We start from the raw sequence: 57,671 nt of genomic DNA on the forward strand, positions 1-57,671 counted from the left end.
ACAGCCCCTACCCCGACCGAACGCACGGCACGCCTGTGCGCCGAAGCCGCGTTGTTCATGCGCGACCATGTGCTTTCGCGCGTCTCGCACGATTTGCGCAGCCCGCTAAACGCAATCCATAGCTGGGCCTATGTGCTCGAGCGCAAGATCGAGGGCACCGACGCCTCCGCGCAGCGCGCGCTCGAGGGCATCCGCACGGGCGTCGAGCAACAGGTGCATCTGCTCGAAACGCTCGTCGATACGACGCGCGCCGAAACACGCAAGCTGTACATCGAGCGCGCGCCGTTCGCCCTCGATGCGCTCGTCGGCGAGACCGTTGACGAGGTGCGCCGCGGGCTCGCCGATGCGCGCGGCGTGTGCCTCGTCGTGCAGGGTACGCCCACCGGCGCGACGCTCGACGCCGCGCGCGAGCGCATCGGCCAGGCGCTCTGGCTCATGCTCGCATTCGCCACCGAGGCGAGCGTGGCGGGCGCGACGGTCTCGCTCGAGGTGAGCGTCGCGGCCACGGCCGTGCAATTCGAGGTGCACTGGCAGGCGAGCCAGGCGGCGCTTGCCGACGAGGCGCTGCCGCACCTGTTCGAACCATTCGCTCGGGCACAGGCGCGCGAGCCGCAGGAGGCGGGCCGTTACGCGTGGGTGCTCGCGTTGTGCCAGCGCGTGGCCGAGGCGCACGGCGGGCGCTTCGAGGCGCGGCCGCTCGTGGAGGGCGAGGCGGCTTCGCTCACGCTGAACGTGCCGGCTAACGGGGTGATTGGCGGGGTGATTGGCGGGGCGAATAGCGGAACGATTGGCGGGGCCGGCTCCGGTTCCAGCATCTGAACGATTTGCGCGCGGGGCGAAGCCGCGCACAAATTGACTCCCTGCCGCACCCGGGCTGCATGCGCGACGAGCGCCACGCGGGCAAGCTACGCCGGGTGGGTAATCCGTCCGGCCTATCCACGTCTTACAAGGGTCTTTCGCCCTTATACTGAGCGCTTCGTTTTCCGGAGCCCCCTGTCTTGATTCAGCTTATCGCTCTCGTCGGCGCGCTGTTGCTCGTTGCCCTCAACGGCTTCTTCGTCGCGGCGGAGTTCGGTCTCGTCAAGCTGCGCGCAACGCGCGTGCAAAGCCTGGCGACGCAGCACGGTTTTCGCGGGCGCTTGCTCGCCAAGGTTCACGGACAACTCGACGCCTATCTTTCCGCGTGCCAGCTCGGCATCACGCTCGCTTCGCTCGGCCTTGGCTGGATCGGCGAGCCGGCCTTCGCGCAGTTGCTCGAACCGGTTTTCGATCTCCTGGGCGTGCGCTCGCCGGAGGTGATCCACGGCATCTCGCTCGCGTTCGCTTTTACCGTGATCTCGTTCCTGCATATCGTGGTGGGCGAGCTCGCGCCCAAGTCGCTCGCGATTCGCGAGGCCGAGAAAATCTCGCTATGGGCTGCTGCGCCGCTGTACGGTTTTTACTGGACGATGTATCCGGCCATCTGGGCGCTCAATTCGAGCGCGAATGCCGTGCTGAGGCTGGCGGGTCTGTCGGCGGAGCATGGCACCGAGGCCCATTACTCGACCGAGGAGCTCAAGCTGATCCTGCGCAGCCGCCGCGCTGCGGCGCAGGCACAGGCGCAGGCCGAGGCACGCGCGCAAACCGATGCGCGTGCGCTCGCGAAGGGCCGCGCTGCGTTGGGTAGTGCGGTGCGCGCCAATAGTGCTGCCGGTCGTGGCGCGATCGCGGTAAGCACCGCAAATGCAGCAACTACGGGAAGTACGTACAGCGCCGACGAATGGAACGCACTCGCGCATTCGCTGGACTTCTCGCGCCTGAGCGTCTCGGACCTCATGCGCCCCGCGCACGAGATGGTGGGCCTGCGCCGCGACCTGTCGCTCGGGGAGAACATGCAGATCGTCGCGCGCCATCGCTTCAGCCGTTATCCGCTCTTCGAGGATGCCTCGGGCGAGCGCGTGGCGGGGCTCATCCATCTGAAGGATCTGCTGCTCGCGCGCGAGGCGGGCCACGTGCTCGACGACCTCGGCAAGTTCGTGCGTCCCGTGCAATACGTGAAGCCCGAGACGTCCGCACTCGCATTGTTCCGGCGCTTTCGCAAGGGCGCGCCGCACTTCGCGCTGGTCGGGCGCAAGGGTATGCGGCCGGGCGGTTTTCTCACACTCGACAATCTGCTCGGCGCGCTGGTGGGCCAGATTCACGATGAATTCCATCAGGCCGATACCGACTGGACCCGCATGGACGACGGCACGCTGATGGGCCGCGGCAGTCTGCCGGTGGTGTCGCTGGAGCAGGCGCTCGGCATCGATATCGACGAAGGGCGGGCGGAGTCGGTGGGCGGCCTCGTGATTCATGCGCTCAACGATCTGCCCACGGAGGGGCAGCGCGTCGAGTTCGATCGCTTCGACATCGTCGTCAAGAGGATGAAGGGGCCGCGCATCGTGCTCGTGCGCGTGTACCCGAAGGATCTGGAGGACGAGGGCGGTTGAGCGAGTTGAGCGGGCTCGCGCGCCGCCCGATGAACGCGCTTCAAGCCGGCGCGAGATTCGACAGCACCGCGACGGGCAATGCGCTCAATACGTCGCGCAGATACAGCACGTTGTCCTGATCGTGCCGCGTTGCATTGCGGATTGCATCACTCAGCCAGTCGTGCAGATCCACTGCCGGACACCCGTTTGGCAGCACCACTGCCGTATCGTCCCAGCGCGCGGGCTCGACGAGCGGAAGATCGCCATCCAGCAATGCCGCCGCATGCCGCGTGCCGATCACGACAGCCCACGTATCGCCGTGCCGGCGTGCAAAGGCAATCGCGTGCGCGGCCTGCACGCCGCGCACTTCCAGCGGCCAGTACTCGCCCTCGCGCAGCAACTCCGGCGCGCGAGCGCGCAGCGCCAGCAGGCGCGCAATGACGGCCTGCTTCACGTGCGCGTCGCGCCAGTGGGCAAGCTTGGCGGCCGGTGCGCCGTTATCGAGCGCCGCCGCGCGCAACGCAAAATCCACGGGCCTGCGGTTGTCGGGATCGACGAGGCTGAAATCCCATAGCTCCGTGCCTTGGTAGAGATCGGGCACGCCGGGCGAGGTCAGGCGCAGCACGGTTTGCAGCAGCGTATTGACGGCGCCAGCCGGCGCGATGCGCGCCACGAAGGCCGTGAGCGCCTGGAGGAAACCGTCGCGTCGCTGCGGTGCGAGGATGTCGAGGAGAAATGCCTGGCAGTCCGATTCGTAGGCTTCGTCGGGCGAGAGCCAGTTGGTGCGCAGCTTCGCCTCGCGCAGCGCCTTCAATTGCCATTGCGCGACGCGTTCGGCCAGCTCGCGCACGCGCGCTTCGTCGCCGACGTCGAGATCGGGCGGCCAGCAGCCCACCAGCGTTTGATAGAGCGTGGCTTCGGCCATCGGGCCGGGTGCCCATTGTCCGGGTCCCGCCACAGCCCCTGACGATGCCGGCGAAGGCGCCGTGTCGTTGCGCCGCTGCGGCTGGTTCAGGGTGGACCATGCGCGCAGTGTCGCGCTCCATTCGGGCGCGATTTCGCTGAGCACCGCGAGCCGCGCGCGCGCGTCTTCGCCGCGCTTGTGGTCGTGCGTGGCCGTGGCGAGCAAGGCACAGGGGAAGCGGCGCTGGCGCAGCGCATTCGACGCATGGAAGTCCTTCGCGCTGCGTGCGAAGTCGTCCGGGTCCGCGCCCACTTCGTTGCGCGACAGCAGTCTGCCGTAGCGGTAGAGCGCCGTGTCCTCGCTGGCCTTGGCCGCGAGCGGCGCGGTGAGTTGCGAGAAGAGCGTGAGTGCCGTGCGCTGCGCGATGAGCGCATGGCTCAGTGGCGTGGCAGGCGGGTTTTGTGCAGTGTGTCTGGCCGCGCTCGTGCCGGAAGCGGTGGCGGGCGTGGTGCCTGATGGGCTGGCGTGCCCGCTTGTTTGAGCGGCTTGCGTGGCCTGGGCGGCTTGGGCGGCTTGTGTGGCGTGAGCGCCCTGAGCCGCGCGCGAGGGCTTCGCGCCGTTGCCGCTCCCGGAGTCCGGCGCGCGTGCGCCAAGCCACGCATCGACCTGATCGAGTGCGGCAAGGCTCGCGCGCGGCAGCGCCTCGCGAGCCGCTTGCAGCGCGAGATCGAAATAGCGGTTGTCCTCGGCGCTGCGCAGACCGTTGGCCGGATAGATGCGATAGACCGGAAAGTGCATCGCAAGCTGCGCCACTACGCGGTGCACGCTTGCGTAGGTAAAGTCGCGCGTGGCGGGTTGCTCGCGCGCGATGCGGTGCAGCGCGCGCGCCGCGTGATCGAGTTCCGCCGCCAGTTGCGCGGCCAGCACCTCGCGGCGCGCGTCGAGCGCCACGTCCGCGAAGGAGGCGTCCTGCCCCGAGAGCGCAGTCCAGGTCTGCGCGAGCGGCGCGGCGCCCGCGGGGTCGTGCAGCAGGGCGCCCACGTCGTTCATGAAGTCATAGCCGGTCGTGCCTTGCACGGGCCAGTCGTCGCGCAGCGTCTCACCGCGCGCGAGAATTTTCTCGACGACGATATAAGATGGATGCGCGCGCAACGAAATTAGCCGCTGGCGCAGCCGCTCGCAATATTCGCGCGGGTCGGCGAGCCCGTCGATATGGTCGATGCGCAGGCCGTCGATCACGCCATCGGCGTAGAGGCGCAGTACGAGTTTGTGCACGGCCTCGAACACGTCGTGGCGCTCGACGCGCACGCCCGCGAGCGCGCTGATGTCGAAGAAGCGCCGCCAGTTCACTTCGTCAGTGGCGGTGCGCCACCACGCGAGCCGGAAGTGCTGGCGCTCCAGAAGTCGATGCAGGCGTTCGCGCGTAACGGGATTGACACCCGAGTGCGCTTGCAGAACGGCGTCGATGGCGGCGGTGCCCTCGCGCTCGACGAACGTGCGCAGCGCATCGCGCGCGGCGGCGGCGCGCGCCTGGTCGTCGGGCTGCGTGGTGAGGCCCTGGAACGACTTGGCGAGCGCGTCGAGATCCGCATGATTGGCCAACTGCAGCAGCGCCGCGTAATCGGTCGGGCAGATCGGGCAGACGTGCGGCCCGTATTGCACGAAAAAGCGTGCGAGCGCGGCGTCGAACTTCAGCGCGATGCGGCCCGAAGCAAGCTCGTCGCCGTATTGCGCGCCGAGAAACGGCATCAGCACCTTGCCGCGCAGCACCGGGTCGGGCGAATGCCAGTCGACGTCGAAGTGACGCGCGAACGCGCTGTGGCGCCCCCATTCGAGAATGTCGAGCCACCACGCGTTGTGTGCGCCGCCCACGCCCATGTGGTTGGGCACCAGGTCCACGATGAGGCCCATGTCGCGCGCGTGCAGCGCGTTGGCGAGGCGCCGCAGCGCCGCTTCGCCGCCCCGCTCCTCGCTCACCACGCCGTAGTCGACCGTGTCGTAGCCGTGCATCGAACCGGGTTGCGCGGTCGTGATGGGCGAAAGATAGAGATGGCTCACGCCGAGCGCGGCGAAGTAATCGAGCTGCGCCAGCGCGTCGTCGAACGTGAAGTCATGGTGAAGCTGCAAGCGCAGCGTGGCGCGCGGGCGTGTCATGGCACGGTACGAACGAAGGGCGCGGCCAGCGCATCGCCCGGGCTGGCGGGGCCGCCGGAATCGCTGGAGCCACCGGAATCGCTGGAGCCGCCGGAACTGCCGGAGTTACCGGAGTTACCCGAGTTGCCGGAGTGTCCAGAATCGCTGGCATCGTCGCCGTTTGTTGCGTCGCTTGCGGCCTTCGCGGCTTCATCGGCCCGTGTGCGCGCACGCACGACGGTCTGGATGCGCGCGGCGAACGCGGGATCGGCGAACAGGGCGTCGACGGGCAGCGGCAGACGCCGGCGCCAGTTCGGGTGCTCGTCGATCGAGCCCGGCAGATTCGGTTGATCGGCGAGACCGAGCAGGTCTTCGAGCGGGCAGGTCACGAGCGGGCTCGCGCTGGCCGCCACGTAGCCGAGCGCGCCTTCCACTGGCGCTGTATCGGGCGCTGGCGCTGGCGACGGCGCAGGCGACAACACAGGTGAAGGCACAGGTGACGGCGCGGACGGCGCCTCGGCGGCGTCGCGCGGTGCGAAGCCGGTGTCCTGCAGCGCGCGCCAGAGCGCCGCGCGGTCGGTGGCGCGCTGGGTGTGCTCGAGCGCGACGGGGTCGCGCCCGTCCTCGCGCGCCAGCGTCTGGCCGATGCGGTGGCGCCAGTCGATGTCGGTGCCGTTCCACCAGCCCGCGACGGTCGGCAGATCGTGCGTCGTGGTGGCGGCCACGCAGTTCGCGTCGTAGCGCGCGGGCGCGAGGAACGCGCTGCCCTTGCGCTCGAACCACAGCACGCGGATGCCGTAGAATCCGTGCGCGGCGAGCCGCTCGCGCAAGCCCGGCGGCACGGTGCCGAGATCTTCGCCGATCACAATGGCGCGGTGCCGCCACGACTCGAGCGCGATGAGCCGCACGAGATCGTCGAACGGATAGCGCAGATACGCACCGTGTTTTGCGCTTTTGCCTTCGGGCACGAGCCACAAACGCCGCAGGCCGAGGATGTGGTCGATGCGCACGCCGCCCGCGTGCATGAACGCGGCGCGCAGCATGTCGATGAATGCGCGAAAGCCGGTGTTGTGCATCGCGCGCGGCGAAAACGTGGTGAGCCCCCAGCTTTGCCCCGCCTGATTGAAGAGGTCGGGCGGCGCGCCAACCGAGACGCGTTGCAGCATGTCGTCGGGCTGCGCCCATGCCTGCGAGCCCGCGCCGTCGCAGCCCACCGCGAGATCCGCGACGAGGCCGATCGCCATGCCGGCCTCGCGCGCCTCGTGTTGCGCGCGCGCGAGGCCTTCTGCCGCGAGCCATTGCAGGAAGCGGTGAAAGTCCACTTCGCGCCGGTGCGTCGTGGCGAAGCGCGCGACTTCCGCGCTGCGCGGGTCGCGCAGGGGCTCGGGCCAGTCCCGCCAGTGGCGAGCGCCGCCGGACTCTTTGAGCATGGCGGCCTGAAGCGCCTCGAAGCGCGCGTGGTCTTCGAGCGCTTCACCGCCGCGCGCGCAGAACGCATCGAACGCCTCGGCGCGCGGCGAATGACGGGTGCGCTCCGTGCTGTCGAAACGATCGAAGAGCACGCGCAGCACCGCGAGCTTGAGTGGCAGCGCGCGCGTCCAATCGATCAGCGGCAGGGCTTCCAGCTCGCGCGCGGTGTCGCCGGTCTGCGCCGCGACGCTGGCTTCGTGCGCAGCCTGCGCGCCGAACACGGCGGCCGGATCGATGTGCGCGACGTTGAGCCAGAGCCGCGAGGAAGGCGAGTACGGGCTGAAGTGGCCCGGCTCGGCGCTGAACATCGCATGCGTGGGGCTGACCGCGAGCGCATGAGCCCCGTGCCTTGCGCTTTGCGTGGCGAGCGTGGCGAGCGCGCTGTAATCGCCGATGCCGCCATCGCCATTGCGTCGGAGTCCGTACAATTGCGCGGCAATGCCCCAGAGCGGCGGCACGCGTGATTGCGCACCGCTCGGGTTGGCGTCGTTGCCGTGCCGGGCGCGCCAGGCATCGGCGATGGTGTGGCAGCGCGGCGGCGCGACGGCGATCGTCAGGCGATGATCGTGAACGGTGAGCGTGTGATAGCCGGGCTCGGAGAGCGGTGCGAGCAGCGCGGGCGAGTCTCGCGGCGCGGTGAAGCGGCCCTCGATATGCTCGCCGTTTTCCAGATCGATGCGATAGTGGCTGCCCGTGCGCACCGCCGAAGACGGCAACTCGATCGCGCTGTCGTATTCGGCGGTGATGAGCGGCGGCAGGCGCCGCGACGACTGCTCCGCGTTCAGCGCCGAAGTGCTGTGCCGCATTTGCGTGACGTTCGCGCAGGGCAGGCCCGCGCATTCGAGCAATGCAGCGAGCGTGCTGTCGGGCACACGCTGCGTGACGCCGCGCGTGTCGGTCCACTCGACCTCGAAGCCCGCGCGTTGCGCGAGGGTTGCGAGCGTCTCGCTGCGGCGCGCGGTGCTCATGCGAGCGGCTCCTCGCGCCGCACCACGCATGCGTTGTGATGCAGCGCGTACTCGGGCACTTCGCCGGTGAGCCACGCCACGCATGAGCTTTCGGGCAGCACGCCGTTGTCGGTGAAATCGCGCGCGCGCTCGGGTGTTTCGAAGACGACCATGCCGGCGGGTTGCGAATCGAGTTTTACGCCGTCGTGGCCCAGGTTCAGCGCGATCGTCCAGGTCTCGCCGTCGGCGAGACGCCAGCGCGCGACCAGCGCATTCTGGACGTTGCCGTTGTCGTCGGTGAGCACGGTCGCGCCGAGCGGCCGCGCATCGCGCAGGCGCGGCATCAGAAGATGCGCGCGCACCGCGAGCGCGGACTGGTGGAAGTGCATCCAGGCGCGCCGTTCGTCGTCGAGCGGCGCCTCCGTCGGCGGCGACGAATTCACGAACGTTTGCAGATCGTTCGGATCGGGAATCTGCGCGCGCCGTGCCGCGTCACTGAACGCGGCGAATGCCGCGAATTCCTTGCGGCGCCCTTCGCGCACCGCATCGGCCAGCTCGCCTTCGAAGGCGGTGAAGAACTGGAACGGCTGCGTCGAGCCGTATTCTTCTTCCATGAAAAGCAGCGGAATTTGCGGCGAAAGCAGCAGCAGCGCCGTGGCCGCGCGCAGGGCGCCGTCGTCGCTGAGTGCGCGCAGGCGTTCGCCCATCGCGCGGTTGCCGATCTGGTCGTGGTTCTGCAGGAACATCACGAACGAAGTGGGCGGCAGATGCGCGCTCGGCTCGCCGCGCGGTTTGCCCGCATGCACCGGCGAAGGGTCGCCCTGGTACGCGAAGCCTTCGCCCAGCACGCGCGCGAGCTTGCGGATCGGGTCGTCGGCGAAGGCGCGGTAGTAGCCCTCCGATTCGCCGGTCAGCATGACGTGCAGCGCATGATGCGCGTCGTCGTTCCATTGCGCATCGAAGTGCGTTTCCAGCAAATTTGCTTCGTTGTGCTCGTTTTCCAGCACGAGATGCACATGGCGCTCGGGCTCCACGCGCGCATGCACGTGATCGGCCAGCTCGCGCAGCCACTCGGGGTTGTCGATGGCGTGCGCCGCGTCGATGCGCAGGCCGTCGAAGCGGTATTCGGTGAGCCAGTAGAGCGCGTTGTCGCTGTAGAAGTCGCGCACCTCGGGACGCTCGAAATCGAGCGCGTCGCCCCAGGGCGTGCGCTTGCCCGCCTTGAAAAACGGCTTCGCGTAGTGGCCGAGCCAGTTGCCGTCCGGGCCGAAGTGGTTGTAGACCACGTCGAGGAACACCTGAAGGCCCAGGGCGTGCGCCGTATCGACGAGCGTCTTGAGTTCGTCGGGCGTGCCGTAGGCCGCGTGCGGCGCATAGGGCAGCACCACGTCGTAGCCCCAGCCGCGCTCGCCCGGGTAGTCGTTCAGCGGCATCAGCTCGATGGCCGTGATGCCGATCCCGGCGAGCGCGGGCAGACGCTTCATGACGCCGCGATAGCCGCCCAGCGCGCCTACGTGCAGCTCATAAAGCACGGTGTCTTCCCATGGGCGCCCGCGCCAGTGCGGGTGGTGCCAGGCGTAGCCGCGCGCGTCGAGCACTTCGCTCGGCCCGTGCACGCCTTGGGGCTGAAAGCGCGAAGCGGGGTCGGGTACGAGTAGCCCGTCGCCCACACGATAGCGGTACAGCGTGCCCGGGCCGCATTGCGCCTGGGCCTCGTACCAGCCATTGCCGGTGGGTGTCATGTCGATCGGCGCGAGCGGGCTATTGCCATCGCCATCGCCGGCGTCGCTTTCGAACACCACCTGCACCGCGCCGCACGAGGGCGCCCAGAAGCGAAAGCGTGTGTGCGGCTGCGCATGCGCGGCGCCCGTCAACTGCGCGCCGAACGGCAGGCAATGCATGTAATGGCGGACGTGCGGATCATGCGAAAACGGGGCCATGGCCATTTCCTGTTCAGCGGTCGTCGTCTGCGCCGTTGTCAGCGTGGTTGTCGGTGCCGATATCAGCATTCCCGGGTGCTGCGCTCCGCTGGCGCGGGTCGGGCGGCGGCGCCTCGGCGTTTTGGGCCGGGGCCTGGGTTGCGTCCTGCGTTGTTCCTTGCGTGACGTCTTTTTCCTGACCTTTCGCCGCGGTTGGCGGCGCGCCGGGCTCGCCGTGGCGCGCGGGCCGCGCGCCCAATACCACGAGCGCGTGAGCGGGGACTTCCAGGCGCATCTCGGGCAAGCTACGCGGCGGATCCTCGGGGTGCGCGCTGTCGAGCAGCACGGACCACGCGAAGTTCGGCGCGGCAGCCGTGAACGCCACCGCGTGCGCCGAAGCGTTCAGCATCATCAACAATACTTCGATTTCGCCGTCGAGTCCTGGCCCCGCGCGCCGCACCGCGAAAGCGCGCGCCTCGGGGTCGTGCCACGCCTCGGGCGAGAGCGGCTCGCCGTGTTCGTCGAACCAGTCCACGTCGTGCACGCCCGGCAGCACATCGCGGTCGCCGAACAGAAAATGCGTCTGCCGCAGCAGCGGGTGGTCCCGGCGCAGCGCGATCGCGCGCGCGACGAACGCGGTCATCGCCTCGCTTTGCGGCGTGGCGGCAAACGCCCAGTCGAGCCATGACATCTCGTTGTCCTGGCAGTAGGCGTTGTTGTTGCCGAGCTGGGTGTGGCCGGCCTCGTCGCCGGCGAGCAGCATGGGCGTGCCGAGCGCGACGAAGAGCGTCGCGAGCATCGAGCGCGCGACCCGGGCGCGCGTGTCGAGGATCGCGGGATCGTCGCTCGGGCCTTCGGCGCCCCAGTTCGCGCTCCAGTTCTCATTGTGGCCGTCGCGGTTGTCTTCGCCATTTGCTTCGTTATGCTTGTGTTCGTACGCAACGAGATCGGCCAGCGTGAAGCCGTCGTGCGAAGTCACGAAATTCAGCGAGGCCCAAGGGCGGCGCGTGCGTTTGTCGAAGAGATCGGCGGAGCCCGTGAGGCGCGCGGCGAGATCGGCGCGCTGACCAGCATCGCCGCGCCAGTAGCGCCGCACGCTGTCGCGAAAGCGGTCGTTCCATTCGGCGAAGCCCGGCGGATGATTACCGGGCTGATAGCCGCCCGGCCCAACGTCCCACGGCTCGGAGATGAGCTTGACCTGCGAGAGCACGGGGTCCTGGCGCAGCACGTCGAAAAAGCCGCTGGCGGGATCGAAGCCGTGCGCCTCGCGTCCGAGCGAGACGCCGAGGTCGAAGCGAAAGCCGTCGATGCCGTAAGAGCCGACCCAGTAGCGCAGCGAGTCGGCCACCATTTGCAGTACGCGCGGATGCGTGAGATTGAGCGTGTTGCCGCAGCCGGTGTCGTTGATGAGATACCGTTCGTCGCCGGGCACGCAGCGGTAGTAGCTCGCGTTGTCGAGTCCGCGCCACGAGACCGTCGGTCCGACTTCGCTGCCTTCGCACGTGTGGTTGTAGACCACGTCGAGGAACACTTCGATGCCGGCCGCGTGGAGTTGGCGCACGGCGATGCGCATTTCGTCGGTGTCGTAGCCCGAGAGATACGAGGGTTCGGGCGCGAAGTACGCCGCCGTGTTGTAGCCCCAGTAGTTGCGCAGGCCGCGCTCGAAGAGAAAGCGCTCGGTGAGCAGCGCATGCACCGGCAGCAGCTCGACGGCGGTCACGCCCAGCTTGTGAAGATGCTCGATGAAGCGCGGCGCGGCCAGTGAGGCAAAGGTGCCGCGCGTATGCGAGCGCAGATCGTGGCGCATCATCGAAACGCCGCGCACATGCGTTTCGTAGATGACGGTCTGGTCCCAAGGCGTGTTGGGCCGCACGTCGCGCGACCAGTCGAAGGCGTCGTGGCTGACCACGGCCTTGGGCATGGCCGGCGCCGAGTCGCGGCGGTCGAGCGAGAGGTCGGCGCGATTCGAATGCACGCGGTAGCCGAACAACGTGTCCGACCAGCGGAACTGGCCGATGAGCCGCTTCGCATAGGGGTCGAGCAGCAGCTTGTACGGGTTGAAGCGGTGGCCGTGCTGCGGCTGATAGGGGCCGTGCGCGCGCAATCCATAAACCGTGCCGGGATGGGCGCCAGGCAGATAGCCGTGCCAGACTTCGTCGGTGCATTCGGGCAGCGTGTAGCGCGTGCGCTCCTTGCGCCCGGTCGGGTCGAACAGGCATAGCTCGATGCGCCAGGCGTGGGCCGAGAACACCGCGAAGTTGGTGCCGAGTCCGTCCCAGGTCGCGCCAAGCGGGTAGGGCGCGCCGGGCAGCAGCCGCTCGGGCAGGCCGTTAGCCATGGCGATGCTCCTTCTCCTGATTTTTGTATTGCATCGTATTCCTGATGGTTTTCCGGCGCGCTCATTGCATCAGCGGCGCAGGCGCAGTATCAGCGTGCCGAGCGGCGGCAGCTCGAGGGCCGCTGATTGCGGTTTGCCGTGGCTTTGCACGGGTTCCGTGCACACGAGGCCCCCGTTGCCCATGTTCGAGCCGCCGTAGATCTCGGCGTCGGTGTTGAGCGCTTCCTCCCATTCGCCGGGCTGCGGCATGCCGATCCGGTAGCCGTGGCGCGGCACCGGCGTGAAGTTGCAGACCACCACGATCTCGCGGCCCGAGCCGTCCACGCGCCGCCATGCGAGCACGCTATTCCCGGAGTCGTCGGAGACGAGCCATTCGAAGCCGCCCGGCTCCGCGTCGAGCGTGTAGAGCGCGGGCTCGTTCGCATAGAGCCGGTTGAGGTCGCGCACCAGCGTTTGCACGCCGCGATGCAGCGGGTCGTCTAGCAGGTCCCAGTGCGGCGTGCCGTCGTGATCGAACTCCGCCATCTGCCCGAACTCGCCGCCCATGAAGAGCAGCTTCTTGCCAGGATGCGCCCACATGAAGCCGAAGTAGGCGCGCAGGTTCGCAAAGCGCTGCCAGCGGTCGCCGGGCATCTTGCCGAGCAGCGACCCCTTGCCGTGCACGACTTCGTCGTGCGAGAGCGGCAGCACGAAGCGCTCGGACCACGCGTAGACCATCGCAAAGGTCATCTCGTGATGGTGATAGCGGCGATAGACCGGGTCTTCGTGCATGTAATGCAGCGTGTCGTGCATCCAGCCCATGTTCCACTTGAACTGGAAGCCGAGCCCGCCGTCCTCGGGGCGCGCGGTCACGCCGGGCCAAGCCGTCGATTCCTCGGCGATGGTGATCACGCCGGGGCGCTGCGGCACGTACTGCGTTTCGTGATTGAGGCGCTTGAGGAACGCGATCGATTCGAGATTCTCGCGTCCGCCATGGATGTTCGGCACCCATTCGCCTTGCGCGCGCGAGTAGTCGCGGTAGAGCATCGAGGCCACGGCGTCCACGCGCAGGCCATCGACGTGATAGCGCATCAGCCATGCGAGCCCCGAGGCGATCAGGAACGCGCTCACCTCGCGGCGCCCGAGGTTGTAGATCATCGTGTTCCAGTCGGGGTGATAACCCTCGCGCGGGTCCGCATGCTCGTAGAGCGCGGTGCCGTCGAAGTCGATGAGGCCGTGCGCGTCGTTCGGAAAATGCGCGGGTACCCAGTCGAGTATCACGCCGAGCCCGGCTTCGTGCGCGCGGTCCACGAAGGCCGCGAAGTCGAGCGGGGCGCCGAGCCGCGCCGTGGGCGCGAATTGCGACAGCGGCTGATAGCCCCACGAGCCGCCGAACGGGTGCTCGGCGATGGGCAGCAGTTCGAGGTGCGTGAAGCCCATGCCTTGCGCGTAGGGAATCAGGCGCTCGGCAAGCGCCTGCCAATCGGGCACAGGCGGGGGCTCGGAAGCGTCCGTGGCGTGCGTGGGGAGCCACGAGGGCGCATGCACTTCGTAGACCGACATGGCGGCGCGCGCGTTCTGCTTTTGCGCGCGCGCCTGCAGCCATTCGCTGTCATGCCAAGTGAAGCCGTCGAGTGCCTCCACGGGCGCGACCACCGAAGCGGTGGCGGGTGGCGCTTCGGTCTGGAACGCGCACGGATCGGACTTCAGCGGCAGCACCTCGCCGCGCGCGCCGAGAATCTCGTACTTGTAGCGCGCGCCCGCAGCCACGCGCGGAATGAACAGCTCCCATACGCCCGCCTCGTGGCGCAGCCGCATCGGATGGCGGCGGCCGTCCCACGTGTTGAAGTCGCCCACCACGGAGACGCGCCGCGCATTCGGCGCCCATACCGCGAAGCGCACGCCAGGCACGCCCTCGCAGACGAGCGGCCGCGCGCCCAGACATTCGAGCACGGCGTAGGGGTCGCCGTCGGCGAGCCGGTGCAGTGCTTCCTGCGATAGCTGCTGGCCGAATGAATAGGGATCCTCTATTTCCTGCGTGACGCCGTGCCAGTCGATATCGAGCCGGTACGGCACGCCTTCGGCGAGCGGCCCGGCGAAGAGCCCTGCGGGATGCACGAGCGTAAGTTCGGCGAGCGTATGCGCGCGGTCGCGCGCGAGTACGCGAACCTGCGAGGCGTTCGGCAGCCACGCGCGCACATAGGGCGCACCGTCGACCCAGTGCAGCCCGAGCACCGCGAACGGATCGGCGTGGTGTCCCTGGAGGAGCGCGTCGATGTCGTGCTGATGCAGGGCGGCGTTGGGGGTGCGTTCAGCCATGTCCGCCTCCTCCCGCATGCGGTTGCACGTGGGTCTGTGTAGGGCCGAGCACGCGGCTCGCGAGCGCGGCGAGCCCACGGACCGGCAGGGCGAGCCAGGTGGGTCGGTTGGCGGCCTCGTAGCGGATTTCGTAGGCCGCCTTCTCGATCAGGAACAGGTCGAGCAGCGCCTGCTCGTGAGTGGCGCTCACGAGCGAGAGCGGGGCTTGCGAGACGGCCGCGCGATACTGGCTCAGGAAGGTCTCGGCGGCATGACCGCGAAAACGCTCGAACAGCGCGTGCTTGCGCTCGGCGATCTGCTGCGGGGCGCTTTCCGTGGTCGATTGCGCGGCCGCGCCCGCATAGGAGAGCGAACGCAGCAGGCCCGCGACGTCGCGCAGCGAGCATTGCTTCGCACGCCGATAATCGAGCGATCGCGCGGGCTCGCCTTCGAAGTCGATCAGCCAGGCGTCGCCTTTGGAAATGAGCACCTGGCCCAGATGGAAGTCGCCGTGAATGCGGATGCGCAATGTCGAGGCGTCGAGCGGCACCAGTTCGTCGAGCTTCGTCATCAGCAAGTCGCGGCGCTCGACGAGGCTGCGGGCGAGTTCGCGCGCGTCGTCGTCGAGCGTGTGAACGTTCTCGCCGGTGTGCTGCGCCACGATGTCGAGCGCCTCGGCCAGCATCTTCTTCGTATCGGCAAGCCACAGGCCCACGTCGTCGCGCGTTGCGGCTTCGGGCGCGAAGGCCGGGTCGTCGCTCGGCGTGGCGAGCGCGGCATGCAGCTCGCCCAGGCGCTTGCCGATCGCACCGATCACGGATGCATAGTTCTGTATCACCTCCTCTTCGTGCGCCTGGTCGGCGGTGTCGCTGTCGTCGGCGGGGAGCGCAAGGTCGTCGACGGTGCGGCGCAGATAATCGAGCGCCCAGTCCCACGCATTGCCCTGGTTGTCGATATAGCCTTGCAGGATCGCGAGCGTATGCGGCACGCCATCCGGGTCCACGCGCACCACTTCGCCATAGAGCGGCGCGGTGTTCGCGTAACCGAGCTTCGTTAGATAGCGGCTCATTTCCGCCTCGGGATGCACGCCCGCGATCAGGCGGCGCACGAGCTTGAGCACGATGGTCTCCGCCACGATGAGCGAGCTGTTGCTCTGCTCCGCGGCGAGCCAGCGCACTTCGGGATCCTCACCGAGATCGATTTCATCGAGACGGTCGGTGGGCTCGAAGCGGATCGTGCTGCCCTGCACCGTGGGCACGGCCGCGCGCTCGCGCAGCTTGCGCAGCACGCCATAGGCGAACCACGGCAGCGAGAACGCATCGGTGAGGTAGCCGATGGTGCGCCCGCGCCGCACACGCGAGAGCGCGAGCTGAATATGCAGCGGCGTGGTGATGTCCGTGCCCCAGGTAATGGCGATGGGCAGCACGTAGCGCTCGTTCGTGCCGTCGGCGAGTTCGGCCTCGATCTCGGTGAACGCGAAGCCCGCGCCGTGGATGGTCGTGAGCGCGGCGAGCCGCACGGCGCGCAGCGCCTTGTCCTTCGAGGCGAACCAGCGTCGCCGCTTGAGCCACGATGGAAGTACTTCGGATTCCAGAAGGCGCACGTTTTCGGGCGTTGCCCCGGTCTGCCCTTCGCGGATCACGACGGTCACGAACTCGGGCAATTGCTCGGAGGTGGGCTGGCTCCACGATGGGCGTTGATCGCCTGGGCACAGCAGGAACCACAGGAAGCCGTAGGGCGGGAACGTGAGCAGATACGGCAATTGGCCGATGGGCGGAAACACCGAATCGGCGGTCATCTCCACGGGCGCCGCGCCGGCGAAGTCGGAGAGATCGAGCTCGACCGCTTGCGGCGCGCGTGAGAGATTCGCCACGCACAGAATCGAGGGCTCGCCGGGCATCTCGCGCAGATACGCGAGGATCTTGCGATTGGCGGGCCGCAGGAAGCGGATCGAGCCGCGCCCGAAGGCCTGGTTCGCGCGGCGCGTGGCGAGCATGCGGCGCGTCCAGTTGAGCAGCGAATGCGGGTCGCGCGTTTGCGCTTCCACGTTGACGGCGTCGTAGCCGTAAAGCGAGCCCATCAGCGGCGGCAGCACCAGTTGCTCGGGGTCGGCGCGCGAGAAGCCGCCGTTGCGATCGGACGACCATTGCATCGGCGTGCGCACGCCGTCGCGGTCGCCCAGGTGGATGTTGTCGCCCATGCCCAGCTCGTCGCCGTAATAGATCACGGGCGTGCCCGGCATCGAAAGCAGCAGCGAGTTGATGAGCTCGATGCGGCGGCGGTCGCGCTCCATGAGCGGCGCGAGGCGCCGCCGGATGCCGAGATTCAGGCGCGCGCGCCGGTCGCTCGCATAGGTGTTCCAGAGATAGTCCCGTTCGGAGTCCGTAACCATTTCGAGTGTGAGCTCGTCGTGATTGCGCAGGAAGACAGCCCACTGGCAGCTCGGCAGCAGATCCGGCGTCTGCTTCATGATGTCGATGATCGGGAAGCGGTCCTCGCTCGCGATCGCCATATAGAGGCGCGGCATCAGCGGGAAGTGGAACGCCATATGGCATTCGTCCTCCTGGCCGAAGTATTCCTGCACGTCCTCGGGCCACTGGTTCGCTTCGGCCAGCAGCATGCGGTTGGGATAATGCGCGTCGATGGTCGCGCGAATCTGCTTGAGGACCGAGTGCGTCTCGGGCAGGTTCTCGTTGTTGGTGCCTTCGCGCTCGACGAGGTAGGGCACGGCGTCCAGCCGCAGCCCGTCGATGCCCATGTCGAGCCAGAAGCGCATCACGTGCAGCACCTCGCGCAGCACGGCCGGGTTGTCGAAATTGAGGTCCGGCTGGTGCGAGTAGAAGCGGTGCCAGTAGTAGGCGCCCGCGACGGGGTCGTGGGTCCAGTTCGACGGTTCGGTGTCGATGAAGATGACGCGCGTTCCCTGGTACTTCTGATCGGTTTCCGACCACACGTAATAGTTGCGGTGGTTCGAGCCGGGCTTCGCGCGCCGCGCGCGCTGGAACCAGGGGTGCTGGTCGGACGTGTGATTGATGACGAGCTCGGTGATCACGCGGATGCCGCGCGCGTGCGCTTCCTGGATGAAGCGGCGCACGTCGGCGAGCTGGCCGTAGTCGGGGTGCACGTTGCGGTAGTCGGCGATATCGTAGCCGTCGTCGCGGCGCGGCGAGGGATAGAACGGCAGCAGCCAGATCGCCGTCACGCCCAGGCCCGCGATGTAGTCGAGCTTCGCGAGCAGGCCCGGGAAGTCGCCCACGCCGTCGTTGTTCGCGTCGTAGAACGACTTCACGTGCACCTGATAGATGATCGCGTCCTTGTACCAGAGCGGGTCGTCGGAAAGTTGCGAGGGCTTGCCGCGCTTGTGCGTGCCATGCCGCTCGTGCTCCGCATGGGCGTCGGTCTCCGCGGCGGTCGGATCGTGCGTGACGGGTGCCGGTGTGGCTGCGGCCTGGGGCGGCGTCGGCGGCGTCTCGTGGGAGGCGGGATCGCGTTTCATGTCGCTCCTCCGGGCGGGAAGTCCTGATCCAGTTCGGGGTGGCCTTCGACATGCTGCTCGTCGGCCGCGTGGGTTGCCGAGTCGGGGGGCGGAACCGCGCGCGGCAGGCCGTCGATGGGCGCGATGCGCCAGATCGCGAACGGCCGCGCGTGCGGATCGAGCCGCACATGCTGCCAGCGGCCTTGCCATTCGAACTGCTCGCCGGTGATTTCGTCGACCACGGCAAGGCGCGCGTGATCGTCGATCTGCCAGTGCTGGAAGGTTGCCCACGAAAGCTCGAAGTCGGCGCCTTGCTCGGAATGGGCGTCGAGATTGATCGCCACCACGACGACGTTGTCGCGCGCGGGCGTGGCTTTTTCGAAGCACAGCATGGCTTCGCTATGGGCGGGGAGGAAGGTGATGCCCAGATGCGTCTGCAGCGCGGGATTCGCGCGGCGGATGCGGTTGAGCGCGGCGATCTCCGGCCCGATGTTGCCGGGCCGCTCCCAGTCCCAGGCGCGTAGCTGGTACTTTTCGGAGTCCAGATATTCTTCGCTGTTGGGCAGTGCGCGCGCTTCGCATAGTTCGAAGCCGCTATAGACGCCCCACAGGCCCGAGAGCAGGGAGGCCAGCGCAGCGCGTATCAGATGGCTCGAACGCGTGCCGCCTTGCAGATAGCGCGGATTGATGTCGGGCGTGTTGACGAAGAAGTTGGGCCGATAGAAGTCGCGCACTGCGCTCTGCGTGAGCTCGGTGAGGTAGTCGATAAAGTCGCGCTTGGACTCGCGCCACGTGAAGTACGTGTAGGACTGCGAGAAGCCGATCTTGGCGAGCCGGTACATCAGGCGCGGGCGCGTGAATGCTTCGGAAAGAAAGATCACGTCGGGGTGGCGCGCGCGCACGTCGCCGATCATCCATTCCCAGAACGGCAGCGGTTTCGTATGCGGATTGTCCACGCGGAAAATGCGCACGCCCTGGTCCACCCAGAACAGGATCGCGTCGCGCAGCGCGAGCCAGAGATCGGGCTTCGAATCGTGCGCGTAGAACTCGGGGTTCACGATGTCCTGATACTTCTTCGGCGGATTCTCCGCGTAGCGCAGCGTGCCGTCGGGGCGCCACGCGAACCAGCCCGGATGCGACTTGAGCCACGGATGATCGGGCGAGCACTGGATCGCGAAATCGAGCGCGATTTCAAGGCCGTTTTCATGCGCGGCGGCCACCATGCGGCGGAAGTCGTCGAGCGTGCCGAGCTGCGGATGCACGGCGGTGTGGCCGCCTTCGGCCGCGCCGATTGCATAGGGGCTGCCCACGTCATCGGGCTGCGCGGTGAGCGAGTTGTTGCGGCCCTTGCGGTTGGCAAGACCGATTGGATGAATGGGCGGGAAGTACAGCACGTCGAAGCCCATCTCGCGGATGCGCGGCATCTTGGCGATCACATCGTCGAAGGTGCCGTGACGCGATTCGTCGTCGCTCATCGAGCGCGGGAAGATCTCGTACCAGCTCGCGAAACGCGCGGCGCTGCGCTCGGCGTCCACGCGCTGCACTTGCGTGTCGCGCGTGAGGAACGGGCGATGGCGCGCGGCGCGCACCGCGGCCACCGTGGCGGGCGCGGCGAGCAGCGAGCAGCGCGTTTCCGTGTCGGCGCCCATGAAGCGCTTCACGATTGCACCGAGCCCATCGTGGGCGCGCGTATGTTCACGCGCAGGTTGTTTGTCGTCTGCATCCGACGTATCCGCCGTCGCGAGCACGAGCGCGAGCAGACGGCTCGCCTCTTCGAGTTCGAGGTCGACGGGCTGATTCACCGCGCGCTTCTTCAGCAGATGATCGACGAGCGAGGCGAAGTCGTCGCGCCAGGCGATCACGACGAATTCATAGCGGCCCATGCGTTCGAGCGGAAAGTACCCGCTCCACAGGTCGGTGCCGGCGGGCGGCATCGGCGTCATCGGTGCTTCGTGCCATGCGGTCTCGTCGGCGGCGCGCCAGAGCACGGCCGCGTCGATGCGGTCGTGGCCTTCGGCGAAGATCGCCGCGCGCACTTCGCAGCGCTCGCCCACCACGCGTTTCGCAACGAAGCGGCCATGATCGACCGAAGGCGACACGCTCTCGATGGCGATGCGCGGTGCGGCGATGGCTTCCAGCACGCTCTTGTGGCCGCTCGTGGCCGACTTCGCCAGATCCTCGGGCGGCGCGAGCGTGACCATCGGACTCGCGAGCGCACTGAACATCCAGCATGCGCCGGCGGGCAGCGTGAAGGTCTCGGGCACGGCGCTCGCGTCGTGCAGCGCATTCAGGTTGGTGGTGGTGCGCGCACCGCGCAAGGTCTGCGCGTCGAGCGGCGCGAAGCGCGTGAAGGCGCCGGGCACGCCATCGAGCAGATGCGCCATGTTCACGCGCACCGGTGCGGCGAGCGAGGGATTGACGAGCGTGAGTAGCGCTTCATCGGATTCGCGCAGGTCGGCGTGGTCGCCGCGCAGCAGCGCGGCCACGGGTGCGCCGGGGCCGTTGAGCGTGCGCAGCGCGCCGTTGGTTTGCAGCGTCCACGTCTCGCGCTGCAAGGCATTGGCGTGCGCGATATCGGCGGACAGATCGAACGGCGCGCGTGCCTTCGCGGCTTCCCATGCGTGCGCGCCTTGTGCGCCTTGTGCGTCGTGGTGGATCGCGTCGTCCATGCCGTATTCGAAGCCCATCGGCACGAGCCAGCCGGTGCCGAGCGCCGTCGCCGCGCGCAGCATGCGTCGATAGGCGCGCTCGACGGCGCGCACGTCGCCGGCGCCTTCCAGATCGTGCGCGAGGCGCGAGCCATAGGGCGCCTCGGGAAACGCGATGGGCGAGCCCACGCGCCGCATGACGGCGTGCTCCTCGATGAGCCAGCTCGACGAAAAATCCCACCAGCGCAGGGATGTGAACGCGGCGTCGAAACCCGCGTCCTCGAGGCGCGCGAGGTCGTCGCGCGCGAGGCCGGGCGTGGCCGCGAGCCAGCGCGTTTGCGCATGGCTCGCGCGCACCGCGTCGAAGATCGCGCGCAGCACGCCGGCAGGCACGCGATGCGGCGAGTCGATGCGAAAGCCGCCGATGCCCGCATCGGCGAGACGACTCGCCAGTTGCGTCCACCACACCGCAAGCGATGCGCCCGCGTGCGCGAAGTCGGCATAGGCGACATTCGCGTCGCGATGGCCGTGGCGCGGATCGAGCCGCGCGTCCTCGGGCTCGAACGGATGAAACCATTCGGGATGTTCGGCGTAGAGCGTGCCGTCCGCAGCGGTGCGGTCGAGCGTGAGGTCCGCGAGCAGCGTGATGCCGCGCTCACGCGCGGCGGACGCGAGCAGGCGCACCGCATCGTCCACGCGTTCCTGCGTTCCGAAGGCGGGATGCAAGCGGGTGTGATCGGCGACGATGCGGTCGTCGCCCGAGGCGCCCGGCGCGAACAGCGCGCCGATCAGGACATGGTCGAAGCCCAGCGACGCGGCATGCGCGAAGTGCGCAGGCCACGCGTCGAGCGATCCGACCAGAACGGAATGAACGAAATAGATCCGCGGCGCATAGGCGTGGGGAGCTTCCATCGGTCGTATTCCAGATTCGTCGGGCGACATGGATGCAAGGCCGATGTAACACCGGATGCGATCACGTGGCCCGTGGGCTGCCGGAGCGCGCCGCACGAACAAAACGAGCAGCATGCCCTGTTCAGGGTAGTGCAATAGCTGGCCGGAGCCAAACTGGAACCCACGCATGCGACACGCGGCGTCCAGGCACGGGGGAGGACCAGCAAGGCATGTGCCCGAGGCACTGAGTCATCCGCTGGTCACTGGGACTCAGTCGGTGCTCAGTGGATACGCGATCAGTTGCCCACCATGCTCGCGGCGATGTTCACGCACAGGCCGAGCACAGCGATGTTGAAATAGAACGAGAGGATCGATTGGGCGAGCACGCCGCGCCGCGCGCTACGGCCGCGCAGACCGACATCGGCTGTCTGCGACGCGCACGCGATCGTGAAGGAAAAGTACAAGAAATCCGAGTAATTCGGCTTGAGCTTGTGGTCGGGGAAGGCGAGCGCGGGCGCGGCGGGATCCGAGCCGTAGTACACGCGCGCATAGTGCAGCGTGAAGATGGTGGGAATGAGAAACCATGCGCCGATCAGCGTGAATCCGGTGAGCGCCGAGTGCAGCACCTTCGACGCCATGCTGAGATCCTTGGTGGTGCCGAGTTCGAGCACGATGGCCAGGATGCTCGCAACTGTTGCCGTGCAGACCAGAAACAGCACCGTCCCTGCGTTCTGGTCTTCGCGCTGGGCGTTGTGGCGCACGCTGTCTTCGCTTGCGCGCACCATGTGAATCCAGATCAGCACGAGGTAGGTCCAGATCGCGGCGTCCCAGCCAAGCAGCGCGCGTGCCACGGGGCGTATCGCACCCGGCGCGAGCGCGCCGATCAGCACGCCCACCGCGATGCCGGTCGTCATGTGCGGACGGTTGCGCAGGACTTGTGGGAGGAGCTTCATCACATCGATTGACAGGTTAGGGGCGCAACAGGACGCAATGGGGCGCAATGTTGCAGCGATTTTAACCGGCTCGTCCGTAGCGCGTTATTTCGGAGATCGCAGCCTGGGGTTTGTCGAACTGGCCCAGAAAACGCTATATTGCAGGCGCGATGCGTCATCCGCACCTTTCATACGGAAAGGGATTTGACACGCGCATGTTCGAGCAAGATTGCAAACTTTTCCCGTATGCATCGTCGCCGGCAGTGGCGGCAAGTGTGTAGCCCCGCTCGCGCGGGATAGACCCTTCGTCTGGAGTATCCATGACCGATGTGACGCAGGACGGGACCGATCATCTACGCCAGCGCACCGGCGAGCACGATGGGCCTGATGGGCCCGATGAGCGCATCGAACGTCCGGGCCGCCGCCATTTCGTGACTATCACGACGGGCGCTTGCGCCGCCGCAGCGCTCGCTTTTGCGTGGGCCGGCCGGGGTGCGCAGCACGCGTTCGGCATTGCAGACGCGCTGGCTGCCCCGCCTGCCGCCGGCCCTGCTGCTTCCGGCGCCGCCGTCGCGCCTGCTGCGGACAGCGGCTACACCGCCTTCATCGCACTCTCCCAGCACTTGACCGGCCGCACGCACTTCGACGCCGTGCTCGGCCAGCGCATCTACGCCGCGCTTGCGCGCGCGAGCAGCCAGTTCGAGCAGAACGTCGGCGCGCTCGACACGTGGATCAAGGGACACGGCGGCGTGCCTTCGGACACGGTCACGGCTGCGCTCAAGACCGATCGGCCGGAACTCGCCGCGACCGTCGGCGACATCATGCGCGCGTGGTATCTCGGGCTCGTGGGCGAAATGCCGAAGGTGCAGGTGCTGGCCTACGAGAAAGCGCTGATGTTCGATCCGGTCAGCGACGTGCTGACGATCCCGTCGTATTGCCGCGACGTGCCGTTCTATTGGACGAAGAAGCCCGCGGACATGCCCGCCGCTACCGTGGCTGCGCTGTTTGCAGCCAGATAAAGCGGGTAATAAAGGCGCCAACGAAGCGGCGGTAACCAAGCGGCGCTAACAAAGCAGTAAAAAAGCAGTAAAGCGGTTGGCGGGGCGGCTCGCGCCAGGTCCTCACAAGACGAAGAAAGCCAGAACAACGAGGGACGACAATGGCGATCAAGCATTCTGCCGACGTAGTCATAGTCGGCTCCGGCGTGGCGGGCAGTCTGGTCGCGTACCAGATGGCCCAGGCCGGCGCATCGGTGATCCTGCTCGAAGCAGGGCCGCGTCTTGCGCGCTGGCAGATCGTCGAGAACTTCCGCAATTCGCCGGCCAAGGCCGACTTTGCGACGCCGTATCCGTCCGCGCCCTATGCGCCGCATCCGCAATATTCGCCGCCCAACGACTACCTCGTGCAGAAGGGCGACTATCCGTACAACTCGCAATACTTGCGGCTCGTGGGCGGCACCACGTGGCACTGGGCGGCAGCCGCCTGGCGCCTGCTGCCCGCCGACTTCCGCCTGAAGACGCAGTACGGCGTGGGCCGCGACTGGCCGTATCCGTACGAGACGCTCGAACCGTGGTATCTGGCCGCCGAAGCCGAGCTGGGCGTCTCGGGCCCGGATCCGGCGCAGCACGACCTGGGCTCGCCGCGCTCGAAACCCTACCCGATGAGCATGCTGCCGCTCTCGTATATGGACCAGCGCTTTAGCGACGTGCTCAACGCCAACGGCTTTCACGTGGTGCCCGAGCCCGTCGCGCGCAACAGCCGCCCTTACGATGTGCGCCCGACTTGCTGCGGCAACAACAATTGCATGCCCATCTGTCCGATCGGGGCGATGTACAGCGGCGTCGTGCATGCGGACAAAGCCGAGCGCGCGGGCGCCCAGCTCATCGCCCAGGCCGTGGTGTATCGCATCGAGGCCGACAACAAAGGCCTCATCACCGCGGTGCATTACAAGGACCCGCACGGCAACAGTACGCGCGTGACGGGCAAGCTCTTCGTGCTGGCCGCCAACGGCATCGAGACGCCCAAGCTCATGCTGATGTCCACCAGCGATGCATTTCCTCATGGCATCGGCAACCGTTCGGACCAGGTGGGCCGCAACCTCATGGACCATCCGGGCACGGGCGTCACGTTCCTTGCCAACGAGCCATTGTGGCCGGGGCGCGGGCCGATGGAGATGACCTCGGTGGTGAACTTCCGCGATGGCGCATTCCGTTCCGATTACGCCGCGAAGAAGCTGCATCTTTCGAACGGCGTGGCGACGCCGGCCGTGACCGCCGCGCTCATCAAGAACGGCGTGACGGGTGCCGAACTCGACCGCGAGATCCGCGAGCGCGCCGCGCGCACGCTCAACATCAACAGCTTCCACGAGCATCTGCCCGAGCCGCAGAACCGCGTGCTGCCATCGGGCGAGCACAAGGACACGCTCGGCATCCCGCGGCCCGAGATCTACTACTCGATCAACGATTACGTGAAGAAGAGCGCCGCCAATACCCACGAACTCTACGCGCAGATCGCGCAGCTTTTCGGCGGCACGGAGGTTGCTTTCGACGATACCTTCGCACCCAACAACCACATCATGGGCACGACGATCATGGGCGCGAACCCGGCCGATTCGGTCGTCGACGCCGACTGCCGCACACACGACCATTCGAACCTGTTCGTCGCCAGCAGCGCGGTGATGCCGACGGCGGCCTCCGTGAACTGCACGCTGACCATTGCCGCGCTGGCGCTCAAGCTGGCCGACAAGCTGCGGCGCGAGCTTTGAGGCGGCCGACAGAAGGACCGACGATGAATAAAAACATGTCCGCCGCCGAACGTGCCCAGCGTGCCCAGCGTGCATACCGTGCTCGCCTCACGCTTGCCGCGCTGCTGTTCTGCACGTTTGCGCTCTACGTGGCGTGGCACGCCGCGCATGATCCGGAGCCGCGCCCCTTCGACGAAGTGCTGCTGCCGGCCGCGCACGGCGAAGGCCCGGCCGCATCGGGCGACGCCGCTGCGCGCCCGGAGATCGTGAAGCGCGGCGAGTACCTTGCGCGCATGGGCGATTGCGCCGCATGCCATACCGCCGACCCGAGCCGGCCGTTCGCGGGCGGTCTCGCGATCAACACGCCGTTCGGCAAGATCTACACACCCAACATCACGCCCGACCCCGACACCGGCATCGGCCAGTGGACCGACTCCGACTTCATGCGCGCGATGCACGAGGGCGTGGGCAAGAGCGGCGAGCGGCTCTATTCCGCGTTTCCGTACGTGGAGTTCACGCGCGTGACGGAGCAGGACGTGGTCGCGATTCGCGCATACCTGAACACGCTCGCACCGATCCATTACAAGCCGCCTGCAAACGCGCTGCGATTCCCGTTCAATCAGCGCTGGCTGATGATGTTCTGGAATCTCTTCAATTTCGACGAAGGCCGCTTCGTGCCCGATCCGCAAAAGAGCGCCGAGTACAACCGCGGCGCCTATCTGGTCGAAGGGCTCGCGCACTGCGAGGAGTGCCACACGCCGCGCAACTTCATGCAGGGCCTGAAGTCGAGCGGACGCTTCTCGGGCGCGACGCAGGCGGGCTGGCAGGCGTACAACATCACGCCGGACCGCGCGGGCGGCATCGGCGGCTGGAGCGACGACGCGCTCATGAGCTATCTCACCACCGGCGTGGCCGCCGGCCACGCGAACGCCGCCGGGCCGATGGCCGAGGTCGTGCAGAACTCCACGCAGTATCTGAGCGCCGAGGACCAGCGCTCGATCACCGCTTATTTGCGCGGACAACAGCCGGTGGCGGGCGGCGTGACGCGCTCGCGCGATTCGTTCGGCAAACCCGCCAACGACGACGTCACCGCGCTGCGCGGCACCACGATCACGAGCGTGAACGGTGCACAGCTATTCGTGGCGAACTGCGCGAGCTGCCACAACTGGACCGGCGCAGGGGTGGGCGCGAGCGCGCCGGGCGCGTATCCGTCGCTCATTCACAACAGCGTGGCGGGCGCCGCGAGCCCGGGCAATCTGACGATGACGATCCTGCACGGCGTGCGACGCCAGACCCGGGACGCTGACGTGCTGATGCCGGCGTTCGGCGACGAGCTAAGCAACGACCAGGTGGCGGCCATTGCGAACTACGTGACGAAGCAGTTCGGCGACCCGCACGCGAGCATCACGCCGGACCAGGTGGCGGCGCTGCGGGCGCAGGCGCAATAACGACGCGGCGTGCCGCGCGCGGGCGGTGCGGCAACCGCTCGCGAAACGATAATTGGCCCGCATACGGAGTAGCCATGCGGCGCTATGATGAAGCGATGACGCCTACTCTTGCTCCTGTCGTTCAGCATCACGCAGCCAATGCGGCCGGTCGCGATTTCGTGATCGGCGACCTGCACGGCTGCGTGGACGCCTTGCGTTATCTGCTTCACAAAGTCGGCTTCGATGCCACCCGCGACCGCCTGTTTTCGGTGGGCGATCTCGTCGATCGCGGCGACCAGTGCGAAGAGGCGCTTGCGCTGCTCGACAAGCCCTGGTTCTACGCCGTGCTCGGCAATCACGAAGACGCGCTGTGCGCCGTCGTGCAAGGACGCCTCGCACGGTTTCGCTGGTATGGCATCGGCGGGGGCTGGGCGCAAGGGCTGCCCGACCAGGCGCTGGCCGAGCATGCGAAGCGGCTGCGCGAGTTGCCGCTCGTGCGCGTGGTGGGCGAGGGCGCGGCGCGCTTTAACGTGCTGCACGCGGAATTTTTCGGCGACGACGCCGAACTCGACTCCGGCCAGTTCGTTGCCGAAGTGCGCGAGCGCATGCTGTGGGGACGCGAGCTGGCCCTCAACCCGGCCACCCAGGCGCATTACGCGCTTTCGCTCACTTACTGCGGACACACTCCGATGCGCGAGCCGCGCCAGATCGGCTCGCAGATGTTCATCGACACGGGTGCGTTCATTCCTGAAGGACGCCTGACGATGGTCGAGGCGCTCACGCCCCGGCACTGGTCGATTTCCGTACAGGCGGCGCGCGCGATGGGCGCGGCAGAGATGGCGCTGCCCTGAGCGCTTTCTGGCCTTTCGCGCCATGTCCTGCCATGTCCCGCCATGTCCCGCCAATTCCAGGGTACGCGACGTTCGTGTGACTGGTTGCGCGCGCTTGCATCGCCGCGCCTGCGGGTTGGCCCGCTTGTGCGGCCTACCTGAGCGCTTTGCCGTAGGCGGCGGTCAACTCGAACACCATGTCGATGGTTTCGCCGTTCCAGTTGTATTCGAGGTAGGCGGCGTGATGGCACGCGTGCAGCAGTGTCGTGCGCAATGCGGCGAGGCATTCGCCGCCCGCGTCGCGCACCGATGGATAAGCGATGCCAGGCGCGCCTGCCGCCCGCAGCGCGCGGCCCAGCGCCTGACCCGCCGCGTAGTCGTCCGGCGCGAGCACGGCCGGGTCGAACGGGTCGGGCCCATGAGCGGATGCTTGCCCAGGTGCGGGAGGCGGGCGCAGATCGGCAACCGTGCCTTGCGCGATCACCGTATAAAGGCGCATCTGCTGGCGCAGTGGCGGCTCGCGCGTCGCAGCGAGAAAGCGGCCTGCGTGAAAGCGCGTCTCGGCAATGGCCGTCGCACGCGTGCGCGCACAGTAGAACACGCCGTAGGTGCCATCGGAAAACCGGCTGCCCTGCGGGTTCAGGTGCGTGAAGGCGGCCATGATCGGACCGTAGCCGGGGCCAAAGCGGCGCTCTTCGCGCGGTACGAGATCGAGGTCGCCAGTCTCCGTGCGCAGGCGGTCGTTGGTCAGCGCTTCGAGTGCATAGAGCGCTTCGAAGTCCTCGGGCGAGGCCACCCGGTCGAACAGATTCACGGCGGGAAAGCGCGTGGGAGCCACGCGGAATGCGGGCGACCAGTCGAGCGCTGCGCTGCGCCAGCGCGTCTGCCAGTCCGTGTCAGCCGGGGACGCCGGGGACGCCGGGGCTGGGCCAGCGGTGCCGCCCGGCGTCGATTTTTGTGCCGCCTCTTGTGTCGTGTGCTTTTTCACGCCCAGCCGCCCCGCATCGCGTCAAGGTACTGACGCACCGCCACGAGGTCGCTGACATTGCCCGCGAGCATGCGGTCGAGCGCGCGCCGGCCGCCGAACGGCGGCGCGCTGTTGGGGCGCTTGACCCAGGCATCGGCGGCGGCGGGGGGCGGCAGGAGGATCTGCAGCGCCTTGTAGATGCCGAGCAGCAGCGAAAGGCGCTCGAGCGTGTCGCGGCCGAGGCGCGCGGATTGGGGTTCCTGCTTCCATTTGAAGAACGTCGAGCGGCCGGGCGAGCCGAGCAGGATGATCTGCTCTTCCGTGGAGAGATCCCAGTCGCGCGCGATATTGAAAAAAGCGCGCAGACCGGCCGCCGACATCTCGGTCAGCGACGGCTCGGCGCCGGGATGCCGCGCTCGGGCGGCGGACGACGATGTGTGCGCGTGTGGCATGGCTTAGTCCTTATATGAACTTTTTAATGATGCTAGTCCATATCTGGATTTTTGCAAATTTTGATTGGATATAATCGCGGGCCGATCCAGGCGGGACAAGAACGGTTATCGAGGGAGGAGCGGCGTGCGGAAAGTGGCAGTGATGGTCGCGGCATGGTGGATGTCGACGTCGATGGCATGGGCCGTCGCGCCGGCGGCGGCAGCGCAGCGCGGTGGACAGGGCGGTGGGGCGGTGTACGGAACGGCGGCCGCTGGCGCCACGGCACACCGGCAGGCGGTGCCGGGCGGGCATGTTGGAGCCGCGCAGGCGAGTCCACGCAAGGGCGGCAAGGACGGGAAGCACGCTGGGACCGAGTCGCAGCACGGCGCGAAGCGCGCGAAGGCCGGCGCGGCCGCGCCGCATACCGCCCGAACCGCGCGATCCGAGAATTCTGTGAAGGCAGCGAAGGCAGCGAAGGCAGGACGCACGTCGGCTCATGTACAGCATCGTGCGAAGATCCCGACGAAATCGGCGGCACATATTGCACCGGAGACCTCGCAACAGGCGCGTGCCCGCACGCATTCGCCCAAGCCCGCGGCGTCCAGGTCGGCCGTATCCAAGCCGTCCGCGCGTGGGCTGGCCGCAACCCGGTCGTCTGCAACTCGGCCGTCCACACCTCGGCCGGCCACCCCTAAGCCGTCCGCGCGTGGGCCGTCCACACCTCGGCCGACCGCACCGAAGCACGCGCCGGCCAGGCCCGCCGTGGTTCACCCGGCGCCGAACCACAGGCTCGTGGTCGAGGCGCCTGCGGCACAATCGCAGCACGCGATTCCGCAGCCACATGAACTTCCGCCGATTCTGAGCTAATCCAGACCGATTCAAGCCGACCGAGCCGAATCGCGTAGCGCACGGGCTCAAATCCGTGCCACTTACGGCGCGTCCGGCACCGCGACCGGCATGCTTGCCGCTCACGCAGTCGCCTGCGCAATCCACCCTCAAACAGCCCCAAGGCTCGACGCTAGCAACTGCAGCGTCGCGGCCGAGCGCGGCTCGCGCACGCGCGAGTGCAGCGTCACCCGCGAGACCGGCAACGGCGGCAGACCGTGCTTCGCCCCAACGTCGACCAGCGCTCGCGGCGCGATGCGCGGTGCCAGCGCCGATACGGCCAGCCCCGCCTCCAGCGCCGCGCCGACCGCTGCCACGCCACCGCCCACGAACACCTCCTGCCATGCGATGCCCGCCGCGTCGAGCGCGCTGATCGCCGCTGCGCGCACCGCGCAAGGCCCCGCGAGCAGGGCGAGTGGCAGCGGGGTGCCTGGCTCCCATTGCCATTCAGGCGAGGCGAGCCAGACCAGCGGCTCGTCGAAGAGCGGCCGTGCGCCGCCGCGCGGCGCCTCGTCGGCCTCCTGGCGGACGATCACGGCGTCGAGCCGCCGCTCGTCGAACTGCGCGAGCAACTGCGCCGAAAGCCCAAGATGCAGCGCGATCACGAGCCCCGGATCATGGTCGCGCAGGAGCGCGAGCTGGCGGGCGAGCTGCGCGTCGGCGACATGCTCGCTCAATCCCAGCGAAAGGCGCCGCGACTCGCCGGCGAGCGTGCCGAGCGCGCGCTCATGCGCTCCCAGCAACTCGCGCGCGGCGCCCAGAAATGCGCGCCCGTCCGGCGAGAGCCGCACGACGCGCGGTGTGCGTTCGAGCAATTGCCGGCCAAGATGGGCTTCGAGCCGTTTGAGCTTGAGGCTCACGGCGGATTGAGTGGTATCGAGCGCGTCGGCGGCGCGCGTGAAGCTGCGCAGTTCGGCGACCAGGACGAACGCGCGCACGGCATCGAGATCGAGTGGTTTCATTGCAAATGAAAATGAATGAAATATTCGGCGATATCTATTTATTATGACAGAGCGCGCCTAAGCTGTTCTCGTGGCAAATCAATCGCCATCCCATCCAACGCTGAAGGAGCCCGACATGCCATTCACCCGTATCGCCGTACGCGCAGGCAAGCCCGCAATCTATAGAAAGGCGCTCATGCAGGGCGTGCACCTTGCGCTGATGGAGGTGTTCAAGGCACCGGAGGACGACCAGTTCATGATCGTCACCGAACACGATGCCGATAATTTCGTTTTCGGGCGGCACTACCTCGGCATCGATCGCAGCGACGATCTCGTCATGATTCAGATCGCTGTGAGCAATACGCGCGGGCAGGATCAGAAGAAGGCGCTGTTCGCGCAGATCGCCGAAAATCTCGCGCGCGATCCCGGCGTGCGGCGCGAGGATGTCTTCGTCAATCTCGTGGATGTCGCGCGTGAGAACTGGTCGTTTGGGAATGGAATCGCGCAGTACGCGACTTGAACCTGTGGCGTGCCGCTGAACTCGCGCCGCAAGCATAGCGGCGCGGACATTGCAGAAGCGCTGCGGCAGGCAGCTTCCCTGCGCTTAAAGCTGATGAGGTGAATACCGCTGCGGATCAACTGGCGCTCGAATTCTGGTGGACCCCGGTTGGGGCCAGCGTCCTGCACAGGAGCGGCGAGAAATGTGACGAGGACATGACGATGGTGTGACGGAGGTGATGCGACCAGGAGCAGCGTGCGCGGGCCGGCGGTGCATCTTGCGGCCCGCGTGTGCAGCACGTTTCAGTGCGGGCACCGGCACTTAGACGCTTTCGGCCTTGCGCAGGATCTGGTAGAGCGAATCCTTGAGCTGCAACTTCTCTTTCTTGAGCTGCTCGATGGCGGTGCCGTGCGCGGGGACGATGCCCGCTTCCATGTTTTTGATCTGCTGATCCAGCTCGTTGTGGCGATGGAAAAGCCGTGCGAAATGATCGTCGTGGATTTTGAGCCGTGAGATCAGGTCTCTGAATTCTGGGAACACTCAATACTCCTTACAGAAATACGACACATCGGATCGATGTGTAAGTATTTTTCCACTTTCGCCAGGCCGCGGTCTTGATCGTGGTCATTCGGATCCAGTGGCGTTCGGGGTGCTACCGAGAGCATTGGTGAGGCCGCGCGTGTACCATCAGGTGCGACGACATCGTCGTTGTCGGATTAATCTCACCCGTTCATATTTGCCGTTTTCACCGCTCTCTGCCGCCCCAACGACCCCTCGGAGCGTTCATGAACCGCGTTATGGAAATCGTGCTGGATGTCGTGAGTGTCGCGCCGCAAGCCTCGTCCGAGGCTGTCGTCCCGCACGGGCCGATTCCATCCGATTTTGCCGCGGCCATGCATGCCGCTTTGCCGCAGCTCGTGCCTCAAGCCGATGTGTGCGAGCCGGCCACGACCGTCATGTTCGACCGGGCTGGCGTGCTCGCCAGAGCCGGCTGGCGGATCTGCGTCGAAACGCGCGAGGCGACGCATCGTGTCGTCGTTTACAGCAGACGCGCATGGACGCCGGGCATCGTCGTCGTCGAGCCGATTTTCGAGGCGGGTCTAGAAGCGAACGGTCTCGAAACCGCACTCTTCGATGCCGCGCCCGAGGCTTTTCGCGAGGCGCTCGTATTAGCCGGGCCGCTCGAAGCGGCGGCGTCGCTCTCGGCGGTACGCAGCCACTGGCAGTGGCCGCGCGATGGCATCGGCGCGCAGATCGTGCTCGATGCCGACACGTGTGCGACGCAGGGCGAAGGCGCGAGCCTGCACGAGCTGCGTGTGAGCGTGCCGTGGGCCGAAGGCGAAAACAGTGCGGCACTCGTCGATACGTTGTTCGCCTGCGCGCACGAACTGGCCGACACGTTGCCCGCGTTCGGGCGCCTGAGCGATGCGCTCGAGCGCGCGGCGGCCGGCAGCCTCGCCGGCGACGCTTGCGCCGTGCGCGCGGAGCCCGTCGACCTGGGCAGCGCGTGCACTGCCGAGGCCGCACTGGTGGCGATCGGCGCCAACATCAGCGCACACTGGTTCGGCAACGACTGGGGTGTGCGCGATCCGGCGAATATCACCAACATCGCGAACGCCGAATTCATCCACCAGATGCGCGTGGCGCAGCGGCGCTTGCGCACCGCGATGCGGATCTTTTCGCATTGGCAGGACGAAACATGGCGTGCGCACATCAAGCCCGAACTCGACTGGCTGGGCGGGCTGCTTGCCGAGGCGCGCGATCGCGACGTGTTCGTCGAAGCCACGCTGCCCGCGCTCGCCGCCGCCGATGACGATCCCGCGCGCTGGCGCGCGGTGCTCGACGAGGCCGAAGCGCAGCGGCTCGTGGCGCGCGCGCGCCTGCGCGACGCACTGGCGATGCCGCGCTACGCGCACGCGGCGCTTGCGTGGCTACAGTGGCTGGAGGCGCTCGCACGCCGTGTATGCGTCGACGGCGCGGACGCCCGCTCGCTGCATCAGCACGCGAAGAAACGCGTGCGGCGCTATTACCAGCAGCTCGCGCAAGCGCAAAAGCTCACGGCCATCGACGACGCGGGCCGCCATCGCGTGCGCATCAACGCGAAGTATCTGCGCTATACGCTCGAATTTTTCGCACCGCTCGCCGCGCGCCGCACGCGCGAGGACACGGCGCGCACGCTCGCACGCCTTCAAAGCGTACTGGGCGACGGCAACGACGCCGCCGTGGCCTTGCGCTATCTCGAGCGCATGGATGCAGAGCCCTATCAGCTTGGTTTCGCGCGCGGCTGGTGCGAGGCGATGAAGCGCTATACGGCGAAAGAGGGCGAACGGCTCCTGCGCGAGTTGCGCCCGCCGAAAATCATACGCGGCGCCTGATTCGCGCAGGGCCGCGGTGTGCGGCGTATTTCGTGCGGCGTATTTAGCGCGTCCCATCTCTATAATCGACGCCAACGCCTGCACTCGACCCAAGCCCTGCGCGATGACGACTCCTTCTTCGACTTCTTCCCCGTGCGGGCCGGCCGCTGCCGACGAAAGCGCCGGTGCTGAATCTGGCGGGCCGCCGCGCGCGGCATCGGCCGAGCTGGGCGTGGGCGGCTCGGTCTGGTTCCAGGCCGGCCCGCAGATGCTCGGCGGCGCGGCACGCATCGCGCTGCTTGCGGCGATTCGCGAAACCGGCTCGATCACCGGCGCCGCGAAGGCGGTCGGCATGAGTTACAAGGGCGCCTGGGATGCCATCGACGCGATGAACAACCTCGCCGGCGAACCGCTCGTCGTGCGCGCGACCGGTGGCAAGGGCGGCGGCGGGACCACGCTTACGCCGCGCGCGCAACGCCTCATCGCCACGTTCGGTGCGATCGAGCGTGAGCATCGACACTTTCTCGAGCGCGCCGCCGCAGCGGTGCGTGCACTCGGCGGCGAGGCAGACACGGAAGCAAACGCGGAGGCAAACGCGGAGGCAGACGCGGAGGCAGACGCGGACACAGCAAGCAGCCTCGGCAGGGACCTCGCCGTGCTCGGCCGCTTCGCTCTGCGTACCAGTGCGCGCAATCAACTCTACGGCACCGTCCAGGCGCTCGTGCGCGGGGCAGTCAACGACGAAGTGTCGATCGCGTTGCCGGGCGGGCAGCAACTCGTCGCAGTCGTCACGCGCGAGAGCGCCGAGGCGCTCGGCTTGGCCGTTAGCGCGGCGGTGGTGGCGCTCGTCAAGGCGTCGTCGGTCGTGCTGGTTGAGGGCGGGGCGCTGTCGACGGATCACGCCGCGCGACTTTCGGCGCGTAACCGTTTGAGCGGCGTGGTGAACGGCGTGCGCCGTGGCGAAGTCAATGCGGAAGTGACGCTCGAATTACCGGGCGGCACGGTGATTGCCGCAGTCGTGACGGATGCGAGCGTCGATGCGCTCGGCCTCGACATAGGAGCGAGCGCGACGGCGGTGTTCAAGGCGTCGAGCGTGCTGCTTGGCGTTGTCGGCTGACAAGCCCGGTCAGTACTACAAACGAACGCGCGCCCAGATGCGTAGTGTCAGCACGCCAACCACGCGCGCATTACTTCAAGCGGGCTGCTGGCGGTGCGGCGTCAGCGTGTTGCGGGTCTGCGAGACCGGTGAGTTGAGCGCGCCCGGCTTGTGCATCGGGCGGTTGGCTTTCCACTTCGCGCGGATATAGGGCTGATTGTGTCCCGAGACCGTGAGCGCGATATTCGTCACCCAGCGGTGAGTGGGCACGCGCACATCGTGCAACCCGAATGTGAGCGCCGCGAGACTGAGCGTGACCACGGCCGCCGAGAGCCGGCCCGATTGCGCTTCCCACCAGTAGTGCACGAACACGAGCGCCGTCAGCGCACCCACGATGCAGCCCGTGACGGCTTCCGACGGTGAATGCGCTTCGAGCACGACGCGCGAGAATCCGACCGCGATGCCGATGGCGAGCCCGACGAGGACGCCCGCGATGCGCAGCGCGGGCCGCACGCCTTGCAGCATCAGGAAAAACGCCACGGGATAGACCGCCGTGGACAGCATGGCGTGTCCGCTCAGGCCCGTGAAATCGTACGAACGCACGCCGACCCCCCAGCCGAGAAACGCGATTTTCGTGAGCGTGACGAGGCCAATTGCCGCACCAAGAAGCAACAGCCAGCTTGCTGCCATGCGCCAGGAATAGCCCGTTACGAGCCATAGCGCGATAGCCAGCGCGAGCGGCAGCGTGAGACCTGCGCCGCCGAGATTGGTGATCGAATACCAGAGGTGGAGGGGTAAATCGGGCATGACTTGGCGCCGCTGAAGGCGCGCTCCAAAAGGCTCAAAACGAACATCATCCAGTCTTCCAGTATAGCTATGTTCGGGGCCGATTAATGCGATGCCCCGCACAGGGCGGCCCGGTTGAAATTCGTTACAACGACCAGAACTCGTAACAACAGTGTTCGATGATTGATGTTATGGTGCGTTGCACAATGAAGAGCCGAGGTGTTTTATCCCGGCGTATTCGACCCCTTTCATGAGGCCATTGATGACGAAAAGTCTGACGAAGCTGTGGGCGGGTGGCATGCGACGTCTGCTCGCCATCCAGAACCGTGCTGCTCATGACGCGCTGCGCGAAGCCAAACGCCACACGCCCGAGGCGCGGGCCATGTGGCGAGCCGCCCAGACCGTGGCGGCAAAGGCCGCTGCCGCCGTGACCGGGTCTGCCGCGAGCGAAGCGCACGAAGTGCAGGCGCACCCTGCGCCCGCTGCGCGCAGCGGCGCGCCGGTGCGCGAGTCGCGCGTGGGGCCGCGGGCCGCTGCCTGGGCGGCGGGCGAATGGCTACGCGACAAGCACCTCGCGCAGGGCGCATCGCGCGCGCTCGCCTATGGGCTCTATGTCCCGCCCGGTTTGACCACTGTGGACATGCCGCTTGTCGTGATGTTGCACGGCTGCAAGCAGACGATGGATTCGTTCGCCGAAGGCACCCGCATGAACCTGCTCGCGGACAAACACGGCTTCGCGGTGGTCTATCCGGAGCAATCGATGCAGGCCCATCCGCACCAGTGCTGGCACTGGTATGACGCACGCCAGTCGGCTGGCGGCGGCGAGGCTGCGGCGATCGTTTCGCTCGTCGACACGCTCTCGCAAGAACACGGTTTCGATCGATCGCGTGTCTATCTGGCCGGACTTTCGGCGGGCGCGGGTCTGGCCGCGCTGCTCGCGGTGAATGCGCCGGGCCGTTTCGCGGCGGTCGCGCTCCATTCGGGGCCGGCGTTCGGCGAGGCGCACTCGGGCGTAGCGGCGCTCGACGTCATGCGGCGCGGTCTGCACCATGAACCGGTGGCGCTCGTCGAGCGTGAACTGGCGGGGCGCACGCATCCCGGCATGCCGGCGCTCATCATGCAGGGGGGCACCGACGCGGTGGTCGCCCCGGTCAATGCGGAGCAACTCGCGACGCAGTTTCTGCGTTTGAACGGTCTAGCGGACGCTCAAGGCGTGCGCCAGGGCGTGGTCTCGCACGAGCACGATGGCGATGGCTATACGATTCAGGATTACGCGCCGCAGGGCCGAGGACGTAATGGCAGGAGCGTCGTGCGCCTGTGCTGCGTGAGCGCGCTCGATCATGCCTGGAGCGGCGGTGACGATACGGTGCCGTTCCACTCGGCGACCGGGCCGGACGCCAGCGCGATGATCTGGGACTTTTTCGGAGCCCAGCGGCGCGATGTGGTTGACGATGCTTTCGGCGGCGAACTAGCCGTAGGTGCGGGCTGAACGCCCGGTGCGGGATGTCGCGCACCAGCAGGCGAAGCAGGCGCTGCGACAATCCGCTTCATATCGAGGGTTTACCATAATGAGGGTTTACCCTATAATGACTCTATCCATTCTGAGGGCATGTGCCCGATTACCGGAGCCAGACCATGTACCTGCTCAGCCGCTTTTTCCTGTTCCTCACGAAGTCGTACGAAACCGCTCAAAAGGAGCGCGAGGAAGCCTACCTGGCCGAATCGGCCGATATCTACGATCTCGAATACCGCATGCGCAAGCTCGATCGCGAGAAGGCAGGCCGTACCCCGTCGTGGATGAATCACTACGGCTAAGCGGCCAGGCACCAAGTGGCCAGGCTTACACGCCGGTCCGAGGTCTCAGGCAGCTTGATCCAGGCAGCTTGCTTCAGCCAGATTTACGCAGCTTCAGGCACTTTTAGGCAGTGATAGAAACGCAACGGGGCGCACGCAGGCGCCCCGTTGGTGTTTGTACAGCTTGTATCTCGTTCTTTGCTTGCCGCTCAGCGTCCCGAGTCCGGTATTTCAGCGGCTGTCTTTTCCTGCACGCCATAGCAGCCACGGTAGGTGGCGTAGAACGAGCAGTAGAGCATCGTTGTCACGAGAATGAGCGCCGGCATCAGGATCGCCAGCGCGTAATCGCCGGCCCCCATCGCGCGCAGCAGCGTCGAGAGTCCCAGCGAGACGCCAATCGACACCGCAAACCACAGCGCGCCATACACCACGAACGCGCCCTTGTTGCGCCAGCAACTCACGATGCTGAAGAACATCGCCTTGACCGGCGGCACCTCGTGCCAGGCAGTGAGCACCGGCGCGAACCAGAACATCATCGAAACCGGCACGTAGCACGCGAGCGATGCAAGCACGGCGAGCGGCACGTTGCCGTTCGCGACGGTTTCCGTATCGAGCGCGCCGCCCAGCGTCATCAGGCGCAACAGCGTGCCGCCGTCCACCAGCGCCGACGCCGCGAGCACCACCGTCATCGCCACCACGTAAATGCCGCCCAGCACGAACAGATGCTTGGTGACCGTGTGCCCATATGAGCGGAAACCGTCGACGAGAATGGTCGGAAACACCGGCTTGCCCGCCACGGTGTCGCGGCACGCGGCCATGAAGCCCACCGCCACGCCGGGCACGAAGATGAGCGGCAGCACGCCGCCGATCACCGGCACGGCGGAGATCAGCGTCATGGCGAGCAGGTACGAGAAGAACAGCGTGAGGAACGCGAGCGGATTGCGCCGGAACAGCCAGATACCCTGGCGGAACCAGACGTAGCCCTGCTTCGCGGGAACTTCAATCAGTTGCATGGGCGGGGCAGGTCAGAGAGTGCGTGGAAGGCGCCCGGCGTGCCGGCCGCGCTACCCGCGCGGCGCTCGCGCAGGATGCGCTCGAAATGGCCGGGGTCGTGCGGCTTGAGCAGCTCAGCCGAACGCGGCAAGTAGAAATCATACAGGCGCGATACCCAGAAGCGGTACGCGCCGGCGCGCAGCATATCGACCCAATGCCGGCTCTCGGCGGGCGTGAACGGGCGCACGGTCTGGTAGGCGCGCAGCAGCGCTTCGACGCGCGGCGCGTCGAGCTTGCCCGTCGCGAGATCGACACACCAGTCGTTGACCGTCACCGCTACATCGAACACCCATTTGTCGCAGCCGGCGAAATAGAAGTCGAAGAATCCGCCGAGGCGCACCGTATGGCCCGTTTCCGGCTTGACGTGCGCGAACAGCGCGTTGTCGCGGAAGAGGTCGCAATGGCAGGGGCCGCCGGGCAGCGCGGCGTAATCGTCGCTGCCGAAGAAGGCCTGCTGGTGCGCGAGTTCGCTCGTGAGCAGCTCGCGCTGGGCGTCGTCGAGGAACGGCAGCACCGTGGGCACCGTCTCTTCCCACCACGGCAGGCTGCGCAGATTCGGCTGACCGGGTGCGAAGTCGCGGCCCGCCAGGTGCATGCGCGCGAGCATCTGCCCGACTTCCGTGCAATGCTCCACGCCCGGGGCGAGTTCCGGCGCGCCGTCGAGCTTCGTGACGATGGCTGCCGGCTTGCCGTGCAGCAGGCCGAATAGCGTGCCGTCAGCACGCGGCATCGGGTCGGGCACCGGCACGCGGTGCGATGCCAGATGGCGCATCAGCTCGAGATAGAACGGCAACTGTTCAGCCGTGAGCTTTTCGAAGATCGTCAGAACGTATTCGCCGCGCGTCGTCGTCAGGAAGAAGTTGCTGTTTTCAATGCCCGACTGAATGCCGCGAAAATCGACTACATCGCCAAGATCGTAGTCGCGCATCCATTGAGCGAGCTGGGTTTCGGTGACAGCGGTGAAGACGGCCATGCCAGAGGTCGTGTGGTTATCGTAATGGGGACCCTGCTCGCGGGCGCGGCCGCTTGCGCGGAAACCGCTTCAGCGCGGCTTCGTGCGCTCGGGCAGGAGGCGGGCGCGGGACAGCGCATGCCGCCCGCGCGCGGGGACGGTGGTTCAGTAATGCAGGTTGATCGACGGCAGGCGCGTGCTGGCCTGGCCGTTCGGGCGGACTTGCGGCGAGGTATCGGGATTCGCGCTCATCGAGTAGCGCGTGCCGAAGTTCGAATGCACGTTGATCTCGACGGGCTTGCCCTTGTCGCGGTATTCGGTGACCTCGGTGCCGTTCGGGCTCACTTCATGGAAGCTCGGCGTGCGCGGCACGTCGTTGATGTTGACCTTCGAGGTGACGCGCGCGGCCGGTTTGTTGTTGATGGCCGCCAGGTCGGGCAAACCGGCCCGCTCGTTGGCGGACTGGGCCTCGACGGCAGTCTTCGCGTCGTCAGCCGGCGTGGCCATGGCGAACCCGCTGAACGCGAGCGTCGCTGCGAAGACGGCAAGAATGTGCGACTTCATGGTGATTCTCCAGTGGATGGTCCAATTCTAGCAAATCCGCGTCCAGCTCCCGGTGTCGGGCCGCGACGGCGCACGGGCCAGCGTGCCGCAGCGGCGGGGGTCGCGGGGGCGCTTCGTCGCTCGTGTCGCCCGCTTCCATTGCCGTGCGACGGCGCAGGTCGTACCCCAATCTCCCGGACGTGCGAAGGGCGTTGTCAGAACGTCTTGCTTCCGTGCTAATGTCGTTCCATATGAACCGAGGCGAACGAACATGAACAACGAGAATCACCGGCGCAGCTTCATGACGCCCCCACACGACTTTCCCGCCGAAGCCTTCGAGGACGCCGCCGACGCCGTCACGCGCCTGTCCGCCATCTACGAGGCGAACACCTCGTTCCTGCGCGACGCGTTCGCACGCTACCGGCGCGGCGAGGCGTTCGACCACCGCGTGCGCGCCTGCTATCCGTTCGTGCGCGTTCACACGGAAGTCAACACGCACATCGATTCGCGGCGTTCATATGGTTTCGTCGCGGGCCCCGGCGTGTTCGAGACCACCATCACGCGTCCCGACCTGTTCAGCAACTATTATCGCGAGCAATTGCGGCTGCTTTCGAAGAACCATCATGTGTCGATCGAAGTCGGGGTGTCGGAGCAGCCCATTCCGATTCATTTCGCGTTCGCGGAGGGCATCCACCTCGAAGGCGATCTGGACCGCGAGCGGCTTTTCGCGATGCGCGACCTATTCGATACGCCGGACCTCGCCGAGCTCGATGACCGCATCGTCAATGGCACCTATGAGCCTGCACACGGCGAGCCGCAGCCGCTCGCGCTCTTCACGGCGCCGCGCGTGGACTTTTCGCTGCATCGCCTCAAGCACTACACGGCGACCTCGCCCACGCACATCCAGAACTATGTGCTCTATACCAACTACCAGTTCTATATCGACGAATTCGTGAAGCTCGGCCGCGCGATGATGGCGCGCACCGACGACGCCGATCTGCGCAATTACCGCAGCGAATACACGTCGTTCGTGGAGCCGGGCGACGTGGTTACCTACAACGCGAATCTCGGCGAGCAGGACGACGAGGGCACGCCGCCCGCGCGTCTGCCGCAGATGCCCGCGTATCACCTCAAGCGCGCGGACGGCAGCGGCATCACGATGGTCAATATCGGCGTGGGGCCGTCGAATGCAAAGACGATCACGGACCATATCGCGGTGCTGCGCCCGCATGCATGGATCATGCTCGGCCACTGCGCGGGGCTGCGCAATACGCAGCGTCTCGGCGACTACGTGCTCGCGCACGGCTATGTGCGCGAGGATCACGTGCTGGACGCCGATTTGCCGCTGTGGGTGCCGATTCCGGCGCTGGCCGAAGTGCAGGTGGCGCTCGAGCGCGCGGTCGCGCAGATCACGCAGCTCGACGGCGTGGAGCTCAAGCGTGTGATGCGCACGGGCACGGTGGCGAGCGTCGACAATCGCAATTGGGAATTGCGCGAGCATCGCGAGCCGGTGCAGCGTCTTTCGCAGAGTCGCGCGGTTGCGCTCGACATGGAGAGCGCGACGATTGCCGCGAACGGCTTTCGCTTCCGCGTGCCGTACGGCACCTTGCTATGCGTCTCCGACAAGCCGCTGCACGGCGAACTCAAGCTGCCTGGCATGGCCGATTCGTTCTACCGCGCGCAGGTGGATCAGCACCTGCAGATTGGCGTAAAGGCGATGGAGATCTTGCGCACCAATGGCCTGCACAAACTCCATAGCCGGAAATTGCGCAGCTTTGCCGAGGTGGCGTTTCAGTAAGCTTCGAACCGGCGCGTGCGCGCGCCGGTTTTCAGGATGACGAAGCAATGCGTGCCGCCAGTGTGCGCGGCGCAGATACTACTGCCCAATCCCCATCAACCCGATCAAGCTCCCCGCGGCAAGCAGCCACAACGGATGGATCTTCGTGCGCAACGCGAGCACGGCGCATGCGCCCGTGATCGCCCACGCGATCCATGTCGGATCGGATGCCTTCGCGATCAACATGGCGCTCGCGGCCACGAGCCCCGCCGTCACCGGCACGAGCCCGCGCTGCGCGATGCGCCGCCACGGCCGGTCCTTGAAGCGATCCCACGCGTGAAGCGCAGCCACCGTCACGAGCGAGGACGGCCCGAACTTCGCCACCGACGTCACGAGCATGCCGGGCCAGCCGGCCACGTGCCACCCCACCAGCGTCACGATCATCATGTTGGGCCCTGGCGCGGCCTGCGCGAGTGCGAATAGCGCGCTGAACTCGCTCGCGCTCATCCAGTGGTGGACCTCCACGACCTGGCGCTGCATTTCCGGGAGGATCGTGTTGCCGCCGCCGAATGCAAGCAGCGAGAGCTGGCTGAAGATCGTGGCGAGCGCGACCAGGGTGGCGTTCATTGTGCTTCCTCCGCGCGACGGGCAGCACGCGCCGCGACGGCGATGCCGAGCGGCGTGAGTACGAGCATGGTGGGCAAGAGCGGCAGGCGCAGCAGAGCGATGGCGATGAAGCCGAGCAGGGCGATTGCGGCGGCGGCCGGGTCGCGGCGCAGCGGCAGCACGATTTTCGCGGCCATGGCGATCAGCAGCCCGGCGGCTGCGGCGGCAAGGCCGACGAATAGATGCCGCACGTGCGGGTCGTTCTGCGTGCGCTCGTAGAGCACGCCCAACCCGATCACGACGAGCGACGGCCCGGCGATCAGCCCGAGCAGCCCGGCGACGGCGCCGCGCCAGCCGCGAAAGCGCATGCCGAGCGCGACCGAAAGGTTGATCACATTGCCGCCGGGCAGGAATTGGCACAGCCCGAGCAGGTCGGTGAATTCGGCGGACGAAAGCCAGCGGCGCTGCTCGACGATGGTGCGGCGCGCGAGCGGCAGTGCGCCGCCGAAGGAGGTGAAGCCGAGCCCGAGAAAGCCGAGGAACAGATCGCGCACGCTGGGCGTGCCAAGCACATCGTCCTCGGGGGTGGCGTTCGCCTCGGATGGGGAGGAGGCCAGGTTTTGTTTCATGCGAAGACCTCGATGGAAAGTTCGAAGCGTAGCGCCGAACCGCCCCCAGGCAAAACGATTTCTCGGCCGGGTTCTTGTGACCTAGAATCACAAGCATGGCACGCTCCCTTCCTCCCTTTCCCGCGCTGCGCGCGTTCGAAGCCGCGGCACGGCACAACAGTTTCACCGCCGCGGCGGCCGAGCTCCATGTGACTCACGGTGCAATCAGCCGCCAGGTCGCGGCGCTGGAGGCGTGGGTGGGCGTGCAGGTGTTTCATCGGCACGGCAAGCGGGTTGCCTTGACCGACGACGGGCGGCGTTATCTCGGAGCCGTGCAGGGGGCGTTCGACAGCATTGCCCGCGCCACGACGGAGTTGCGCGATACCGGCGTCGTCCATGTGCTGCGCGTGAATGCGCTGCCCACGTTCGCCATGAAGTGGCTGCTGCCGCGTCTTTCGCAGTTCCAGCGCCTCGCGCCCAACGTCGAGTTGCGTCTTGCCACTTCGAATGCGCCCGTCGAGACGCTCGATGCGTTCGACGTGGCCGTGCGGCGCGGGCCGGCGCATTGGCCGGATTGCGCGAGCGGCTATTTCCTCGACGAAATGGAGTTGCCGGTGTGCAGCCCGGCGTTATTGAAACGAGCGCCGATCCAGTGCGCCGACGACCTCGCGCGCCATGTCCTGCTGCACTCGGATACGCGTCCCGATGCGTGGCGCACGTGGCTGGCCGCTGCCGGCGTGAAAGCCAAGTGCCGGAAGAAGCAGTCGTTCGACCATTTTTATCTGGCGCTGCAGGCCGCCGAGGACGGGCTCGGTGTGGCGCTTGGACCGCTGCCGCTGCTGGACGACGAACTGGCTTCGGGCCGTCTCGTGGCACCGCTCGCCGGCCCCCACCTGGACGCGCGCGGCTATTGCTGGGTTGCGCGGCGCGAGGTGGCGGACGTGCCTGTCGTTGCGCAGTTTTGCCGATGGCTGGAGGAGCAGGCCAGCGCGCAGCCGGCCTGCGTCGAACATCAAAGATAGAACATGCGGTCGTCGTCGGATTCGGGGCGGGCCGGATGTTCCTGCTCGGGCTCTTCGCCGCTGTCCTCATAGAACTTGAGCACCGCTTCGAGCACCTGGTCCGGGTCGTCGATTACCTGCATCAGATCCATGTCTTCAGGATTGATGAGGCCCATAGGCACGAGCGCCGCGCGGAACCACTCGAGCAGGCCCTTCCAGAACTCGGCACCCACCAGAATGATGGGCACGTGACGCGATTTCTTGGTCTGGATGAGCGTGAGCACCTCGGCCAGTTCGTCGAGCGTGCCGAAGCCGCCAGGCATCACGATCACGGCGTCGGAGTTCTTGACGAAGGTGACCTTGCGCGTGAAGAAATGGCGAAAGCGCAGCGAGATGTCCTGCCACTGATTGCCCGACTGCTCGTGCGGCAACTCGATGTTCAGGCCCACGGAAGGCGACTTGCCCGCGTGCGCGCCCTGGTTGGCGGCTTCCATGATGCCTGGGCCGCCGCCGGAGATCACGGCGAAGCCCGCGTCCGACACTTTGCGCGCGATGGTTTTGGCGAGCTGGAAGTACGGCGAGTCGGGTTTCAGGCGAGCAGAGCCATAGATGCTGACCGCTGGCCGGATCTCGGACAGGTATTCGGTCGCCTCGATAAACTCTGCCATAATCGTGAACATCTGCCACGATGCGCGCGCCTTCTTGGCTGTTGCGCGCTCTTGATCTGCGAGTGAACGCAGACTCGGAATCACTTTTCTCTTGTCCATAATGCCTGAAGAACTTCGCGTGGAAACCAAGCTACAAACTCAGCTGGAAGGTAAGACCCTGTTGCTGGTCGACGGTTCTAGCTATCTCTATCGTGCCTTCCATGCGATGCCTGATTTGCGCGGTCCCGATGGCGAACCGACGGGTGCGCTATACGGCATCATCAACATGCTGCGTCGCATGCGCAAGGACGTTACGGCAGAGTATAGCGCGTGCGTGTTCGATGCAAAGGGCAAGACGTTTCGTGACGACTGGTATCCCGAGTACAAGGCCAACCGGCCTTCCATGCCCGAGCCGCTCGCGGCGCAAATCGAGCCCATCCACGAAGCGGTGCGTGCACTAGGCTGGCCGCTTTTGATGATCGAAGGCGTGGAGGCCGACGACGTGATCGGCACGCTTGCATGCCAGGCGGAAAAGCACGGTATGAAGGTGGTCGTTTCCACCGGCGATAAAGATCTCGCGCAGCTCGTGACCGACCACGTCACGCTCATCAACACGATGACCAACGAGACGCTCGACCGCGAAGGCGTGATCGCGAAGTTCGGCGTGCCGCCGGAGCGCATCGTCGACTATCTCTCGCTCATTGGCGACACCGTGGACAACGTGCCGGGTGTGAACAAGTGCGGCCCGAAGACGGCGGTGAAGTGGCTCACGCAATATGGCACGCTCGACGGCATCGTCGAGCATGCCGATGAAATCAAGGGGGCAGTGGGCGGCTATCTGCGCGACGCGCTCGACTTCCTGCCGATGGCGAGGAAGCTCGTCACCGTCGAAACGTCATGCGATCTTTCTCCGCACCTGGAGTCGATTGCGGGCTCGCTCGCCACGCAAGGCGAAGCGCGCGAGGAGTTGCGCGATATCTTCGCGCGCCACGGCTTCAAGACCTGGCTGCGTGAAGTCAACGAAGCCAATCAGACCGTGCCCGCTGCAACGACCGGCGAAGCGCCCGCGCAGGACGCGAACGTCCAGCCCGCGTTGCTCATCGACGACGCGCCACGCCACTACGAAACCATTCAGACGTGGGGGCAGTTCGATACGTGGCTCAAGAAGATCGAAGCGGCCGCGCTCACCGCGTTCGACACCGAGACCACGGCGCTCGATCCGATGGTCGCGAAGCTCGTCGGCATGTCGTTCTCGACCGAAGCGGGCAGCGGCGCGTATCTGCCGCTCGCGCATCGCGGGCCCGACGCGCCCGAGCAGTTGCCGCTCGACGAAGTGCTCGCGCGCCTGAAGCCCTGGCTCGAAAGCGAGCAGCACAAGAAGGTCGGCCAGCACATGAAGTACGACGAACAGGTGCTCGCGAACTATGGCATCGAGCTGAACGGCGTCGAGTACGACACGCTGCTCGAATCGTATGTGCTCGAATCGCATCGCACTCACGACATGGACAGCCTCGCGCTGCGTCATCTCGGCATCAAGACGATCAAGTACGAGGAGGTGGCAGGCAAGGGTGCGCAGCAGATCGGCTTTGACGACGTGCCGCTCGAAACGGCCGCCGAATACGCAGCCGAAGATGCCGATGTCACGCTGCAACTGCACCTCGCGCTTTATCCGCAAATCGCGCCCGAGAAGGGCCTCTACTACGTGTATCGCGAGATCGAGATGCCCACCTCGCGCGTGCTGCGCAAGGTGGAACGCAATGGCGTGCTGATCGACACGGAGCGGCTGGAAAAACAGAGCGCCGAAATCGCGGTGCGGCTTATCGAGCTCGAGCAGCAAGCCTATGCGCTCGCGGGCGGCGAGTTCAATCTCGGCTCGCCCAAGCAGATCGGCCAGATCTTCTTCGAGAAGCTGCAACTGCCGGTCGTGAAGAAGACGCCGAGCGGCGCACCGTCCACCGACGAAGAAGTGCTGCAAAAACTCGCCGAAGACTACCCGCTGCCCAAGCTGTTGCTCGAGCATCGGGGTCTCGCCAAGCTCAAGTCCACGTATACCGACAAGCTGCCGCGCATGGTCAACGCGCAAACGGGCCGCGTGCACACGAACTACGCGCAGGCCGTGGCCGTGACCGGCCGTCTCGCGTCTAACGATCCGAATCTGCAGAACATTCCGGTGCGCACGGGCGAAGGCCGGCGCATTCGCGAAGCGTTTATTGCACCGCCGGGCTGCAAGATCGTGTCCGCCGACTATTCGCAGATCGAACTGCGCATCATGGCGCATATCTCGGGCGACGAGTCGCTGCTCGCGGCGTTCAAGCGCGGCGACGACATTCACCGCGCCACGGCGGCGGAAGTGTTCGGCATGACGCCGCTCGAAGTGAGCAACGACCAGCGGCGCATCGCGAAGGTCATCAACTTCGGGCTGATCTATGGCATGAGCGCATTCGGCCTCGCCTCGAATCTCGGCATCACGCGCGATGCGGCCACGCTCTATATCGACCGTTATTTCGCGCGCTATCCGGGCGTCAAGCGCTACATGGACGAGACGCGCATGGACGCGAAGTCGCGCGGCTACGTGGAGACCGTGTTCGGCCGCCGCCTCTGGCTGCCCGAGATCAACGGCGGCAACGGCCCGCGCCGCCAGGCCGCCGAGCGTGCTGCCATCAACGCGCCGATGCAGGGCACGGCGGCCGATCTCATCAAGCTCTCGATGATCGCGGTGCAGCAATGGCTCGACAAACGCAAGATCGGCACCAGGATGATCATGCAGGTCCACGACGAACTGGTGCTCGAAGTCCCCGACGAGGAACTCTCCGAAGTGCGCAAGTGCTTGCCGGAGTTGATGTGCTCGGTGGCGAAGCTGAAGGTGCCGCTCGTGGCCGAGGTGGGTGTGGGTGCGAACTGGGAAGAAGCGCACTGAGGGTGCACTGAGAGCACACTGAGGGCGTAATGCCGGTGCAATGCCGGTGCAATGCGGGCGCAGTAAAGTGGCGCGCCGATGCGTGCCGACGCGCGCCGTGTGCGTGCCGTGTGGCGTATGGGATGCGTGCGCACCGAACGTTCGTGCGCCCCACAGCCGCGAGTCCGCTAGCGCGAGTATCGTAGCCAGGTCGTAACCCGTAACCGGAGCCGCGCCGTAACGCAAGCGGCCAGTGCAGATGTCGTTAATGCGCACTGCGTGTCTTGCCGTGTTGCATTGCATCAGTCAACAATGAGCCAAAGGCCCACGCCGCGCTGCCAATGCGCACCGATATTAAGTATCGGCTGAGCGTCGGGCGTCTTATCGCCTATCGACATGCACGGAGAGTCTATGCACCGCTTTATCGTAGTGGGAGGAGGCGCTGGAGGCCTCGAGCTGGCAACCCGGCTAGGCGATCGTTACGGCGAAACGCGTGCGAAGCGCGGCAGGCCACACGCCTCGGTCACGCTCGTCGACCGCTATCCGACGCATATCTGGAAACCGCTCCTGCACGAAGTGGCGGCGGGCAGCATGGACCCGTTTACGCAAGAACTCGAGTACGCGGCGCAGGCGCGCTGGCACGGTTTCGAATTCCAGCAGGGCGAGCTGGTCGGGCTCGACCGCACGGCAAAGCGCATCACGCTTGGTGCAGTGCAGGATGAAGACGGTGGCGAAATGCTGCCCGAGCGCGTGCTCGAATACGACACGCTGGTGCTCGCGATCGGCAGCACTACGCACTTCTTCGGCGTGCAGGGCGCGGCGGAAAACTCCATCGCGCTCGACACCGTCGCGCAGGCCGAGCGCTTTCGCAAGCGTCTCATCGCGGCATGCATGCGCGCGGAGCATCAGGAGCCCGAACCGGTCACGCATGACCACGAAGGCAACGAAGTGCCGCGCGTGCAGATCGCGATCGTCGGCGCGGGCGCAACGGGCGTCGAGCTTTCCGCCGAACTGCGCAACACCGCGCAGGTGCTCTCGGCCTACGGCCTGCACAAGCTCGATCCGAGTCATGACGTGGGCATCGTGCTGATCGAATCGGGTCCGCGCATTCTGCCTGCTTTGGCCGAGCGCGTTTCATCGGCCACCGGCGATCTACTGCGCAAGCTCGGCGTGCGGATCATGACCGGCGAGCTCGTGACCGAGGTGGCGCCGGGCGTCGTGCGCACGGCAAGCGGCAAATCCGTGCGCGCCGACCTCACCGTGTGGGCGGCCGGCATCAAGGCGCCGGCGGTGCTTTCGCAACTCGACGGCTTGACCGTCAACCGGCTCGGTCAGCTGGTCGTGCGGCGCACGCTGCAAACGGAAGCCGACGACAACGTCTTCGCGCTCGGCGACTGCGCGGCGTGCGCGTGGCCCGGCAACGAGCGCGGCGTGCCGCCGCGTGCGCAGGCCGCGCACCAGCAGGCATCGTTTTTGTTCCGCTCGATGGGTGACCGGCTCGCCGGCAAGCCGTTGCCCGAGTTCACGTATCGCGACTTCGGCTCGCTAGTCTCGCTCGGTCATTTCAGCGCGGTCGGCAACCTGATGGGCGGCGTGATTGGCGGAAGCATGCTGATCGAGGGGCTCTTCGCCCGCTTCATGTACATGTCGCTGTACCGGCTGCATATCGCGGCGCTACACGGCTATGCGCGCATGGTGCTCGACACCTTCGCGCACTGGCTGCGGCGCACGACGCTGCCGCGCGTGAAGCTGCACTGACGCGCTGGTGCCTGCTTGCCCCTGCTTGTGCCTGCTTGCCCCTGCGGGCGTGGCACTGGTTTGTGCAGCCCCTTTTGCGTCGTTCTTTTCGCAAGGAGCGTTGCATGCTCAAACCTGAAATCGACAGCCTCGTCCCGCACGTGCCGTTCGATCGGCGCACCTTCATCAAGGCAGCACTGGGCAGCGGCTTTGCCGCTGCGGTGCTGCCGGTCTCCGCGCAAACCATCCACACCGACAGCGTGGGTCTCGACGCCGGCGAGATCGCCTTCCAGTCGAGCGGTACGCTGATTCCCGCGTACCGCGCCCAACCCGGCGGCAAGACGCATCTGCCGGTGATCATCGTGATTCACGAGATTTTTGGCGTGCACGAACATATCGCCGACGTGTGCCGGCGCTTCGCCAAGCTCGGCTATCTGGCCATCGCGCCGGACCTGTTCAAGCGCGAGGGCGATGCATCGGTGTATCCGAGCGCCCAGCAGATCGACCAGAACATCGTGAGCAAGGTCGTCGACGCGCAGGTGCTCGGCGACATCGACGCGGCGCTCGTCTGGGCCGGCCAGCATGGCGGCGATCTCGAGCGCGTGGGGATCAACGGGTTCTGCTGGGGCGGGCGGTACGCGTGGCTCTATGCCGAGCACAATCCGCGCGTGAAGGCGGCGGTGTCGTGGTATGGGCGCGTGGCTGGCGCGCGTACCGCGAACACGCCACAGAATCCGCTCGATCTCGTGGGCAATCTGCAAGTGCCGGTGCTCGGGCTCTACGGGCGCCAGGACACAAGCAATCCACAGGATACGCTCGAGCAGATGAAAGCCGCGATTGCGCACGGACCGCCGGGTGGGCGCGGCTCGCAGTTCGTCGTGTACGACGATGCGGGCCATGCGTTTTTCGCCGACTATCGGCCAAGCTATCGCAAGGCCGATGCCGAGGATGGCTGGAAGCGCGCGATTGCCTGGTTCAGGGAGCACGGCGTCGGCTGAGGCCGGCGCCGTGGCGGGGCAGGCTCAGTGGTCAGACTCAGTGGTCAGACTCAGTGGGCAAGCTCAGGGCTTGGCGCCCGTCGCCACGGGCCGCGACGGATCCGAGCACCACTCGCTCCACGACCCCGCATAGAGCGCCGCGCCATGCATACCGGCGATCTCCATCGCCAGCACGTTATGGCAGGCGGTCACGCCCGAGCCGCATTGCAGCACCACGTGCTCGGGCGTCTTGCCGGGCAGCAGCGCGCCGAATTCGTCGCGCAGCGTGTGGGCGGACTTGAAGCGGCCGTCGCCAGTGAGGTTGTCCTTGAAGAAGCGGTTGAGCGCACCGGGGATATGGCCGCCCACCGGATCGATCGTCTCGTTCTCGCCGCGGTAGCGGTCGGCGGCGCGCGCGTCCACGATGGTCAGTTCATGGATGGCGAGATCGCGCTCGATGGCCTGGGCATCCACGGTCACCTGAAGCGGCGCGCCGGCCTTGAACGTGCCTTGCGTGGCCGCGGGGACGTCCTTCGAAAGCGGGTAGCCGGCGGCCTCCCAGGCTTGCAGGCCACCGTCGAGCACGGCGACCGAATCGTGGCCTAGCCAGCGCAGCAGCCACCAGAGGCGCGCGGCGTACATACCGCCCTGCGCGTCATAGGCGACGACCTGTTGTCCCGCGTTGAGCCCCCAGCTCATGAGCGTGGCGACGAGCGAGGCGCGATCGGGCAGCGGATGACGGCCGTTCTTGCCGGTCTTCGGACCCGAGAGGTCGCGGTCGAGATGGAGATAGCGCGCGCCCGGCAGATGGCCGGCAGCATAGGCGGCTTCGCCCGCGGCAGGGTCTGCGAGATCGAAGCGGCAGTCGAAGACGAGCACGCTGCCTGGCGCGGCGGCGAGGTGCTCGTGCAGGTTGGCGGCCGAGATCAGCGTGGTGTGGTGCGTGTGGGGCATGACGGCTCCTTGAATCGTGCGTGGCCGATGTAGCGCAAGTGCAACTGCACAGGTGCGCGGAAAGTGCTGGCCCGATGCCGTCAGTCTAAACAAAAAGACGGGCCTGAGCCCGTCTTTTGGTGATGCGCCGAGTGGCTCGCGAAGCACTCGCTCAGATCGTGCCGAGCTCGCGCCGCAGGAACTCGTGGAAGTGTTGCATGCCGTCTTCCATCGGGCTCTGGTACGGGCCGACTTCCGAGACGCCGCGCTCGAAGAGCGCGCGGCGGCCAGCGTCCATGCGCTCGGCGATCTCGTCGTCTTCAATGGCCGTTTCCATATAGGCGGCGCGCTCGGCCTCGACGAACTCGCGCTCGAACAGCACGATTTCCTCGGGGTAATAGAACTCGACGATGTTGGTGGTCTTCTGCGTGCCCTGCGGAATGAGCCAGGAGCAGACGAGCACGTGCGGATACCACTCGATCATCAGACCGGGGTAATACACCATCCAGATCGCGCCGAACTCGGGCGGCACACCGTTGCGAAAACGCAGGACCTCGTCGTGCCACTTGCGATACGTGGGGCTGCCCGGCTTGCCGAGATGGTTGTGCACGCCCACCGTCTGGACGCTGTACCACTCGCCGAACTCCCACTGCAGGTCGTCGCACGACACGAAGTTGCCGAGGCCCGGGTGGAACGGCACGACGTGGTAGTCCTCCAGATAGACCTCGATAAAGGTCTTCCAGTTGTAGTTGCACTCGTGGATCTCGACGTGATCGAACATGTAGTCCGTGAAGTCGAGATGCTTCGCCGGCCCGAGGCGTGCAAGGTCGCGCGCGACATCGCGCCCGGCCGACTCGAAGAGCAGGCCGTTCCATTTTTGCAGCGGCGTGCTGCTCAGGTTCAGGCAGGGTTTGTCCGCGAAGTGCGGTGCGCCAAGCAGTTCGCCCTTGAGGTCGTAGGTCCAGCGATGCAGCGGACATACGATATTGTCTGCCGAGCCGCGACCGTTTAGCATGATGGCCTGGCGGTGGCGGCAGACATTCGAGAGTAGCTCGATCTCGTTGCTCTGGTTGCGAACGAGCACGCGACCCTCTTTCTCGCTGGGCAGCGCAAAATAATTCCCCGCCTCGGGCACCATCAATTCGTGCCCAACGTAGCGAGGACCTTTCTGGAAAAGCGTTTCGATCTCGCGCTTGAGAAGCGCTTCGTCAAAGTAAGCCGTGACTGGCAGCTGACTGTGAATGGACTTCAGCTGCAATGCATTGCTCAGATTGGACATTCCCACTCCCGATGAAGACGTGAAAGCAGTGAACAACCCAACCATCGAATATTCGATTTAGGGAGCCGGGCATTATATCCTGGTTGACCCCGGCGGGGTAGCTAAGTTGCTGATTCTTGCAGGAATTGCGTCGAGAAAGTGACGAGAATGCGGTATAAACCGCGACAATAAAGCGCAGAATGCAGCCTTCCAGTACCGATTCGGGCAAACCCTTATGGTGTGGCCAGGAGGGCACATGAGCCGGCGAGCGGGGCGACGAGGGGGCTTTTGCCGTAGAATGTCCGCCTTGTTTCATTTTGGCGACCATCCATGGCGAAATCCGCATCGAAAGACCGCGACGGAACAGACAAAAGCGCGGACCAAGGCGCGGACCAAGGCGCGGACGAGGCGGCCACGGCCGATCTGCCGCAGAGCTACGAGGCAGGCCTCGCCGAGCTCGACGCGCTGGTTGCGCGCATGGAAGGCGGCAGCCTGAGCCTCGAGGAATCGCTGGCCGCCTACCGCCGTGGCGCCGTACTGGTGAAGTTTTGCCAACAGCAGCTCGAAAAGGTTGAACAACAGGTGCGCGTGCTCGACGGCGAAACGCTGCGGCCCGTGCCCCTCAATACGACAGGCAGTTCCGCCGCTGGCGGAGACGACGATCTATGACATTTGACCAATGGACCCGGCAGGTGCTTGACCGGGTCGAAAGCGCGCTTGATCACTATTTGCCGGCTGCCGATGTGCAGCCCGCTCCGCTGCACGACGCCATGCGCTATGCCGTGCTCGGCGGCGGCAAGCGCGTTCGCCCGCTCTTGTGCCATGCCGCGGGCGAGCTCACCAACGCGGCGCCCGAGGCGCTCGACGCGGCGGCCTGCGCGCTGGAGATGATTCACGTCTACTCGCTCGTGCATGACGACATGCCCTGCATGGACGACGACGACATGCGTCGCGGCAAGCCCACCGTGCACGTTAAATATGACGAACCCACGGCGCTGCTGGTCGGCGACGCGTTGCAGTCGCAAGCTTTCGTCACGCTGACGTCGGATGTTCCGGGTCTGGGTGCGGGTCTGGGTGATTCGGCACAGCGCCAGGCATCGCTCGTGCGCGAACTCGCGCTGGCGAGCGGCTCGATCGGCATGGCCGGCGGCCAGGCGATCGATCTGGCGAGCGTGGGCCACGCGCTCACGCGAGCCGAGCTCGAAACGATGCACCGTCTGAAGACCGGCGCGCTGCTGCGCGCCGCGGTCCGCATGGGCGCGCTGGCGGGCGAAACGCCCTCCGCGCAAACGCTCGCCGCGCTCGACAAGTATGCAGCGGCCGTGGGCCTCGCCTTCCAGGTGGTGGACGACATTCTCGACGTCACTGCGGACTCGGCCACGCTGGGCAAGACCGCCGGCAAGGACGCGAAGGACGGCAAGCCGACCTATGTGTCGATCATCGGCCTCGATGCCTCGCGGGTGCTCGCGCAACAGTTGCGCGCGGATGCCCACGCGGCGCTTGAACCGTTCGGCGCGCGCGCGCAGCGCCTCGCCGAACTCGCTGATCTGGTTGTGAACCGGGTGAGCTGATTGCGCCAACCCGCCCACGCGCATGAACGGGAAGTAATGCGCGACAGAAGTGCGGGAGCGCTCGATTTCCTACAATGGAACGACGATGTACGACTTGCTGAAAACCATTGACGACCCGGCGGATTTGCGCCGCCTCGATCGCCGCCAGTTGCAGCCGCTCGCCGACGAACTGCGTGCCTTCGTCCTCGACAGCGTCTCGCAAACGGGCGGCCACCTGTCGTCCAACCTCGGTACGGTCGAATTGACGATCGCGCTGCACTACGTGTTCGACACGCCGCGCGATCGCATCGTCTGGGACGTGGGCCATCAGACTTATCCGCACAAGATCCTGACGGGCCGCCGCGACCAGATGCATACGCTGCGTCAGCTTGGCGGCATCTCCGGCTTTCCGAAGCGCGACGAGTCCGAATACGACACGTTCGGCACCGCCCACTCGAGCACCTCGATCTCGGCGGCGCTCGGCATGGCCATCGCGAGCAAGCTCAAGGGCGAGAACGCCATGGGCATCGCCGTGATCGGCGACGGCGCGATGACCGCGGGCATGGCCTTCGAGGCGATGAACAACGCGGGCGTGGAAGACGACGTGCCGCTGCTCGTCATTCTCAACGACAACGACATGTCGATCTCGCCGCCGGTGGGCGCGCTCAATCGCCATCTCGCGCGCCTGATGTCGGGCCGCTTCTACGCCGCTGCACGTGCGGGCGTGGAACGCGTGCTGCGCCACGCGCCGCCCGTGCTCGACCTCGCGCGCAGGCTCGAAGAGCACGCGAAGGGCATGATCGTGCCGGCCACGCTGTTCGAGGAATTCGGCTTCAACTACATCGGGCCGATCGACGGTCACGATCTCGACTCGCTGATCCCGACTCTCCAGAACATCAAGGAACTGCGCGGTCCGCAATTCCTGCACGTCGTGACGAAGAAAGGCCAGGGCTACAAGCTCGCCGAAGCCGACCCGGTCCTGTACCACGGCCCCGGTAAGTTCAACCCGGCCGAAGGCATCAAGCCATCCACGGCGCCGAGCAAGAAGACCTACACGCAGGTCTTCGGCGAGTGGCTGTGCGACGCGGCCGAGCTCGATCAGCGCGTGGTCGGCATCACGCCGGCGATGCGCGAAGGCTCGGGCATGGTGGAATTCGAGAAGCGCTTCCCGGACCGCTATTACGACGTCGGCATCGCCGAGCAGCATGCGGTGACGTTCGCGGGCGGCCTCGCGGCAGAGGGCCTCAAGCCCGTCGTCGCGATCTACTCGACCTTCCTGCAGCGCGCCTACGACCAGCTGATTCACGACGTGGCGCTGCAGAACCTGCCGGTCGTGTTCGCGATCGACCGCGCGGGCCTCGTCGGCGCGGACGGCGCGACGCACGCGGGCGCCTACGACCTCGCGTTCATGCGCTGCATCCCGAACATGATGGTCATGGCCGCGTCGGACGAAAACGAATGCCGCCAGATGCTCTACACGGCGCTCCAGCAGGACTGCCCGACGGCCGTGCGCTATCCGCGCGGCGCGGGCACGGGCGTCGCGACCGTCAAGCAGATGGCCGCGCTGCCGGTGGGCAAGGGCGAAGTTCGCCGCGAAAGCAATGCGCCCGCGGGCAAGCGCATCGCGATTCTCGCTTTCGGCACGATGGTTGCGCCGGCACTCGCCGCTGCGCAGGAGCTGGACGCCACTGTGGCGAACATGCGCTTCGTGAAGCCGCTCGACACGGAACTCGTGAAGCAGCTCGCCGAGACGCACGACTATCTCGTAACCGTCGAGGAAGGCTGCATCATGGGCGGTGCGGGCTCGGCCTGCGTGGAAGCCCTGCTTGAAAGTGGGGTTATCAAGCCCGTACTACAATTGGGCCTCCCCGACCGCTTCATCGATCACGGCGACCCGGCCAAGCTGCTGGCGAGTTGTGGCCTCGACGCGGCTGGGATCGCGAAGTCGATTCGCGAGCGTTTCCTCGACAAAGCCGCGAGCGCGGCCGGCAAGTCGGTGATGCGCGTTGCCTGAGTGGGATTAGCGCCTCGCGGCGCGGCTGGCCTCGTTTCGCTTCGTTTCGTATACGCAGGCCAGGCCGGCTCGCGAGCCGTGGCAGTCCACTTCACAATTGAACCGGCGGCCGGGTGTGTACCCGGCAACGCCCGCCAGCGCCGGCTTTTGCCGGCGCTGGCCATTTGCGCGCCGCAAGTTTGGCGGCGCGGCCTGAGGACAAGAACATGAATCAGATGAACCCGGCTTTCGTGATGCCGGACGTCCAGAGCTCCGTCGATACCCGTCAGATCCCGATCCAGCGCGTGGGCGTGAAGGGCGTGCGCCATCCGCTGACGGTCAAGACCGGTGCGGGCGACGTTCAGCCGAGCGTTGGCACGTGGAATCTCGACGTTCATCTCCCGGCGGACCAGAAGGGCACGCACATGTCGCGCTTCGTGGCGCTGCTCGAAGAAAACAAGGTGCCGCTCGAAGCGGCGACGTTCCGCACGATGCTGGCCGCGATGCTCGAAAAGCTCGAGTCGCAGGCCGGTCGCATCGAGGTCTCGTTCCCTTACTTCGTGAAGAAGGTCGCGCCGGTGTCGGGTGTGGAAAGTCTGCTGGACTACGAAGTAACGCTCGCGGGCGAAGTGCGCAACAGCCAGGCGCGTCTGTTTCTGAAGGTGCTCGTGCCGGTAACGAGCCTGTGCCCGTGCTCGAAGAAGATCTCGCAGTATGGCGCGCACAACCAGCGCTCGCACGTGACGATCGACGCCGAGCTCGCGGGCGATCTGCCGGTGGAAGACCTCATTCGGATTGCCGAAGAAGAAGCGTCGTGCGAACTCTGGGGTTTGCTCAAGCGCCCGGACGAGAAGTTCGTGACGGAGCGCGCATACGAGAATCCGAAGTTCGTCGAGGATCTGGTGCGCGACGTGGCGGTGCGCCTGAACGCGGATGCGCGCGTGATGGCCTATACGCTCGAAGCCGAGAACTTCGAGTCGATTCACAATCACAGCGCGTATGCCGTGATCGAGCACGACAAGCGCGTGGCGGGTTGATCGCGGGGCGATCGGGTCGATGGGTTGATCGATACGCGCGCGCCGCGCGCCGCACGCCGGATGCAAAAAAAGCCGCCCGAGGGTCATTCACCCTGGGCGGCTTTTTCGTTGGCGCGATGCCTTTACTGCTGCGCGAGCGACGCCAGATCCCAGCGTGGCTTCACCGTGAACGCATAGTCGTGCGTGGCCTGCTCGGGCCAGCGCGCGAGGCGCAGCGCGCCCGCGAGCGCGATCATCGCGCCGTTGTCGGTGCATAGCGAGAGATCGGGGTAGTGGACTTCGAAGCCGCGCTTTTGCGCCGCTGCCGAAAGCGCTTCGCGCAACTGCTTGTTCGCGCCCACGCCGCCCGCCACCACGAGGCGCTTCATCTTCGTGCGCTTGAGCGCGGCGATCGACTTGGCGGCGAGCACATCGACGGCGGCGTCGACGAAACCACGCGCGATATCGGCCTTGCCTTGCTCGCAGATGTTCGTGCCGAGCTTCTTGACTTGCGTGAGCACGGCGGTCTTCAGGCCGCTGAAGCTGAAGTCGAGGTCGCCCGAATGCAGCATCGGGCGCGGCAGCTCGACGGCGCCCGGCGTGCCGAACTCGGCGAGGCGCGAGACTTCCGGGCCGCCCGGATAGCCGAGACCGAGCAGCTTGGCGGTCTTGTCGAAGGCTTCGCCCGCGGCGTCGTCGAGCGTCTCGCCGAGCGTCTCGTAGACGCCCACGTCGGTCACGCGCATGAGCTGCGTGTGGCCGCCCGAGACGAGCAGTGCGACGAAGGGGAAGGGCGGCGGCGCGTCGACGAGCAGCGGCGAGAGTAGATGCCCTTCGAGATGGTGGATGCCGACGGTCGGGCGGTTCCACGCCATCGCGAGCGCGTTGGCGATGCTCGCACCCACCAGTAGCGCACCGGCGAGCCCGGGTCCCTGGGTGAAGGCGATGGCGTCGATGTCGCTGCGCGCGGCGCCGCTCTTCGCGAGCAC

42 protein-coding genes (2 of these 42 only partly in view) are annotated in these 57,671 nt (G+C 66.5%); 20 read left to right on the forward strand and 22 right to left on the reverse strand.

The genetic code is table 11. From position 1 onward, the window contains the following. Positions 1-819, forward strand: partial view of a sensor histidine kinase gene (locus tag L5014_RS15575; protein ID WP_238464627.1) — the 3' portion only. 9 nt of this gene lie to the left of the window's left edge; only the last 819 of its 828 coding nucleotides appear in the window; its start codon lies off the left edge, out of view; the stop codon is at positions 817-819. A 179-nt stretch (positions 820-998) separates the two neighbouring features. Beyond that, positions 999-2,468, forward strand: coding sequence for a hemolysin family protein (locus tag L5014_RS15580; RefSeq protein WP_238464628.1), 1,470 nt, complete (start codon positions 999-1,001; stop codon positions 2,466-2,468). A gap of 40 nt (positions 2,469-2,508) precedes the next feature. Here L5014_RS15580 and treY read toward each other — a convergent pair whose 3' ends face one another. The 8 genes from treY to L5014_RS15620 form a co-directional block, all read right to left on the reverse strand. After that, positions 2,509-5,505 (reverse strand): malto-oligosyltrehalose synthase, encoded by a 2,997-nt coding sequence (gene treY, locus L5014_RS15585; RefSeq protein WP_238464629.1) that lies wholly within the window; start codon positions 5,503-5,505, stop codon positions 2,509-2,511. Further along, on the reverse strand, positions 5,502-7,922 hold the full coding sequence (malQ, locus tag L5014_RS15590; protein WP_238464630.1) for a 4-alpha-glucanotransferase: 2,421 nt from the start codon (positions 7,920-7,922) through the stop codon (positions 5,502-5,504). The genes treY and malQ overlap by 4 nt, the downstream gene beginning before the upstream one ends. Further along, positions 7,919-9,841, reverse strand: coding sequence for a malto-oligosyltrehalose trehalohydrolase (gene treZ / locus L5014_RS15595; RefSeq protein ID WP_238464631.1), 1,923 nt, complete (start codon positions 9,839-9,841; stop codon positions 7,919-7,921). Before treZ ends, malQ begins: the two co-directional genes overlap by 4 nt. Positions 9,842-9,854: 13 nt before the next feature. Continuing rightward, a complete protein-coding gene (gene glgX, locus L5014_RS15600; protein ID WP_238464632.1) occupies positions 9,855-12,158 on the reverse strand; it encodes a glycogen debranching protein GlgX in 2,304 nt (767 codons plus the stop codon). Between the two features lie 69 nt (positions 12,159-12,227). After that, positions 12,228-14,456 carry a 1,4-alpha-glucan branching protein GlgB gene (gene glgB / locus L5014_RS15605; RefSeq protein ID WP_238464633.1) on the reverse strand — a complete coding sequence of 743 codons (2,229 nt, stop codon included), beginning with the start codon at positions 14,454-14,456 and terminating at the stop codon, positions 12,228-12,230. Then, a complete protein-coding gene (treS, locus tag L5014_RS15610; RefSeq protein WP_238464634.1) occupies positions 14,449-17,931 on the reverse strand; it encodes a maltose alpha-D-glucosyltransferase in 3,483 nt (1,160 codons plus the stop codon). Before treS ends, glgB begins: the two co-directional genes overlap by 8 nt. After that, on the reverse strand, positions 17,928-21,470 hold the full coding sequence (locus L5014_RS15615; RefSeq protein ID WP_238464635.1) for a maltotransferase domain-containing protein: 3,543 nt from the start codon (positions 21,468-21,470) through the stop codon (positions 17,928-17,930). Before L5014_RS15615 ends, treS begins: the two co-directional genes overlap by 4 nt. 275 nt (positions 21,471-21,745) lie before the next feature. After that, entirely contained in the window at positions 21,746-22,402 is a 657-nt protein-coding gene (locus L5014_RS15620) for a DUF1345 domain-containing protein (protein ID WP_238464636.1), read from the reverse strand. Positions 22,403-22,701: 299 nt separating this feature from the next. Here L5014_RS15620 and L5014_RS15625 point away from each other — a divergent pair, with 299 nt between their 5' ends. From L5014_RS15625 to L5014_RS15640, 4 genes are all read left to right on the forward strand, one after another. Continuing rightward, positions 22,702-23,400: a sorbitol dehydrogenase family protein gene (locus L5014_RS15625; protein WP_238464637.1), complete on the forward strand. Its 699-nt coding sequence runs from the start codon at positions 22,702-22,704 to the stop codon at positions 23,398-23,400. Between the two features lie 140 nt (positions 23,401-23,540). Continuing rightward, entirely contained in the window at positions 23,541-25,145 is a 1,605-nt protein-coding gene (locus L5014_RS15630; RefSeq protein WP_238464638.1) for a GMC family oxidoreductase, read from the forward strand. Positions 25,146-25,168: 23 nt separating this feature from the next. Then, complete coding sequence (locus L5014_RS15635; protein ID WP_238464639.1) at positions 25,169-26,572, forward strand: c-type cytochrome; 1,404 nt, start codon at positions 25,169-25,171, stop codon at positions 26,570-26,572. Between the two features lie 95 nt (positions 26,573-26,667). Next, the gene (locus tag L5014_RS15640) at positions 26,668-27,402 is read left to right on the forward strand and encodes a metallophosphoesterase (RefSeq protein ID WP_420800077.1); all 735 of its coding nucleotides are present in this window, start codon (positions 26,668-26,670) and stop codon (positions 27,400-27,402) included. Between the two features lie 133 nt (positions 27,403-27,535). Here L5014_RS15640 and L5014_RS15645 read toward each other — a convergent pair whose 3' ends face one another. From L5014_RS15645 to L5014_RS15655, 3 genes are all read right to left on the reverse strand, one after another. Then, positions 27,536-28,369 (reverse strand): RES family NAD+ phosphorylase, encoded by an 834-nt coding sequence (locus L5014_RS15645; protein ID WP_238464641.1) that lies wholly within the window; start codon positions 28,367-28,369, stop codon positions 27,536-27,538. Beyond that, positions 28,366-28,728: an MbcA/ParS/Xre antitoxin family protein gene (locus tag L5014_RS15650; RefSeq protein ID WP_420800078.1), complete on the reverse strand. Its 363-nt coding sequence runs from the start codon at positions 28,726-28,728 to the stop codon at positions 28,366-28,368. The genes L5014_RS15645 and L5014_RS15650 overlap by 4 nt, the downstream gene beginning before the upstream one ends. Positions 28,729-29,775: 1,047 nt before the next feature. Beyond that, on the reverse strand, positions 29,776-30,627 hold the full coding sequence (locus L5014_RS15655) for a LysR family transcriptional regulator (RefSeq protein WP_238464643.1): 852 nt from the start codon (positions 30,625-30,627) through the stop codon (positions 29,776-29,778). 115 nt (positions 30,628-30,742) lie between these two features. Here L5014_RS15655 and L5014_RS15660 point away from each other — a divergent pair, with 115 nt between their 5' ends. Beyond that, positions 30,743-31,126, forward strand: coding sequence for a tautomerase family protein (locus L5014_RS15660; protein ID WP_238464644.1), 384 nt, complete (start codon positions 30,743-30,745; stop codon positions 31,124-31,126). A 300-nt stretch (positions 31,127-31,426) separates the two neighbouring features. On the opposite strand, the gene L5014_RS15665 is transcribed toward L5014_RS15660, so the two are convergent. Continuing rightward, entirely contained in the window at positions 31,427-31,645 is a 219-nt protein-coding gene (locus L5014_RS15665; protein ID WP_238464645.1) for an HP1242/YdcH family protein, read from the reverse strand. A 245-nt stretch (positions 31,646-31,890) separates the two neighbouring features. Here L5014_RS15665 and L5014_RS15670 point away from each other — a divergent pair, with 245 nt between their 5' ends. Both L5014_RS15670 and L5014_RS15675 read left to right on the forward strand, forming a co-directional pair. Further along, complete coding sequence (locus L5014_RS15670; protein ID WP_238464646.1) at positions 31,891-33,480, forward strand: CHAD domain-containing protein; 1,590 nt, start codon at positions 31,891-31,893, stop codon at positions 33,478-33,480. A gap of 247 nt (positions 33,481-33,727) precedes the next feature. Continuing rightward, positions 33,728-34,576 carry a TOBE domain-containing protein gene (locus L5014_RS15675; RefSeq protein WP_238464742.1) on the forward strand — a complete coding sequence of 283 codons (849 nt, stop codon included), beginning with the start codon at positions 33,728-33,730 and terminating at the stop codon, positions 34,574-34,576. A 75-nt stretch (positions 34,577-34,651) separates the two neighbouring features. Here L5014_RS15675 and L5014_RS15680 read toward each other — a convergent pair whose 3' ends face one another. Then, on the reverse strand, positions 34,652-35,362 hold the full coding sequence (locus L5014_RS15680; protein WP_238464647.1) for a phosphatase PAP2 family protein: 711 nt from the start codon (positions 35,360-35,362) through the stop codon (positions 34,652-34,654). Positions 35,363-35,603: 241 nt separating this feature from the next. Between L5014_RS15680 and L5014_RS15685 the strand changes: the two genes are divergently transcribed. Both L5014_RS15685 and L5014_RS15690 read left to right on the forward strand, forming a co-directional pair. Then, complete coding sequence (locus L5014_RS15685) at positions 35,604-36,830, forward strand: extracellular catalytic domain type 1 short-chain-length polyhydroxyalkanoate depolymerase (RefSeq protein WP_238464648.1); 1,227 nt, start codon at positions 35,604-35,606, stop codon at positions 36,828-36,830. Between the two features lie 146 nt (positions 36,831-36,976). Next, a complete protein-coding gene (locus L5014_RS15690; protein ID WP_238464649.1) occupies positions 36,977-37,156 on the forward strand; it encodes a DUF3563 family protein in 180 nt (59 codons plus the stop codon). A 188-nt stretch (positions 37,157-37,344) separates the two neighbouring features. Here the strand turns inward: L5014_RS15690 and L5014_RS15695 are convergent, their stop codons facing one another. The 3 genes from L5014_RS15695 to L5014_RS15705 all read right to left on the reverse strand — a co-directional run bounded on the left by L5014_RS15695 (position 37,345) and on the right by L5014_RS15705 (position 39,704). Continuing rightward, complete coding sequence (locus L5014_RS15695; RefSeq protein ID WP_238464650.1) at positions 37,345-38,148, reverse strand: BPSS1780 family membrane protein; 804 nt, start codon at positions 38,146-38,148, stop codon at positions 37,345-37,347. Beyond that, the gene (locus L5014_RS15700; protein ID WP_238464651.1) at positions 38,139-39,161 is read right to left on the reverse strand and encodes a homoserine kinase; all 1,023 of its coding nucleotides are present in this window, start codon (positions 39,159-39,161) and stop codon (positions 38,139-38,141) included. Before L5014_RS15700 ends, L5014_RS15695 begins: the two co-directional genes overlap by 10 nt. Positions 39,162-39,305: 144 nt before the next feature. Then, complete coding sequence (locus tag L5014_RS15705; protein WP_238464652.1) at positions 39,306-39,704, reverse strand: hypothetical protein; 399 nt, start codon at positions 39,702-39,704, stop codon at positions 39,306-39,308. Positions 39,705-39,954: 250 nt separating this feature from the next. Here L5014_RS15705 and L5014_RS15710 point away from each other — a divergent pair, with 250 nt between their 5' ends. Continuing rightward, positions 39,955-41,481 carry an AMP nucleosidase gene (locus tag L5014_RS15710; RefSeq protein WP_238464653.1) on the forward strand — a complete coding sequence of 509 codons (1,527 nt, stop codon included), beginning with the start codon at positions 39,955-39,957 and terminating at the stop codon, positions 41,479-41,481. A 78-nt stretch (positions 41,482-41,559) separates the two neighbouring features. Here L5014_RS15710 and L5014_RS15715 read toward each other — a convergent pair whose 3' ends face one another. Next, complete coding sequence (locus tag L5014_RS15715; RefSeq protein WP_238464654.1) at positions 41,560-42,087, reverse strand: chromate transporter; 528 nt, start codon at positions 42,085-42,087, stop codon at positions 41,560-41,562. Continuing rightward, entirely contained in the window at positions 42,084-42,695 is a 612-nt protein-coding gene (locus L5014_RS15720) for a chromate transporter (protein ID WP_238464655.1), read from the reverse strand. The genes L5014_RS15715 and L5014_RS15720 overlap by 4 nt, the downstream gene beginning before the upstream one ends. A gap of 95 nt (positions 42,696-42,790) precedes the next feature. On the opposite strand from L5014_RS15720, the gene L5014_RS15725 reads away from it, so the two are divergent. After that, complete coding sequence (locus tag L5014_RS15725) at positions 42,791-43,696, forward strand: transcriptional regulator GcvA (protein WP_238464656.1); 906 nt, start codon at positions 42,791-42,793, stop codon at positions 43,694-43,696. Here L5014_RS15725 and L5014_RS15730 read toward each other — a convergent pair. Then, positions 43,687-44,442, reverse strand: a complete 756-nt coding sequence (locus L5014_RS15730) for an LOG family protein (protein ID WP_238464657.1) — start codon at positions 44,440-44,442, stop codon at positions 43,687-43,689. The two genes, L5014_RS15725 and L5014_RS15730, sit on opposite strands and share 10 nt — an antisense overlap. A 1-nt stretch (position 44,443) precedes the next feature. Here L5014_RS15730 and polA point away from each other — a divergent pair, with 1 nt between their 5' ends. The 3 genes from polA to L5014_RS15745 all read left to right on the forward strand — a co-directional run bounded on the left by polA (position 44,444) and on the right by L5014_RS15745 (position 49,953). After that, the gene (gene polA, locus L5014_RS15735; RefSeq protein WP_338019292.1) at positions 44,444-47,239 is read left to right on the forward strand and encodes a DNA polymerase I; all 2,796 of its coding nucleotides are present in this window, start codon (positions 44,444-44,446) and stop codon (positions 47,237-47,239) included. Between the two features lie 390 nt (positions 47,240-47,629). Next, positions 47,630-48,976 (forward strand): NAD(P)/FAD-dependent oxidoreductase, encoded by a 1,347-nt coding sequence (locus L5014_RS15740; protein WP_238464658.1) that lies wholly within the window; start codon positions 47,630-47,632, stop codon positions 48,974-48,976. 104 nt (positions 48,977-49,080) lie between these two features. Continuing rightward, positions 49,081-49,953, forward strand: a complete 873-nt coding sequence (locus tag L5014_RS15745; protein ID WP_238464659.1) for a dienelactone hydrolase family protein — start codon at positions 49,081-49,083, stop codon at positions 49,951-49,953. 63 nt (positions 49,954-50,016) lie between these two features. Here L5014_RS15745 and L5014_RS15750 read toward each other — a convergent pair whose 3' ends face one another. Together L5014_RS15750 and L5014_RS15755 are read right to left on the reverse strand one after the other, a co-directional pair. Beyond that, positions 50,017-50,886 carry a sulfurtransferase gene (locus L5014_RS15750; RefSeq protein ID WP_238464660.1) on the reverse strand — a complete coding sequence of 290 codons (870 nt, stop codon included), beginning with the start codon at positions 50,884-50,886 and terminating at the stop codon, positions 50,017-50,019. A gap of 151 nt (positions 50,887-51,037) precedes the next feature. After that, positions 51,038-52,144: an aromatic ring-hydroxylating oxygenase subunit alpha gene (locus L5014_RS15755; protein ID WP_238464661.1), complete on the reverse strand. Its 1,107-nt coding sequence runs from the start codon at positions 52,142-52,144 to the stop codon at positions 51,038-51,040. A 309-nt stretch (positions 52,145-52,453) separates the two neighbouring features. On the opposite strand from L5014_RS15755, the gene L5014_RS15760 reads away from it, so the two are divergent. The 4 genes from L5014_RS15760 (at position 52,454) to folE2 (ending at position 56,703) form a co-directional block, all read left to right on the forward strand. Further along, positions 52,454-52,792 carry an exodeoxyribonuclease VII small subunit gene (locus tag L5014_RS15760; RefSeq protein ID WP_238464662.1) on the forward strand — a complete coding sequence of 113 codons (339 nt, stop codon included), beginning with the start codon at positions 52,454-52,456 and terminating at the stop codon, positions 52,790-52,792. Beyond that, on the forward strand, positions 52,789-53,694 hold the full coding sequence (locus tag L5014_RS15765) for a polyprenyl synthetase family protein (protein WP_238464663.1): 906 nt from the start codon (positions 52,789-52,791) through the stop codon (positions 53,692-53,694). The genes L5014_RS15760 and L5014_RS15765 overlap by 4 nt, the downstream gene beginning before the upstream one ends. 85 nt (positions 53,695-53,779) lie before the next feature. Next, positions 53,780-55,687 carry a 1-deoxy-D-xylulose-5-phosphate synthase gene (gene dxs, locus L5014_RS15770; protein ID WP_238464664.1) on the forward strand — a complete coding sequence of 636 codons (1,908 nt, stop codon included), beginning with the start codon at positions 53,780-53,782 and terminating at the stop codon, positions 55,685-55,687. 206 nt (positions 55,688-55,893) lie between these two features. Beyond that, on the forward strand, positions 55,894-56,703 hold the full coding sequence (gene folE2 / locus L5014_RS15775) for a GTP cyclohydrolase FolE2 (protein WP_238464665.1): 810 nt from the start codon (positions 55,894-55,896) through the stop codon (positions 56,701-56,703). Positions 56,704-56,825: 122 nt separating this feature from the next. Here folE2 and tsaD read toward each other — a convergent pair whose 3' ends face one another. Continuing rightward, positions 56,826-57,671: the 3' portion of a tRNA (adenosine(37)-N6)-threonylcarbamoyltransferase complex transferase subunit TsaD gene (tsaD, locus tag L5014_RS15780; protein WP_238464666.1), read on the reverse strand. Its footprint extends 183 nt past the window's final position; 846 of the gene's 1,029 nt are visible here — the last part of the coding sequence; its start codon lies off the right edge, out of view; the stop codon is at positions 56,826-56,828.

This window comes from Paraburkholderia tagetis, from assembly GCF_022213065.1.
In the GTDB taxonomy this organism is placed as follows: domain Bacteria; phylum Pseudomonadota; class Gammaproteobacteria; order Burkholderiales; family Burkholderiaceae; genus Paraburkholderia; species Paraburkholderia tagetis.

What these genes read in the sequence shown, in the direction of transcription:
- treY (WP_238464629.1), bottom strand. Translation starts at nt 5,505, where the DNA reads ATGACACGCCCGCGCGCCACGCTGCGCTTGCAGCTTCACCATGACTTC.
- malQ (WP_238464630.1), bottom strand. Translation starts at nt 7,922, where the DNA reads ATGAGCACCGCGCGCCGCAGCGAGACGCTCGCAACCCTCGCGCAACGC.
- treZ (WP_238464631.1), bottom strand. Translation starts at nt 9,841, where the DNA reads ATGGCCCCGTTTTCGCATGATCCGCACGTCCGCCATTACATGCATTGC.
- glgX (WP_238464632.1), bottom strand. Translation starts at nt 12,158, where the DNA reads ATGGCTAACGGCCTGCCCGAGCGGCTGCTGCCCGGCGCGCCCTACCCG.
- glgB (WP_238464633.1), bottom strand. Translation starts at nt 14,456, where the DNA reads ATGGCTGAACGCACCCCCAACGCCGCCCTGCATCAGCACGACATCGAC.
- treS (WP_238464634.1), bottom strand. Translation starts at nt 17,931, where the DNA reads ATGAAACGCGATCCCGCCTCCCACGAGACGCCGCCGACGCCGCCCCAG.
- L5014_RS15615 (WP_238464635.1), bottom strand. Translation starts at nt 21,470, where the DNA reads ATGGAAGCTCCCCACGCCTATGCGCCGCGGATCTATTTCGTTCATTCC.
- L5014_RS15620 (WP_238464636.1), bottom strand. Translation starts at nt 22,402, where the DNA reads ATGAAGCTCCTCCCACAAGTCCTGCGCAACCGTCCGCACATGACGACC.
- L5014_RS15625 (WP_238464637.1), top strand. Translation starts at nt 22,702, where the DNA reads ATGACCGATGTGACGCAGGACGGGACCGATCATCTACGCCAGCGCACC.
- L5014_RS15630 (WP_238464638.1), top strand. Translation starts at nt 23,541, where the DNA reads ATGGCGATCAAGCATTCTGCCGACGTAGTCATAGTCGGCTCCGGCGTG.
- L5014_RS15635 (WP_238464639.1), top strand. Translation starts at nt 25,169, where the DNA reads ATGAATAAAAACATGTCCGCCGCCGAACGTGCCCAGCGTGCCCAGCGT.
- L5014_RS15640 (WP_420800077.1), top strand. Translation starts at nt 26,668, where the DNA reads ATGACGCCTACTCTTGCTCCTGTCGTTCAGCATCACGCAGCCAATGCG.
- L5014_RS15650 (WP_420800078.1), bottom strand. Translation starts at nt 28,728, where the DNA reads ATGTCGGCGGCCGGTCTGCGCGCTTTTTTCAATATCGCGCGCGACTGG.
- L5014_RS15655 (WP_238464643.1), bottom strand. Translation starts at nt 30,627, where the DNA reads ATGAAACCACTCGATCTCGATGCCGTGCGCGCGTTCGTCCTGGTCGCC.
- L5014_RS15660 (WP_238464644.1), top strand. Translation starts at nt 30,743, where the DNA reads ATGCCATTCACCCGTATCGCCGTACGCGCAGGCAAGCCCGCAATCTAT.
- L5014_RS15670 (WP_238464646.1), top strand. Translation starts at nt 31,891, where the DNA reads ATGAACCGCGTTATGGAAATCGTGCTGGATGTCGTGAGTGTCGCGCCG.
- L5014_RS15675 (WP_238464742.1), top strand. Translation starts at nt 33,728, where the DNA reads ATGCTCGGCGGCGCGGCACGCATCGCGCTGCTTGCGGCGATTCGCGAA.
- L5014_RS15680 (WP_238464647.1), bottom strand. Translation starts at nt 35,362, where the DNA reads ATGCCCGATTTACCCCTCCACCTCTGGTATTCGATCACCAATCTCGGC.
- L5014_RS15685 (WP_238464648.1), top strand. Translation starts at nt 35,604, where the DNA reads ATGACGAAAAGTCTGACGAAGCTGTGGGCGGGTGGCATGCGACGTCTG.
- L5014_RS15690 (WP_238464649.1), top strand. Translation starts at nt 36,977, where the DNA reads ATGTACCTGCTCAGCCGCTTTTTCCTGTTCCTCACGAAGTCGTACGAA.
- L5014_RS15695 (WP_238464650.1), bottom strand. Translation starts at nt 38,148, where the DNA reads ATGCAACTGATTGAAGTTCCCGCGAAGCAGGGCTACGTCTGGTTCCGC.
- L5014_RS15700 (WP_238464651.1), bottom strand. Translation starts at nt 39,161, where the DNA reads ATGGCCGTCTTCACCGCTGTCACCGAAACCCAGCTCGCTCAATGGATG.
- L5014_RS15705 (WP_238464652.1), bottom strand. Translation starts at nt 39,704, where the DNA reads ATGAAGTCGCACATTCTTGCCGTCTTCGCAGCGACGCTCGCGTTCAGC.
- L5014_RS15710 (WP_238464653.1), top strand. Translation starts at nt 39,955, where the DNA reads ATGAACAACGAGAATCACCGGCGCAGCTTCATGACGCCCCCACACGAC.
- L5014_RS15715 (WP_238464654.1), bottom strand. Translation starts at nt 42,087, where the DNA reads ATGAACGCCACCCTGGTCGCGCTCGCCACGATCTTCAGCCAGCTCTCG.
- L5014_RS15720 (WP_238464655.1), bottom strand. Translation starts at nt 42,695, where the DNA reads ATGAAACAAAACCTGGCCTCCTCCCCATCCGAGGCGAACGCCACCCCC.
- L5014_RS15725 (WP_238464656.1), top strand. Translation starts at nt 42,791, where the DNA reads ATGGCACGCTCCCTTCCTCCCTTTCCCGCGCTGCGCGCGTTCGAAGCC.
- L5014_RS15730 (WP_238464657.1), bottom strand. Translation starts at nt 44,442, where the DNA reads ATGGACAAGAGAAAAGTGATTCCGAGTCTGCGTTCACTCGCAGATCAA.
- polA (WP_338019292.1), top strand. Translation starts at nt 44,444, where the DNA reads ATGCCTGAAGAACTTCGCGTGGAAACCAAGCTACAAACTCAGCTGGAA.
- L5014_RS15740 (WP_238464658.1), top strand. Translation starts at nt 47,630, where the DNA reads ATGCACCGCTTTATCGTAGTGGGAGGAGGCGCTGGAGGCCTCGAGCTG.
- L5014_RS15745 (WP_238464659.1), top strand. Translation starts at nt 49,081, where the DNA reads ATGCTCAAACCTGAAATCGACAGCCTCGTCCCGCACGTGCCGTTCGAT.
- L5014_RS15750 (WP_238464660.1), bottom strand. Translation starts at nt 50,886, where the DNA reads ATGCCCCACACGCACCACACCACGCTGATCTCGGCCGCCAACCTGCAC.
- L5014_RS15755 (WP_238464661.1), bottom strand. Translation starts at nt 52,144, where the DNA reads ATGTCCAATCTGAGCAATGCATTGCAGCTGAAGTCCATTCACAGTCAG.
- L5014_RS15760 (WP_238464662.1), top strand. Translation starts at nt 52,454, where the DNA reads ATGGCGAAATCCGCATCGAAAGACCGCGACGGAACAGACAAAAGCGCG.
- L5014_RS15765 (WP_238464663.1), top strand. Translation starts at nt 52,789, where the DNA reads ATGACATTTGACCAATGGACCCGGCAGGTGCTTGACCGGGTCGAAAGC.
- dxs (WP_238464664.1), top strand. Translation starts at nt 53,780, where the DNA reads ATGTACGACTTGCTGAAAACCATTGACGACCCGGCGGATTTGCGCCGC.
- folE2 (WP_238464665.1), top strand. Translation starts at nt 55,894, where the DNA reads ATGAATCAGATGAACCCGGCTTTCGTGATGCCGGACGTCCAGAGCTCC.